General features: G+C 71.8%; 47 protein-coding genes, 6 tRNA genes and 1 riboswitch (2 of these 54 running past the window's edge). Of the genes, 27 read left to right on the top strand and 26 right to left on the bottom strand.

Annotated features, from left to right (window positions below):
- Window positions 1–113, top strand: the 3' end of a protein-coding gene (purM, locus tag L3078_RS21890) for a phosphoribosylformylglycinamidine cyclo-ligase (RefSeq protein WP_239755687.1). The gene continues 958 nt to the left of window position 1, outside the view; only the last 113 of its 1071 coding nucleotides appear in the window; the start codon falls outside the window, past its left edge; the stop codon is at window positions 111–113.
- A 217-nt stretch (window positions 114–330) separates the two neighbouring features.
- Here the strand turns inward: purM and L3078_RS21885 are convergent, their stop codons facing one another.
- Both L3078_RS21885 and L3078_RS21880 read right to left on the bottom strand, forming a co-directional pair.
- A complete protein-coding gene (locus L3078_RS21885; RefSeq protein WP_239755686.1) occupies window positions 331–585 on the bottom strand; it encodes a DUF3073 domain-containing protein in 255 nt (84 codons plus the stop codon).
- Window positions 586–896: 311 nt separating this feature from the next.
- The gene (locus tag L3078_RS21880) at window positions 897–1991 is read right to left on the bottom strand and encodes a Leu/Phe/Val dehydrogenase (RefSeq protein WP_239755685.1); all 1095 of its coding nucleotides are present in this window, start codon (window positions 1989–1991) and stop codon (window positions 897–899) included.
- Window positions 1992–2214: 223 nt separating this feature from the next.
- Here L3078_RS21880 and L3078_RS21875 point away from each other — a divergent pair, with 223 nt between their 5' ends.
- Complete coding sequence (locus tag L3078_RS21875; RefSeq protein WP_239755684.1) at window positions 2215–3072, top strand: DUF8083 family protein; 858 nt, start codon at window positions 2215–2217, stop codon at window positions 3070–3072.
- 612 nt (window positions 3073–3684) lie between these two features.
- Window positions 3685–3891, top strand: a complete 207-nt coding sequence (bldC, locus tag L3078_RS21870) for a developmental transcriptional regulator BldC (RefSeq protein WP_003949541.1) — start codon at window positions 3685–3687, stop codon at window positions 3889–3891.
- Between the two features lie 520 nt (window positions 3892–4411).
- On the opposite strand, the gene L3078_RS21865 is transcribed toward bldC, so the two are convergent.
- The 8 genes from L3078_RS21865 to L3078_RS21830 all read right to left on the bottom strand — a co-directional run bounded on the left by L3078_RS21865 (window position 4412) and on the right by L3078_RS21830 (window position 12802).
- The gene (locus L3078_RS21865; RefSeq protein WP_239755683.1) at window positions 4412–4600 is read right to left on the bottom strand and encodes a DUF6274 family protein; all 189 of its coding nucleotides are present in this window, start codon (window positions 4598–4600) and stop codon (window positions 4412–4414) included.
- A gap of 244 nt (window positions 4601–4844) precedes the next feature.
- A tRNA-Asp gene (locus L3078_RS21860) sits at window positions 4845–4919 on the bottom strand.
- Between the two features lie 97 nt (window positions 4920–5016).
- A complete protein-coding gene (gene hrpA, locus L3078_RS21855; protein ID WP_239755682.1) occupies window positions 5017–8994 on the bottom strand; it encodes an ATP-dependent RNA helicase HrpA in 3978 nt (1325 codons plus the stop codon).
- An 81-nt stretch (window positions 8995–9075) separates the two neighbouring features.
- Window positions 9076–10707 (bottom strand): hypothetical protein, encoded by a 1632-nt coding sequence (locus L3078_RS21850; RefSeq protein ID WP_239755681.1) that lies wholly within the window; start codon window positions 10705–10707, stop codon window positions 9076–9078.
- A 72-nt stretch (window positions 10708–10779) separates the two neighbouring features.
- Window positions 10780–10853, bottom strand: a tRNA-Phe gene (locus L3078_RS21845).
- 24 nt (window positions 10854–10877) lie between these two features.
- Window positions 10878–10952 (bottom strand) — tRNA-Asp (locus L3078_RS21840).
- A gap of 35 nt (window positions 10953–10987) precedes the next feature.
- Window positions 10988–11060, bottom strand: a tRNA-Glu gene (locus L3078_RS21835).
- Between the two features lie 80 nt (window positions 11061–11140).
- Entirely contained in the window at window positions 11141–12802 is a 1662-nt protein-coding gene (locus L3078_RS21830) for a metallophosphoesterase family protein (RefSeq protein ID WP_420864084.1), read from the bottom strand.
- A 74-nt stretch (window positions 12803–12876) separates the two neighbouring features.
- Between L3078_RS21830 and L3078_RS21825 the strand changes: the two genes are divergently transcribed.
- From L3078_RS21825 to L3078_RS21805, 5 genes are all read left to right on the top strand, one after another.
- On the top strand, window positions 12877–13227 hold the full coding sequence (locus tag L3078_RS21825) for a metallopeptidase family protein (protein ID WP_009327618.1): 351 nt from the start codon (window positions 12877–12879) through the stop codon (window positions 13225–13227).
- A 229-nt stretch (window positions 13228–13456) separates the two neighbouring features.
- Window positions 13457–13987 (top strand): hypothetical protein, encoded by a 531-nt coding sequence (locus L3078_RS21820; RefSeq protein WP_239755680.1) that lies wholly within the window; start codon window positions 13457–13459, stop codon window positions 13985–13987.
- 411 nt (window positions 13988–14398) lie between these two features.
- A complete protein-coding gene (locus tag L3078_RS21815; RefSeq protein WP_239755679.1) occupies window positions 14399–16594 on the top strand; it encodes a DEAD/DEAH box helicase in 2196 nt (731 codons plus the stop codon).
- Window positions 16595–16760: 166 nt separating this feature from the next.
- Complete coding sequence (locus L3078_RS21810; RefSeq protein WP_239755678.1) at window positions 16761–18341, top strand: amino acid permease; 1581 nt, start codon at window positions 16761–16763, stop codon at window positions 18339–18341.
- Window positions 18342–18536: 195 nt separating this feature from the next.
- Window positions 18537–18609: transfer RNA gene (locus L3078_RS21805), tRNA-Lys, on the top strand.
- Window positions 18610–18742: 133 nt separating this feature from the next.
- Here L3078_RS21805 and L3078_RS21800 read toward each other — a convergent pair.
- From L3078_RS21800 to L3078_RS21785, 4 genes are all read right to left on the bottom strand, one after another.
- Entirely contained in the window at window positions 18743–19405 is a 663-nt protein-coding gene (locus tag L3078_RS21800) for an arsenate reductase ArsC (protein WP_338059514.1), read from the bottom strand.
- Window positions 19398–20093, bottom strand: a complete 696-nt coding sequence (locus L3078_RS21795) for an arsenate reductase/protein-tyrosine-phosphatase family protein (RefSeq protein ID WP_239755677.1) — start codon at window positions 20091–20093, stop codon at window positions 19398–19400. Before L3078_RS21795 ends, L3078_RS21800 begins: the two co-directional genes overlap by 8 nt.
- A 128-nt stretch (window positions 20094–20221) precedes the next feature.
- On the bottom strand, window positions 20222–21250 hold the full coding sequence (trxB, locus tag L3078_RS21790; RefSeq protein WP_239755676.1) for a thioredoxin-disulfide reductase: 1029 nt from the start codon (window positions 21248–21250) through the stop codon (window positions 20222–20224).
- Window positions 21247–21660 carry an arsenate reductase ArsC gene (locus L3078_RS21785; RefSeq protein ID WP_060905627.1) on the bottom strand — a complete coding sequence of 138 codons (414 nt, stop codon included), beginning with the start codon at window positions 21658–21660 and terminating at the stop codon, window positions 21247–21249. Before L3078_RS21785 ends, trxB begins: the two co-directional genes overlap by 4 nt.
- 101 nt (window positions 21661–21761) lie before the next feature.
- Between L3078_RS21785 and L3078_RS21780 the strand changes: the two genes are divergently transcribed.
- Genes L3078_RS21780 through L3078_RS21760 form a run of 5 tightly spaced genes read left to right on the top strand, consistent with a single transcriptional unit; the run spans window position 21762 to window position 25115 of the window.
- Window positions 21762–22070 (top strand): ArsR/SmtB family transcription factor, encoded by a 309-nt coding sequence (locus L3078_RS21780; RefSeq protein ID WP_009340691.1) that lies wholly within the window; start codon window positions 21762–21764, stop codon window positions 22068–22070.
- Window positions 22071–22108: 38 nt separating this feature from the next.
- Window positions 22109–22879 carry an aquaporin gene (locus L3078_RS21775; protein WP_239755675.1) on the top strand — a complete coding sequence of 257 codons (771 nt, stop codon included), beginning with the start codon at window positions 22109–22111 and terminating at the stop codon, window positions 22877–22879.
- Entirely contained in the window at window positions 22876–24015 is a 1140-nt protein-coding gene (locus tag L3078_RS21770; protein WP_239755674.1) for an NAD(P)-binding domain-containing protein, read from the top strand. The genes L3078_RS21775 and L3078_RS21770 overlap by 4 nt, the downstream gene beginning before the upstream one ends.
- Window positions 24016–24057: 42 nt before the next feature.
- Complete coding sequence (locus tag L3078_RS21765) at window positions 24058–24393, top strand: ArsR/SmtB family transcription factor (RefSeq protein WP_239755673.1); 336 nt, start codon at window positions 24058–24060, stop codon at window positions 24391–24393.
- Window positions 24393–25115 (top strand): cation efflux transmembrane domain-containing protein, encoded by a 723-nt coding sequence (locus L3078_RS21760; RefSeq protein WP_239755672.1) that lies wholly within the window; start codon window positions 24393–24395, stop codon window positions 25113–25115. Before L3078_RS21765 ends, L3078_RS21760 begins: the two co-directional genes overlap by 1 nt.
- A gap of 81 nt (window positions 25116–25196) precedes the next feature.
- Here the strand turns inward: L3078_RS21760 and L3078_RS21755 are convergent, their stop codons facing one another.
- Entirely contained in the window at window positions 25197–25574 is a 378-nt protein-coding gene (locus L3078_RS21755) for an ArsR/SmtB family transcription factor (protein WP_239755671.1), read from the bottom strand.
- Between the two features lie 157 nt (window positions 25575–25731).
- Between L3078_RS21755 and L3078_RS21750 the strand changes: the two genes are divergently transcribed.
- Together L3078_RS21750 and L3078_RS21745 are read left to right on the top strand one after the other, a co-directional pair.
- Window positions 25732–27117: an FAD-dependent oxidoreductase gene (locus tag L3078_RS21750; RefSeq protein WP_420864083.1), complete on the top strand. Its 1386-nt coding sequence runs from the start codon at window positions 25732–25734 to the stop codon at window positions 27115–27117.
- 28 nt (window positions 27118–27145) lie between these two features.
- On the top strand, window positions 27146–27625 hold the full coding sequence (locus tag L3078_RS21745) for an ArsI/CadI family heavy metal resistance metalloenzyme (protein WP_239755670.1): 480 nt from the start codon (window positions 27146–27148) through the stop codon (window positions 27623–27625).
- Between the two features lie 48 nt (window positions 27626–27673).
- Here the strand turns inward: L3078_RS21745 and L3078_RS21740 are convergent, their stop codons facing one another.
- Window positions 27674–28327 (bottom strand): TetR/AcrR family transcriptional regulator, encoded by a 654-nt coding sequence (locus tag L3078_RS21740; RefSeq protein ID WP_239755669.1) that lies wholly within the window; start codon window positions 28325–28327, stop codon window positions 27674–27676.
- A gap of 127 nt (window positions 28328–28454) precedes the next feature.
- On the opposite strand from L3078_RS21740, the gene L3078_RS21735 reads away from it, so the two are divergent.
- Window positions 28455–29516 carry an oxygenase MpaB family protein gene (locus tag L3078_RS21735; RefSeq protein WP_239755668.1) on the top strand — a complete coding sequence of 354 codons (1062 nt, stop codon included), beginning with the start codon at window positions 28455–28457 and terminating at the stop codon, window positions 29514–29516.
- Between the two features lie 31 nt (window positions 29517–29547).
- Here the strand turns inward: L3078_RS21735 and L3078_RS21730 are convergent, their stop codons facing one another.
- The gene (locus L3078_RS21730; RefSeq protein ID WP_239755667.1) at window positions 29548–30852 is read right to left on the bottom strand and encodes a chloride channel protein; all 1305 of its coding nucleotides are present in this window, start codon (window positions 30850–30852) and stop codon (window positions 29548–29550) included.
- Between the two features lie 337 nt (window positions 30853–31189).
- On the opposite strand from L3078_RS21730, the gene L3078_RS21725 reads away from it, so the two are divergent.
- Window positions 31190–33529 (top strand): outer membrane protein assembly factor BamB family protein, encoded by a 2340-nt coding sequence (locus L3078_RS21725; protein ID WP_239755666.1) that lies wholly within the window; start codon window positions 31190–31192, stop codon window positions 33527–33529.
- Window positions 33530–33563: 34 nt separating this feature from the next.
- The gene (cyaB, locus tag L3078_RS21720) at window positions 33564–34145 is read left to right on the top strand and encodes a class IV adenylate cyclase (RefSeq protein ID WP_239760408.1); all 582 of its coding nucleotides are present in this window, start codon (window positions 33564–33566) and stop codon (window positions 34143–34145) included.
- Window positions 34146–34234: 89 nt separating this feature from the next.
- Here cyaB and L3078_RS21715 read toward each other — a convergent pair.
- Window positions 34235–34308 (bottom strand) — tRNA-Met (locus L3078_RS21715).
- 413 nt (window positions 34309–34721) lie between these two features.
- The gene (locus L3078_RS21710) at window positions 34722–35879 is read right to left on the bottom strand and encodes a dihydrofolate reductase family protein (protein ID WP_239755665.1); all 1158 of its coding nucleotides are present in this window, start codon (window positions 35877–35879) and stop codon (window positions 34722–34724) included.
- Window positions 35880–35927: 48 nt separating this feature from the next.
- On the opposite strand from L3078_RS21710, the gene L3078_RS21705 reads away from it, so the two are divergent.
- The 5 genes from L3078_RS21705 (at window position 35928) to L3078_RS21685 (ending at window position 41165) form a co-directional block, all read left to right on the top strand.
- Entirely contained in the window at window positions 35928–36467 is a 540-nt protein-coding gene (locus L3078_RS21705; RefSeq protein WP_239755664.1) for a MarR family winged helix-turn-helix transcriptional regulator, read from the top strand.
- Window positions 36468–36677: 210 nt separating this feature from the next.
- Window positions 36678–37337 carry a GTP cyclohydrolase II gene (locus L3078_RS21700; protein ID WP_239755663.1) on the top strand — a complete coding sequence of 220 codons (660 nt, stop codon included), beginning with the start codon at window positions 36678–36680 and terminating at the stop codon, window positions 37335–37337.
- A 165-nt stretch (window positions 37338–37502) separates the two neighbouring features.
- Entirely contained in the window at window positions 37503–38606 is a 1104-nt protein-coding gene (locus L3078_RS21695; protein WP_239760407.1) for a PP2C family protein-serine/threonine phosphatase, read from the top strand.
- Window positions 38607–38867: 261 nt separating this feature from the next.
- Window positions 38868–39029: riboswitch (cyclic di-AMP (ydaO/yuaA leader) on the top strand.
- Window positions 39030–39039: 10 nt separating this feature from the next.
- Complete coding sequence (locus L3078_RS21690; protein WP_239755662.1) at window positions 39040–40101, top strand: M23 family metallopeptidase; 1062 nt, start codon at window positions 39040–39042, stop codon at window positions 40099–40101.
- Between the two features lie 119 nt (window positions 40102–40220).
- A complete protein-coding gene (locus tag L3078_RS21685; protein WP_239755661.1) occupies window positions 40221–41165 on the top strand; it encodes an aldo/keto reductase in 945 nt (314 codons plus the stop codon).
- Between the two features lie 212 nt (window positions 41166–41377).
- Here the strand turns inward: L3078_RS21685 and L3078_RS21680 are convergent, their stop codons facing one another.
- The 4 genes from L3078_RS21680 to L3078_RS21665 all read right to left on the bottom strand — a co-directional run bounded on the left by L3078_RS21680 (window position 41378) and on the right by L3078_RS21665 (window position 46683).
- Window positions 41378–42733, bottom strand: coding sequence for a PrsW family intramembrane metalloprotease (locus L3078_RS21680; protein WP_239755660.1), 1356 nt, complete (start codon window positions 42731–42733; stop codon window positions 41378–41380).
- A 77-nt stretch (window positions 42734–42810) separates the two neighbouring features.
- The gene (trmB, locus tag L3078_RS21675; protein ID WP_239755659.1) at window positions 42811–43686 is read right to left on the bottom strand and encodes a tRNA (guanosine(46)-N7)-methyltransferase TrmB; all 876 of its coding nucleotides are present in this window, start codon (window positions 43684–43686) and stop codon (window positions 42811–42813) included.
- A 152-nt stretch (window positions 43687–43838) separates the two neighbouring features.
- The gene (lhgO, locus tag L3078_RS21670; RefSeq protein WP_239755658.1) at window positions 43839–45050 is read right to left on the bottom strand and encodes an L-2-hydroxyglutarate oxidase; all 1212 of its coding nucleotides are present in this window, start codon (window positions 45048–45050) and stop codon (window positions 43839–43841) included.
- A 208-nt stretch (window positions 45051–45258) separates the two neighbouring features.
- A complete protein-coding gene (locus tag L3078_RS21665) occupies window positions 45259–46683 on the bottom strand; it encodes an NsdA family TPR-like regulatory protein (RefSeq protein ID WP_184892229.1) in 1425 nt (474 codons plus the stop codon).
- 714 nt (window positions 46684–47397) lie between these two features.
- On the opposite strand from L3078_RS21665, the gene L3078_RS21660 reads away from it, so the two are divergent.
- Together L3078_RS21660 and L3078_RS21655 are read left to right on the top strand one after the other, a co-directional pair.
- Entirely contained in the window at window positions 47398–49491 is a 2094-nt protein-coding gene (locus L3078_RS21660) for an asparagine synthase-related protein (protein WP_239755657.1), read from the top strand.
- A gap of 178 nt (window positions 49492–49669) precedes the next feature.
- Window positions 49670–50440 (top strand): calcium-binding protein, encoded by a 771-nt coding sequence (locus tag L3078_RS21655; protein ID WP_239755656.1) that lies wholly within the window; start codon window positions 49670–49672, stop codon window positions 50438–50440.
- 38 nt (window positions 50441–50478) lie between these two features.
- Here the strand turns inward: L3078_RS21655 and L3078_RS21650 are convergent, their stop codons facing one another.
- Window positions 50479–52380 (bottom strand): sigma-70 family RNA polymerase sigma factor, encoded by a 1902-nt coding sequence (locus L3078_RS21650; RefSeq protein WP_239755655.1) that lies wholly within the window; start codon window positions 52378–52380, stop codon window positions 50479–50481.
- Window positions 52381–52760: 380 nt separating this feature from the next.
- Complete coding sequence (locus tag L3078_RS21645) at window positions 52761–53555, bottom strand: TetR/AcrR family transcriptional regulator (RefSeq protein WP_239755654.1); 795 nt, start codon at window positions 53553–53555, stop codon at window positions 52761–52763.
- 416 nt (window positions 53556–53971) lie between these two features.
- On the opposite strand from L3078_RS21645, the gene L3078_RS21640 reads away from it, so the two are divergent.
- Together L3078_RS21640 and L3078_RS21635 are read left to right on the top strand one after the other, a co-directional pair.
- Window positions 53972–55336, top strand: coding sequence for an NAD(P)/FAD-dependent oxidoreductase (locus L3078_RS21640; protein ID WP_239755653.1), 1365 nt, complete (start codon window positions 53972–53974; stop codon window positions 55334–55336).
- A 225-nt stretch (window positions 55337–55561) separates the two neighbouring features.
- Window positions 55562–57232 (top strand): ATP-binding SpoIIE family protein phosphatase, encoded by a 1671-nt coding sequence (locus tag L3078_RS21635; protein WP_239755652.1) that lies wholly within the window; start codon window positions 55562–55564, stop codon window positions 57230–57232.
- A 103-nt stretch (window positions 57233–57335) separates the two neighbouring features.
- Here the strand turns inward: L3078_RS21635 and L3078_RS21630 are convergent, their stop codons facing one another.
- Window positions 57336–57542, bottom strand: the 3' portion of a protein-coding gene (locus L3078_RS21630; protein ID WP_239755651.1) for a response regulator transcription factor. The gene runs 441 nt beyond the window's last position; the window shows 207 of its 648 coding nt (coding positions 442–648); its start codon lies off the right edge, out of view; its stop codon occupies window positions 57336–57338.

The raw sequence follows: 57542 nt of genomic DNA, 5'->3' as shown, positions 1-57542 counted from the left end.
CCCTGACCACCTTGGCGGACCGCGGCGTCGACGCCTGGGTCGCGGGCGAGATCACCGACCGCGCCGACCACACCACAGGCGCCGAACTGGTCGGCGACTACGCACGCGGCTGACCGGCGACGCATCCGGCCACGCCAAAGCGCCCCCGATGGGTCGAAGACCCAAAAGGGGCGCGGGGAACGGCGCGATCAGCCACGGGGAACCCGCGGCCGCGAACGCACAGTGACCCCCGAGCTCTGAGGCGCCCGGCCACTCCCAGCGGAGCGAACACGCACAAAACCCGGTCCGGCGGAGCAACCCGCCCGGACCGGGTGGAGCGCGGCTAGATCGTCAAGCGCCGCGACGATGAGAGGCGGGACCGGACTGATCGTCCTCGTCGTCCTCATCGTCGTTGTAGAGATCCGCGTACTGGGCGTACGGGTCGTCTTCGTCCTCGTCGTCCTCGAACGGCTCGCCGTTCGGCGGTTGGCTCGAAGTCGAAGCGCCCAGCTCGCTGGCCAGACGCGACAGGTCAGTCCCGCCGCTGTTGTACTTCAGCTGGCGGGCGACCTTCGTCTGCTTGGCCTTGGCCCGGCCGCGCCCCATGGCTCGACCCCCTCGGTGACGGGGCTCGACGGCCCCAGAGTCTTGACACGCGTTCATGATCTGGAACGGACTCTCCGTGGAGAGACCGGTCCGTAGGGCTTCCACGGTACCTGAGCCCACGCCCATACGGTACGTCGCCCGCAGGACGTGCCCGTGCCCAGAACCTGCGAGGAGCCCTTTCCCCGCTGGTCAACGGTGATTTTAACCGTTTCTGGGCGGGCGACCCGCCGTACGAAGTGAGAGTTCTCTCTAAAGCCGCCGCCGGGTACCGCGGGCGCCGCGCGGAAGCCGCGCGGCGCCCTCCCCGAGGCTCAGTGACCGCGTCCGGCGGCCGCCTCGTGCATCCGCTGTTCGGCGATCCGGTCGGCCGCGGCGGCCGGCGGAATGCCATCCGTCTTCGCACGTGCGAAGATCGCCAACGTGGTGTCGAAGATCTTCGCCGCTTTGCCCTTGCACCGGTCGAAGTCGAACCCGTGGAGCTCGTCGGCGACCTGGATGACCCCGCCGGCGTTCACCACGTAGTCCGGCGCGTAGAGGATCCCGCGGTCCGCGAGGTCCTTCTCGACGCCCGGGTGCGCGAGCTGGTTGTTGGCCGCGCCGCACACCACCTTGGCGGTCAGCACCGGCACGGAGTCGTCGTTCAGGGCCCCGCCGAGCGCGCAGGGGGCGTAGATGTCGAGTCCCTCGGTCCGGATCAGCGCGTCGGTGTGCGCGACGGCGGTGACGCCTGCCGGATGCCGGTCGAGGATGCGCCGTACGGCGTCCGCGCGCACGTCCGTGATCACGACCTCGGCGCCCTCGGCCCGCAGATGCTCCACGAGGTGGTGGCCGACCTTGCCGACGCCCGCGATCCCGACCTTGCGATCGCGCAGCGACGGATCGCCCCACACGTGCTGGGCGGAGGCCCGCATGCCCTGGTAGACGCCGAAGGCGGTGAGGACGGAGGAGTCTCCGGCGCCGCCGTTCTCCGGGGAGCGGCCGGTCGTCCAGCGGCACTCGCGCGCCACGACGTCCATGTCGGCGACATAGGTGCCGACGTCGCACGCGGTGACGTACCGGCCGCCGAGGGAGGCCACGAACCGGCCGTAGGCGAGCAGCAGCTCCTCGCTCTTGATCCGGTCGGGGTCGCCGATGATCACGGCCTTGCCGCCGCCGTGGTCGAGACCGGCCATGGCGTTCTTGTAGGACATGCCGCGCGCGAGGTTCAGGGCGTCGGCGACGGCCTCCGCCTCGGTCGCGTACGGGTAGAAGCGTGTGCCGCCGAGTGCGGGGCCGAGCGCGGTGGAGTGGAGGGCGATGACGGCCTTGAGGCCGCTGGCCCGGTCCTGGCAGAGCACGACTTGCTCGTGACCGCCCTGGTCCGAGTGGAACAGGGTGTGCAGGACGCCGTCAGATACTTCGGTCACTGTGGTGACTCCTGGGTAAGAAGCGGCGGTGGGTGACAGGCTCCCGTACGGGTGGCGGGGTCTGTGAGCATGAGATTAGAGCCTGCGTCCGCCGTACGGCGGCGCAGCCTCAGGATCACCCCCCACCCGGAGTACGGGCGTGGTGTGATCCGCACAGTTTTCCGGCTCGCCGGTGTGCGGGTTCGGCAGGTTTCCCCGGTGGCAGCCGGGGGAGGGAGCAGGCGTGCCCAAGGTGTCCTCGGTGATCGTCCCGTACGCGTCCTACCTCCGCGTGTACGAGCCGCTGGCGGCCTTCCCCGAGCCCGAGCGCGGCCACTGGGCCCGCTACGCCCGGCGCCCCGACCGCCCCTCCTACCAGGACGAGCTGCGCCGCTCGCTGGCCGACCTGCTGCCGACCCCGCCGGTGCCGGTGCCGGTGCACGAGAGCGACGACGCCTTCGTGCTGGAGGTCGACGGGGTGGTCTGTGTCTGTCCCTGGCGGACCCGGCTGCGGGGCTGGCAGGCGCTCGGCGACCTGGCCGAGGAGCTGCCCGCCCCGGTCCTTGACGCGGTGCTGCCGCCGCTGGTGCGCCACCAGGCGAGCCAGGACTACGAGCGCTGGATGGCCGGCAACCCGGACGCCCGGCCGTGGATCCGCACCGCGACCTGGCAGGTGCCGCTGAACTGGTTCGTCCTCGTCTCGGACGAGGAGCGCACGTACGAGAAGGGGTCGGGCGAGAAGGGATCCGGCGAGATCTCGCCGGTGCTTCGCTATCGCACTCCCATGGTGCAGGCCCGGCGGCGCGTGGCACGGGGGCTGCGGGCCCTGCGGGACGCCATCGACGAGGGGCCGCTGATCGACGGTCTGATCGACGTGGGCCGCTGGCTGGAGGAGTTCCATCCGCGCTCGCTCGTCGAGCTGGACTACGGCGGCCTCGTGCACGTCCTGCCTGCGGAGGAGCTGGACGGCGACCACTCCGCGGCCGATGTCGCCGAGGGCATCGAGGCCCTGCGCGGCGGGGACGGTCTCGCCGCCGGGGAGGCCTACGGGCGCCTGGTCGAGCGCTGGCGGGCGGTACGGGACCGGCGCTCGGCGAACTGAACCGGTCCGAACCGGTTGAACCGGCTCAACCTCGCGTCCGTACTTGTGACTTGTGAGGCCGGTGGGAAAAGGCTTTCCACGAAAGCCGAACCATGGTGAACTGTCCACCCTTGACCCAAGCTTGACGCAACGCAGTGACCTGCGGGTGTCATCGGGGGACGTAGGTCACCGATCCGGGCTTTTGTGTCAAGAAGCCGCCAAGCGTGACGGATTGCACTTACGCGGGCCTTGCCTCTTACGCACCTCCTCGTGTCAAAATAGGACAAGGAGCCCGGGGGAGGCTCCTTCTGCCCACGTAAGGGTGGAATCTCAGCATTGCACGCTATTGGGGGGTCTCGTGACTCCTGCACGCCACTGTGACTGATCGTCACAGTGGCGTGACTGTCCGCTATGGCATGGTCCATCGGCATCCGTCGCTGATGAACACCTGGGAGGGCAATTCCATCGGTTTGGCCGACGCGGCTGGACAGATGGTGTAGTTGTAGTGCCGAGGACAAGCCGTTCGTCCTATAACCGACTCGACTCGCGTCCGCCATTTCGGGCAACGCGGGTCAAGGTGCAGAATTTAGAGGAAAGAACCGAGAAGGTTCGGTTCTCCCGAGGAGGCCGCTCATGACCGCTCGCACCCCTGATGCCGAGCCGCTGCTGACCCCGGCTGAGGTCGCCACCATGTTCCGCGTCGACCCCAAGACGGTCACGCGGTGGGCGAAGGCCGGCAAGCTCACGTCCATCCGCACGCTCGGCGGACACCGCCGTTACCGCGAGGCTGAGGTCCGCGCACTGCTCGCGGGCATTCCGCAGCAGCGCAGCGAGGCCTGAACAACCGCATGACAGGGCATTTCGGCTGGTCCCCCAATCGGCCGGAAGCCTGAAAAGCACCGCTCAACAGCTTCGAACGACGCGGGTTCTGCCCCAACAGATCCCACGCCCGAGCCACACAGAGTTTTCCGGGAGGCGCAGGCTTCCCGGTCGTCGTCAGGCAAGCACCAAGGGTGCGTCGTAGATCGCGCTGGACTCCGCCGGGTCCAGCGCGATCTTTTTTGTGCCCTGAAGCAGTGGAATCGGCGGTTCCGGGTCCGGAACCGACGGGTTGTGCGCGGGCTTGTCGGACTCTGGGGAGGGGTGTCGGATCTCCTGTGCAGGACCCTGGAGACTGGTGCAATTGCACATATTAAATTGACCAGTTGTAGGGGACCGGTAAGAACCGGCGTTCCGAAAACTCGTTCAGTGACACCCGTCACATGCCGGGCTCCTTGTTGCCCGAGCGGCATCTGCGGTAGAGGGGACGGGAGTTGAGCGTGACACGCCCTCGCCGAGTGTGTTCCCTACGGGGCGCGTCTCACGCCTTGGCCGGCGTCTCCTCCTCCGTGGGGCCCTCGGCGCCGTCGTCGCCGGTGGGGTGCTCCGTCGCCAGCCGCAGCAGGCGGTGGCAGATCGGGCAGTGGCGGGTGAGATGGCGGTACGAGGAGGCGGCCGACAGGTGGGCACGGAGTAACGCGCGCGTCTCGTGCCGAGCGGTCGCCGCCATACGCCACCTCCGGGGTCTGTGGGCCCTGAATCTGAGGTACCGGCGGAATGTGACGCCGTCAACCCCCACGGCGTCGCGGGAGGGGCCGCAGGCTCCCTCCAGGGGCGCGGGGAACCGCGCGACCAGCCCCATGTGGCCCGCACCCGCCCAACAGCCTCAGTGTCCCGAGTTCTTGGGTGAACGCCCGCCGCTGCACACGGAAGAGGCCCGCATCCTCATCGGATGCGGGCCTCTCACGATCGTGCGGTCCTGACGGGATTTGAACCCGCGGCCTCCACCTTGACAGGGTGGCGAGCACTCCAAACTGCTCCACAGGACCAGGTTTCGCAGTCCGCGCCTTGTCGCCGCTGGCCTGCGAGAAGAGACTCTACAGGAGCGGTGGCCCCGGGTCGAACTCACCCGGTGTGCAGGGCCGATCACGGAATCGCAGCGTCGATCGCCTTCACGATCCGCTTGTCGGAGACGGGGTAGGCCGTGCCCAGGGCGTGCGCGAAGTAGCTGACGCGCAACTCCTCGAGCATCCAGCGGATCTCCTTGACGGAGGAGGGCACGGGCCGCCCCTGGGGCAGTTGTTCCAGCAGCCAGGCGTACTCGTCGCGCATCTCGTGGACCTTCTCCATCCGGGACGTGTCCCGCTGGGCGCCGGTCGGCATCTGCTGCAGCCGGCGGTCGGCCGCCACCAGATAGCGCATCAGGTCCGGCAGCCGGCGCAGCCCCGCCTCCGTGACGAACCCGGGCTTCACGAGGGCGTCCAGCTGGCCCCGTACGTCCGCGAGGTTGGCGAGGAGGGCCGTGCTGCGGGTCGACTTCAGGCGGCGTTCGCAGGCCTGCCAGGCGGCCAGCACCTGCTGCACCTGGCCGACCGTGCGGACCGTGGTGTCGACGATCTCCGCGCGGACCTTGTCGTACAGCTTCCGGTACGACGACTCGTCCCACGCCGGTCCGCCGAAGTCGGCGATCAGCTTGTCGGCGGCGGCCATCGCGCAGTCGTCGAACAGGGCCTGGATCGAACCGTGCGGGTTGGCCGACAGTGCCAGCTTCTGCGCGTTGGTGAGCTTTTCGCTCGCGAACTTCGCAGGGTTGACCGGAATGTTTCGGAGGATGAGCCTACGGGTGCCGTTCCACATCGCCTCCATCTGCTCCGCCTCCGTGTCGAAGAGGCGTACGGAGACGGTGTTCGCCGCCGGACCGTCGTCGACGAGGGCCGGATACGCCTTCACCGGCTGCCCGGCCCGGCGGGTCTCGAAGACCCGGGTGAGCGAGCCGATCGTCCAGTCCGTCAGGCCCGTCCGCTCCACTGACTCGCCGCCCTGGCGCTCGGCGGTGGCCGCGGCGGCCTGCGAGAGGGCCTTGCGGGCCTTCGGCCTCAACTGCTGCCGCAGCGCTTCCAGGTCCTTGTCCTCGGCGAGCTTCCTGCGCCGCTCGTCGACGATCCGGAAGGTGATCTTCAGATGGTCGGGAACCCGGGACCAGTCGAAGTCCTCGGGCGTCACCGGCACACCCACCATGCGCTTGAGCTCGCGGGCCATCGTCACCGGCAACGGCTCCTGGAGAGGGACCGCCTGGTCCAGGAAGCGCTGTGCGAAGTTCGGCGCCGGCACGTAGTTCCGCCGGATCGGCTTCGGGAGGGAACGGATCAGCTCCGTCACCACCTCCTCCCGCAGGCCCGGGATCTGCCAGTCGAAGCCCTCGTCGGTGACCTGGTTGAGGACCTGGAGGGGGATGTGGACCGTCACACCGTCCGCGTCGGCGCCCGGCTCGAACTGGTACGTGACGCGGAACTTCAGCTGTCCCTGCCGCCAGGAGTCCGGGTAGTCGGCCTTGGTGACCGCCTCGGCCGACTCCCGGATGAGCATCTCCCGCTCGAAGTCCAGGAAGTCGGGCTGCTCGTGGCGCTTGTGCTTCCACCAGGAGTCGAAGTGGGCGCCCGAGACGACATGCTCGGGGACCCGCTGGTCGTAGAAGTCGAAGAGCGTGTCGTCGTCGACCACGATGTCCCGGCGCCGGGCCCGGTGTTCCAGTTCCTCGACCTCGCTGAGGAGCTTGCGGTTGTCGGCGAAGAACTTGTGGTGCGTGCGCCAGTCGCCCTCGACGAGCGCGTTGCGGATGAACAGCTCGCGGCTGGCCTCCGGGTCGATCCGGCCGTAGTTGATCTTCCGCTGGGCGACGATCGGCACGCCGTACAGCGTGACCTTCTCGTACGCCATCACGGCCGCCTGGTCCTTCTCCCAGTGCGGCTCGCTGTACGTCCGCTTGAGGAGGTGCTCGGCGAGGGGCTCGACCCATTCGGGCTCGATCCGCGCGTTGACGCGGGCCCACAGGCGGCTGGTCTCCACCAGCTCGGCCGACATCACGAAGCGGGGGGGCTTCTTGAAGAGGGCCGAGCCCGGGAAGATCGCGAACTTGGCGTTCCGGGCGCCCAGGTACTCGTTCTTCCCCGAGCCCCTGCCGCTCTCGGCCCCGGCGTCCTTCACGTCCTTCATGCCGATGTGGGAGAGCAGGCCGGCCAGGAGCGAGACATGGATGTGCTGCTCGGGGGCGTCGTCCTCGTTGAGATGGATGTCCATCTGTTTGGCGACCGTGCGCAGCTGGCTGTAGATGTCCTGCCACTCACGGATGCGCAGGAAGTTCAGGTACTCCTGCTTGCACATCCGGCGGAACGACGACGAGCCGCGCTCCTTCTGCTGCTCGCGGACGTACCGCCAGAGGTTGAGGTAGGCGAGGAAGTCGCTGGTCTCGTCCTTGAAGCGGGCGTGCTGCTGGTCCGCCTGGGCCTGCTTGTCGGCGGGGCGTTCGCGCGGGTCCTGGATGGAGAGCGCGGCGGCGATCACCATGACCTCGCGCGCGCAGCCGTTCTTGTCGGCCTCGACGACCATGCGGGCGAGCCGGGGGTCGACGGGCAGCTGGGAGAGCTTGCGGCCCATCGGGGTGAGGCGCTTGCGGACGTCCTTCTGCGCCGGGTCGAGCGCGCCGAGCTCCTGGAGGAGCTGGACGCCGTCGCGGATGTTGCGGTGGTCCGGCGGGTCGATGAAGGGGAACTTCTCGATGTCGCCGAGGCCGGCCGCGGTCATCTGGAGGATGACGGAGGCGAGGTTGGTCCGGAGGATCTCCGCGTCCGTGAACTCGGGGCGGGCCTCGAAGTCGTCCTCGCTGTAGAGCCGGATGCAGACACCGTCCGACGTACGGCCGCAGCGGCCCTTGCGCTGGTTGGCGCTGGCCTGCGAGATGGCCTCGATCGGCAGGCGCTGGACCTTGGTGCGGTGGCTGTAGCGGCTGATGCGGGCGAAGCCCGGGTCGATGACGTACTTGATGCCCGGGACGGTCAGGGAGGTCTCGGCGACGTTCGTGGCCAGAACGATCCTGCGACCGGTGTGCGGCTGGAAGACGCGGTGCTGCTCGGCGTGCGAGAGCCGGGCGTAGAGGGGGAGGACCTCGGTGAAGCGGTAGTTCTTCTTGTTCAGGGCGTCGGCCGTGTCCCGGATCTCGCGCTCACCGGAGAGGAAGACGAGGATGTCGCCCTTGCCCTCGGCCTGCAGCTCCTCGACGGCGTCGCAGATCGCGGTGATCTGGTCGCGGTCGGCGTCGTCGGAGTCCTCTTCGAGGAGGGGGCGGTAGCGCACCTCCACGGGGTACGTACGGCCGCTGACCTCGACGATCGGGGCGTCGCCGAAGTGGCGGGAGAAACGCTCCGGGTCGATGGTCGCGGAGGTGATGACGACCTTGAGATCGGGGCGCTTGGGCAGCAGCTGGGCGAGATAGCCCAGCAGGAAGTCGATGTTGAGGGACCGCTCGTGGGCCTCGTCGATGATGATCGTGTCGTAGGCGCGCAGCTCGCGGTCGGTCTGGATCTCGGCGAGCAGGATGCCGTCCGTCATCAGCTTGACGAAGGTGGCGTCCGGGTTGACCTGGTCGGTGAACCGCACCTTCCAGCCGACCGCCTCGCCGAGCGGCGTCCGCAGCTCCTCCGCCACACGCTCGGCGACGGTGCGGGCGGCGATGCGTCTCGGCTGGGTGTGGCCGATCATGCCGCGTACGCCACGCCCCAGCTCCATACAGATCTTCGGGATCTGGGTCGTCTTGCCGGAGCCGGTCTCGCCCGCGACGATGACGACCTGGTGGTCGCGGATGGCGGCCGCGATCTCGTCCTTCTTCTGGCTGACGGGCAGCTGCTCGGGGTACGAGACGGCCGGTACGCGGGCGGCGCGCTCGGCCATGCGGGACTCGCCCTTGGCGACCTCCGCCTCGATCTCGGCGAGGACGGCGGCCCGGGCCTCGGGCTTACGGATCTTGCGCGCGCCTTCGAGCCTGCGCCCGAGCCGGTGCGCGTCGCGCAGCGACAGCTCGGCCAGGCGGGGGGCGAGGGCGCCGAAGGCGGGGGCAGGTGGCGTAGACATACGGAACCCAGGATCTCACCTCGACGAAACGAGGGGCGAACGCTTTTGCGTCCGCCCCTCGCCGTGTGCCTGTGATGCGCGTTACCGCACGTCGACGTAGTCCTCTTTCCCGCTGCCGACGAAATGCTTGCCGTCGGGGTACAGGAAGACAGGCACCCAGGTCCCGTCCTGCTGGGCCGTGAAGCCCTTGCTGAAGGAGCCGTTGGACTTCGAGGTGACCGTCGTCATCAGGTACCAGGTCTTCTTGCCACTGGGCCGGAAGAGGATCTGGACCTTCTTGGAGGCGTACGCCTTCCAGGTCGACGACCCGGCCTGGCGCTCCTGGAGGACACCCTTGACGGTGATCGTCCGGCCCTTGCGGATCGGCTCCGGCGAGGCGTTCGCGTCGTTGACCCGGGTCAGGGCCCGGTTCTTGCGCAGGGCGCCACTGGTGGTGCCCTTGACGTCGTACGTGCTGGTACCCGCGTACTTCAGCCGCCAGTAGCCGTCCGTGTGGCCTGGCAGGGTGGTGTGGAACTGCGAGTCGAAGTCCGTCTTGACGGTCTTCTCGGTGGTCCAGCCGGTCCTGCCGTTCGGCGAGTACTGGATGCCGACGCTCACCCGCTCGCTGTGGTCGTCCCCGACGATCCCGAGGGTGCCGGAGACGCTGAGCTCGGCGTACTTGTCCAGCGAGGCCGTGAAGCCCCGGAACTTCGTCGTCGCCGTGACCGCGACGGCGACATCGGCGGTGGCGGTGCGCTGGATCCAGGGGTTGTACGGGTACGGCCGGAAGGCCACCTCGTACACGGTCTTCTGGTACGGGCTCGCGGCGAAACTGAAGCGCCCGTCGGCGCCCGTCGTCGCCTCGATCGGGTTGGAGGTGCTGCTGTTCTTGTGGTCCATCTCCAGCGGGATGCCGGACAGTGGCTTCCACTCCGAGCCGCTCTGGTACTGCAGAGTGCCGGAGACCGTGATCCTGTCGCCGGCCGTGGGGTGGAAGCTGCTCTTGTCGAGGACGAAGCGGGTCGGTGCCGCCTTGGGCGTGATGTCGACCCAGGAGGTGGAGGCGTACCCGAGGTCGCCCTGGTACGTGGCCCAGGCCCAGCCGCCTTCCGCCAGTTCACGGGAGACGGAGAAGTGGCCCTTGTCGTCCGTGGTGGCGGTCGTTTCGATGCGCTGGCCGATCCTGAGACTTACGGAGGCTCCCGGCAGGGGCTCCGTCACGCGTGTGCTCGGATCGCGTACGACGAGGTCACCACTGACCGTGACCGTCTTGTCGTCGATGGTCGGCGCGGCCGGTGTGACGGTGAAGTCCTGGAGGACCGGCTGCTTGCGGTACCGCAGGGTGCCGGCGTCCTTCCGGACCGTGGTCTCTCCCGCGCTGGTCGTGGCCTCGACGTCGATCGTGTAGTCGCCGAGGGTGTCCAGGTGGACGGGCTGCGAGGACCACACGCCCTCCCAGCTGCTGATCCAGTTCGTCTGCTTGAAATCGGTGACCGTGGCCACCGGGGCGTCCGACTCGCCACTTCCGGCGGGGCGGAGCGTCGCGGTGATCTTCGCGACGTCCTCGCCGACGGCGCTGCCGTGGTTGAGACGTACGTCGATGGCCGCCCAGTCGCCGGAGTTGCCCGCTTCCTTGACCACCGGCGCCGCGGCGTGGGCCGTACCGGGTATCGCGAGCGCGGAGACCAGGACGGCGCCGGCCGTCACGAGTCCCCTGATGATCCCTCTCAAGAACCCCCCTCAAGGTTTCTCCACGAGCGACGAAAACCCCCACCGGTCATCCGGAGGGGGTTTCGTTCGATGTGGCTGGGGCCGGGGTCGAACCGGCGACCTATCGCTTTTCAGGCGATCGCTCGTACCAACTGAGCTACCCAGCCGCGATGTTTCACGTGAAACACCAGCGGTCCTGACGGGATTTGAACCCGCGGCCTCCACCTTGACAGGGTGGCGAGCACTCCAAACTGCTCCACAGGACCAAGAGGCGTACGACAGTGTCGCACACGTTCTTGCGTGCCCCCAACGGGATTCGAACCCGTGCTACCGCCTTGAAAGGGCGGCGTCCTAGGCCGCTAGACGATGAGGGCTATCGGCCCGCCTGGGCGCTTCTCAGCGCGTCGGGGACGTGAGAAGCATATGGGATGGCGGGAGGTATCGCCAAAACGGTTTACGGGCCGCCGGAGGGCTCGTCCGTCGACGTGGTTCCGGAGGGGGACGGGGAGCGCTCGTCCCCGGGTTCGGCACCCGGCTGGTTCTCCTTCGGCAGGTGGCGGCTGACCTCGGCCGTCGTCAGGCCCAGCCCGCCGAGTTTGATCTCGTCCCAGGCCTGCAGGCGCCGGGTGTCGCGGTCGAGGTACAGGACCGAGGCCTGGATGGGATCGGGGTACTTGCCCTCCACGGCACGCAGACCGCTGCCGCCGGTCGAGCCCTCGATGCGCAGACGGGTGCCCCGGTCGAGGATCTCCATCTCCGGGTGGTGCAGATGCCCGGCGAGCACGAGCGGGACCTCGCCGTCCGTCTCCCGGGCCGCGTCCGGGTTGTGGGCGATCGCGATGTCCACGGGGCTGCCCGCCGCCCTCTGCGCGCGCAGGGCGTCCGCCAGCTTCCGCCCGGCCACCTCCTCCGAGGGCAGGCCCGCCTTCTCGGTCGAGCGGTCCGGGGTGAACTGCGGGTCCCCGATCCCCGCGAAGCGCAGCCCGCCGACGGTCACCGCCTTGCCCTCGTCGAGGACGTGCGTGTGGTCGATGCCCTCCAGATAGCGCTGCGTCGCGCGGGAGTCGTGGTTGCCGCGCACCCAGACGTACGGCGCGCCGAGGTCGGCGATCGGGTCCAGGAACCCGTTCTCGGCGGCGCTGCCGTGGTCCATGGTGTCGCCGGAGTCCACGATGACGTTGATCTCGTACTGCTCCACCAGCGAGGCGATGATCTTCCAGCTCGCGGGGTTCAGATGGATGTCGGAGACGTGCAGGACGCGGATGGTCGTGGGGTCCGGCTGGTACGCGGGGAGCGTGGACGTGACGTCGTACAGCTTGGTCACGTTCGTGACCAGGCGGGCCAACTCCTTCTGGTAGATGTCGAATTCGGTGACGATGCTGCGCGCGTTGCCGACGAGCGAGGGCGCGGAGGAGAGCAGGCCCGAGAACTTGGGTTCCAGGACGGAGTTGGGGTTCCAGGTGGCGGCGGCCGTACCGCCCGCGCCGGCCAGCAGGACGAGGGCGAGGCCGCCCGCGGCGAGGGCGCGGCGGGGGCGGCGGAACACGGCGAGACCCAGCGTGGTGGCCCCGACGACGACGGCGACGCCCGACCGTACGGCCAGGTCGACGGTGCCGTGCCGCACGTCCGAGGCGATCTCCTCCTGCAGTCCGGAGATGCGCTCGGGGTGGTCGACCAGCGCCTGCGCCCGCTCCGGGTCGAGCTGGTCGACGTTCACGTCCAGGCGTACGGGGGCGTTGTGGCTGCGCAGTTCCAGGGCGCCGAGCGGGGAGACGTTGATCTTCGTGCCGCCGGTGAGGGACGGGCGCAGGGTCATCGTCGTGTTCATGGGACCGACGGGGGTGCGGACGTTGCCGACGATCAGCAGGCCCAGCCAGGCGCCGAGCAGCACGACCGCGACGAGGCCGAGCGCGCGCCCCCAGGGGTGGGGGTGGTGGACCAGTTCGAGGGTCGGGTGCGTGCGACGGGAGCGGTAGTGCCGGGCCAGGGCGCGGGGGGCCCGTGGCATGGCCCGGGAGAGGCGGCGGAGAGCGGTCCGCAGGGCGGTCCCGATGGCGTTGTCGGTCGGGTCGGCGTCGGTGGTGCGGGGGGCCGGGGCGGCGGGGACGCGTGCCATTGGTGCCGTATGCCCGGGGGTGAGGACGGATATGCGGGGGGCGAGTCGCGGGGGTCGTGCATGACAATGGCCGTGTGCTGGAGATGACGCGCGAGGAGTTCGAGGAACTGGTCGCCGAGGCGTTGGACCGGATTCCGCCGGAGCTGACGCGGCTGATGGACAACGTGGCGGTGTTCGTGGAGGACGAGCCGCCCGCCGACGATCCCGAGCTGCTCGGGCTGTACGAGGGGACTCCGCTCACGGATCGCGGGGAGTGGTACGCCGGGGTGCTGCCGGACCGGATCACGATCTACCGGGGGCCGACGCTGCGGATGTGCGAGTCGCGGGAGGACGTGGTCGCGGAGACCGAGGTGACCGTGGTGCACGAGATCGCGCATCACTTCGGGATCGACGACGCGCGGCTGCACGCGCTCGGGTACGGATAGCCGTTTCGGGGGCGGGTGCGCCGGGAGCGGGGGTACGTCCGGGCGGGCGGGGGCTGGTCGCGCGGTTCCCCGTGCCGCTGGAGGGGCGCGTCGGACGACCGGGGCTGTGAAGTGCGGCACTTCTGAGCCGCGTCACGCGCGGAGGGGCTTCCCGCCGCGCGTGTCCTCTTGTGGGCGGCGGGAGTTGGGCAGGGGGACTCCCCCTTTCGCCCCCTCGGAGGTGGCCGCCGTGCGCGCCTTGAACGTATCCGTCCGTCTGGCCGCCACGGTCCTGGCCGTCGCGGCAGCCGGCGGCTGTATGAGCGTGGGGGACGACGGGCGGAAACCAGGGCCGTCGCCCTCCGTGGGGCAGCGGGCCGGGGAGAAGCCGGACGGGGGCTCCGCGGTGACGGGCGGAGGGGGCCCGGGGTACGAGTCGGGGCAGGGCAAGCGCCGTGGCTCCGCCTCGCCCGACCCCTCCGCCGCCCGGCCCGCGTCCGCCTCCCCGTCGGCGTCCGGGGCGGCCGAGCCGTCCGGCCGGGCGACGCCGCCCAAGGGGGGCACGGACGAGGGGAAGGGGGAGCGGCCGGAGAAGCCCGAGCCGCCGAAGGGCGAGCCCACTCCCACGCCGACGGTCGTGCCGCCCGAGCCGGAGCCGACGAAGCCGGTGGAGCCACCGCCGTCGCCGGAGCCTTCGGCGGAGCCGTCGTCGTCCGCGCACGAGCAAGGGGCGCAGCTGGTGGAGCGGGAGCCGGCGCCGCAGGCGGGCAACACGGCGTAGGCCATGGGTGGTTGGGCCGGAAGGGGTGTGGTCTCGGAGTGGGCGTGGTCTCGGGGTGGGCGTGGAGGCGGGGCAGGGCGTCGTGCGCCTCGGCTCCTGTTGGATCCGCCACATCGCATCACCCCGCGCCTTCGGGGTCCCGCCCCGGATCTGCCGGAGGCGCCGCCCCCGCACCTTCCGTCGGAACTCCCGCGTCACCCCTGACCTGCGGATATCCGCTCAGTTTGCCTTGAGGGGTGGTGGGTGCGTATGGTGGTAGATCGTTTGATCCCATTTGCCCGGCGCCACCGCAGAGCGCGCCGTGTGGCGCGTACTCTCCCTTGCCGTGGCGGACCGCATAGAGGCGGTCGTGTGCGAATCACGGAGTTGACGGGCGCGTGCCGACGAGACTCCGGAAGGTTTCGCATACGCATGTCCATTTCCAGTACTGATCACGTCGTCGTGCCCGAGAACGGCGAGAACGACTCCGCCGAGACGGCGGCCCCCGAGGTCACCTTCGCGGACCTCGGTCTCCCCGAGGGCGTCGTGCGCAAGCTCGCGCAGAACGGCGTGACCACCCCCTTCCCGATCCAGGCCGCGACCATCCCGGACGCCCTGGCCGGCAAGGACATCCTCGGCCGTGGCCGCACCGGCTCCGGCAAGACCCTCTCCTTCGGTCTGCCGACCCTGGCGACGCTCGCCGGCGGCCGCACCGAGAAGCACAAGCCGCGCGCCGTCATCCTCACCCCGACCCGTGAGCTCGCGATGCAGGTCGCGGACGCGCTCCAGCCCTACGGCGACGTCCTCGGCCTGAAGATGAAGGTCGTCTGCGGCGGTACGTCGATGGGCAACCAGATCTACGCCCTGGAGCGCGGCGTCGACATCCTCGTCGCCACCCCGGGCCGCCTGCGCGACCTCATCAACCGCGGCGCGTGCTCCCTGGAGAACGTGCAGATCGCCGTCCTCGACGAGGCCGACCAGATGTCCGACCTGGGCTTCCTGCCCGAGGTCACCGAGCTGCTCGACCAGATCCCGGGCGGCGGCCAGCGCATGCTGTTCTCGGCCACGATGGAGAACGAGATCTCCACGCTGGTCAAGCGCTACCTGAGCAACCCGGTCACGCACGAGGTCGACAGCGCCCAGGGCAACGTCACGACCATGTCGCACCACATCCTGATCGTGAAGCCCAAGGACAAGGCGCCGGTCACCGCCGCGATCGCCTCCCGCAAGGGCCGCACCATCATCTTCGTCCGCACCCAGCTCGGTGCCGACCGTATCGCCGAGCAGCTGTGCGACTCCGGCGTGAAGGCCGACGCGCTGCACGGCGGTATGACGCAGGGCGCGCGTACCCGGGTCCTTGAGGACTTCAAGAAGGGCTACGTCAACGCGCTCGTCGCGACCGACGTCGCCGCCCGAGGCATCCACGTCGACGGCATCGACCTGGTGCTCAACGTGGACCCCGCCGGGGACCACAAGGACTACCTGCACCGGGCCGGCCGTACGGCGCGTGCCGGGCGTACGGGCACGGTCGTGTCCCTCTCCCTGCCGCACCAGCGCCGCCAGATCTTCCGGCTGATGGAGGACGCGGGCGTCGACGCCGGGCGTCACATCATCCAGGGCGGTACGTCGTTCGACCCCGAGGTGGCCGAGATCACCGGCGCCCGGTCGATGACCGAGGTCCAGGCCGAGTCCGCCGGCAACGCCGCGCAGCAGGCCGAGCGTGAAGTCGCTCACCTCAGCAAGGAGTTGGAGCGGGCCACGCGCCGCGCCGCGGAGCTGCGCGAGGAGGCCGACCGGCTGACCGCGCGTGCCGCGCGGGAGCGGGGCGAGGACCCGGAGGCGGCTGTCGCCGCAGCCACCTCGGAGGCCGCCGCCGTCGCCGTCGAGGCGGACGGCGCGACGGCCGAGGCCCCGGTCGCGATCGTGGAGCAGCCGGCCGAGCGTCCCTCGTACGACCAGCCGCGTCAGCGCCGCGAGGAGCGGGGCAGCGGGCACGGCGGCTACGACCGCGGTGACCGCGGTGACCGCGGTGGGTTCCGCCGTGACGACCGCCGCGACGGTGAGCGCGGTGGCTTCGACCGCCGTGACGACCGTCGGGACGGCGACCGTGGTGGCCGTTCGTTCGAGCGTCGTGACGACCGTGGTGGTTTCCGTCGGGACAACGACCGCCGGGACGGCGACCGTGGTGGCCGTTCCTTCGAGCGTCGTGACGACCGTGGTGGGTTCCGTCGGGACAACGACCGCCGGGACGGCGACCGTGGTGGCCGTTCCTTCGAGCGCCGCGACGACCGTGGCGGCTTCCGCCGGGACAACGAGCGTGGCGGCTTCGAGCGTCGTGACGGTGAGCGCGGTGGGCGTTCGTTCGAGCGTCGTGACAACGACCGTGGTGGGTTCCGTCGGGACAACGACCGCGGTGGCCGTTCCTTCGAGCGTCGCGACGAGCGTGGCGGGCACCGGGGCAGCGACCGCCCGTTCAACCGCGACCGCCAGGGCGACCGTCCGGGCTTCCGCTCCGGTGGCCACGAGCGTCCGCACGGCCGTCGTGACGACCACCGTGGCTCCGGCACCGGCACCGGCTCGTCCTTCGGCCGCCGGGACGACAAGCCGCGCTGGAAGCGCAACGGCTGACGATAGGTGAGACAGCGAAGGGCCCGTACGACTCCGGTCGTACGGGCCCTTCGGGCTTGGTCCCGCCGGTGCGCCCTCCGTCGCCCCTCGCCCTTCCCCCTCTCCCGCCGGTTTTCGGCCACGGTGTGGCGCATGTCACGTCCCTGGAGCGGGAATTGCTGGGGGCATGACAGATGACGACATAGCCCGTGGGGCAGCCGGGGCTTCGGTCCCGGACTCTGTGTCGGTCTCGGTGTCCGACGAGGAACGGCTCGCCCAACTGGGCTACACGCAGGTCCTCGCCCGCCGTATGTCCGCGTTCTCCAACTACGCGGTCTCCTTCACGATCATCTCGGTCCTGTCCGGCTGTATGACGCTCTACCTCTTCGGCATGAACACCGGCGGGCCAGCGGTGATCACCTGGGGCTGGGTCGCGGTCGGGCTGATGACGCTCTTCGTGGGTCTGGCCATGGCCGAGATCTGCTCGGCCTACCCGACCTCCGCTGGCCTGTACTTCTGGGCGCACCGTCTGGCGCCGCCGCGCAGCGCGGCGGCCTGGGCCTGGTTCACGGGCTGGTTCAACGTGCTCGGCCAGGTGGCCGTGACCGCCGGCATCGACTTCGGCGCCGCGTCGTTCCTGGCGGCGTACCTGAACCTGGAGTTCGGCTTCGAGGTGACACCGGGCCGCACGATCCTCCTCTTCGCCGCGATCCTGCTGCTGCACGGCCTGCTGAACACCTTCGGCGTCCGGATCGTCGGTCTGCTGAACAGCGTCAGCGTGTGGTGGCACGTGGTGGGTGTGGTCGTCATCGTCGGCGCGCTCGTCATCGTCCCCGACAGCCATCAGTCGGCGTCCTTCGTGTTCACCGAGTTCGTCAACGAGACGGGCTGGGGCAGCGGGCTGTACGTGGTGCTGCTGGGGCTGCTGATGGCGCAGTACACCTTCACCGGGTACGACGCCTCCGCCCATATGACCGAGGAGACGCACGACGCGTCGACGGCCGGCCCCAAGGGCATCGTCCAGTCCATCTGGACGTCGTGGGTGGCGGGCTTCGTCCTCCTGCTCGGCTTCACCTTCGCCATCCAGTCCTACGACGGCGCGCGCGAGTCGGCGACGGGGGTGCCGCCCGCGCAGATCCTGCTCGACGCGCTCGGCGCGACCGGCGGCAAACTGCTCCTCCTCGTCATCATCGGCGCGCAGCTCTTCTGCGGCATGGCCTCCGTGACCGCCAACAGCCGCATGATCTACGCCTTCTCGCGCGACGGCGCCCTGCCGTTCTCACGCGTCTGGCACACGGTCAGCCCCCGCACCCGCACCCCCGTGGCGGCGGTCTGGCTGGCGGCGGGCGGCGCGCTCGTCCTCGGCCTCCCGTATCTGATCAATGTCACCGCGTACGCCGCCGTCACCTCGATCGCGGTGATCGGCCTCTACATCGCGTACGTCATCCCGACCCTGCTGCGGCTGCGCAAGGGCGACGCGTTCGAGCGCGGGCCCTGGCACCTGGGGCGCTGGTCGCGGGTGATCGGCGTGATCGCGGTGGTCTGGGTCCTCTTCATCACCGTCTTGTTCATGCTCCCGCAGCTCTCCCCGATCACCTGGGAGAACTTCAACTACGCCCCGGTCGCCGTGCTCGTGGTGCTGGGCTTCGCGGCGATCTGGTGGGCCGTCTCCGCCCGCCACTGGTTCCTCGACCCCGAGCAGGGGCGCGAGCGCGGTGTGACGCGGGAGGCGGGGCGGAAGGGGGCGTCGGGGCCGATCGACACGTGATCCCGTGGCCGGGCCGGGCTCCCGTCGTGGGTCGGCTCCGGGGCCCGGCCCGGCCAACTCGCCCGACTTCCGCCGATCTTGCGCCCGTTCTGTTCTCCGGCGAACCTTTTTACGGCCCTCCGACGCGGCCGGGACACCGATACCCGATCGGACTCCCGGCCACGTCCGGCTATGCTCGGGGAGGCAACATCGCCTGGGCCCTTAGCTCAATTGGCAGAGCAGTGGACTTTTAATCCATTGGTTGTGGGTTCGAGTCCCACAGGGCCTACCGGCGCGGGGGAAGGGAAACCCCTTCTGACCTGCTACGCGGCGTCCGGGTCGACTTCGGTCGGCTCGGACGCTTCCTCGTTTCCGGGGGCCTGCGCAGCGCTGCCGGCCGACAAGCTCTGCCGCACCCGCAGTCAGTTCCGCACCGGGACCCCGAGTTCGTCGAGCAGCCCGCGGACGCGGCGCTCGATCTCGTCGCGGATGGGGCGGACGCCGTCGACGGTCCTGCCCTCGGGGTCGTCCAGGGTCCAGTCGAGGTAGCGCTTGCCGGGGAAGACGGGGCAGGCGTCGCCGCAGCCCATGCTGACGACGACGTCGGCGGCGCGGACGACCTCGTCGGTCCACGGCTTGGCGTACTCGCGGGAGATGTCGATGCCGCGTTCGCTCATCGCGGCGACGGCTGAGGGGTTGACCTCGTAGCCGGGTTCGGAGCCGCCCGACCACGCGACGGCGCTGTCACCGGCGAGGTGCTGGAAGAAACCCATGGCCATCTGGCTGCGCCCGGCGTTGTGGACGCACAGGAACAGGACGACGGGCTTGCCGTCGGTGTGGTGGCCTTCGACCTTCGCGAGGGCGCGCAGGCGCTGGCGGGCGAAGCGTTCGGCGATCAGGGGGAGGTAGTTGGGGACGGTGCTGCGGCCGGCGAACTGGTCGTAGCTGGTGTGCAGGAAGCGTTCGATGGTCTCCTGGCCGAAGACACCGTCGAACTCCCGGCTCAGGTGGCCGGCCGCGGTGCGCAGGGCGAGTTGCTGGTCGACGCTCAGATTGCGGTGCGGGGTGGACGCGGTCTCAGTCATCGGTGCCTCCAGGAGGGCGGACGGCGGGAGCCAGCCGGTCGACCCGGTCGGCGAGATCACTCAGGGCGTCGGCGAAGGCGTCGTCGGTGCCGGTGCGGGTGGGATCGGGGACCGACCAGTGCAGGCGGTCGGGGACGCGGGGGCCGAGTTCTTCGTGGGCGTTGTCGCAGACGGCGACGACGAGGTCGTCCGGGCGGAGCGTCTCGTCGACGTGGGAGGTGCGGGCGGGGGCCAGGGAGAGGCCGTGCCGGCGCGCGGTGGCGACGGCTCGCGGGTGTACGCGCTGCGCGGGCCTGGTCCCCGCCGAGGCGGCCGGGATGGTGCTGTGGCGCTTCCAGAGGGCGACGGCGAGGTGGGAGCGGGCGGAGTTGTGGGTGCAGACGAACACCACGCGAGGCGCGGTCCGCAGGGGGGCGGGCATCGTGTCGGCCAGGGCTTCCGCGCGTAGCCGCAGATAGGTGCGCCTACGGTCTCCTTCGGAGCGGGACCGCTCGACCAGGCCGACCTGGTCGAGCAGCTTCACATGGTGGGCGAGGAGATTGCTGGGCAGGCCCAGCTCCTCGCCGAGTTCGCCGGGCGAGGCGTCGCCCAGCAGCAGCCGGTCGATGATCGCCAGGCGGGCGGGCTCCCCCAGCGCCGCGTGCCGTTGCGCGCGTGCCACCGTCGATGCAGACCACTCAGCGTTCATTGAGTCAATGTTCGTTGAGCTATCTCCTCCCGTCAATGGAGGCTGCGGCACGCCCCCGGGCCGGGGTCTTCAGAGGGCGCACGAGGGGGCGTCAGACCAGGTGGGCGTGGATCGTGCTCGGGTGTCGCTCAGGCGATAGCCGGGAGCTTGTCCGGCTCGGCCGTCTGCTGGGTGTCGGCGAGGGCGGCGAGGTACCGCTCGGCGTCCAGGGCGGCGGCGCAGCCGGAGCCGGCCGCGGTGATGGCCTGGCGGTAGGTGTGGTCGACGACGTCGCCGGCGCCGAAGACACCGGGGATGTTCGTGCGGGTGGAGGGGGAGGCGACCTTGAGGTAGCCCTCGTCGTCCAGGTCGAGTTGGCCGGTGAGCAGGTCGGTGCGCGGGTCGTGGCCGATGGCGACGAACAGGCCGGTGGCGGGGAGGCGGGTGGTCTCTCCGGTGACGGTGTCGCGCAGGGTGAGGCCGGCGAGTTTGCCGCCGTCCTCGTGGATCTCGGCGACCTCGCTGTTCCAGGTGAAGGAGATCTTCGGGTCGGCGAAGGCGCGCTCCTGCATGGCCTTGGAGGCGCGCAGGGTGTCGCGGCGGTGGACGACGGTCACGGAGCGGGCGAAGCGGGAGAGGAAGGCGGCCTCCTCCATCGCCGTGTCGCCGCCGCCGACGACCACGATGTCGTGCTCGCGGAAGAAGAAGCCGTCACAGGTCGCGCAGTACGAGACACCTCGGCCGCACAGCGCGTCCTCGCCCGGGAGATCGAGCTTGCGGTGCTGGGAGCCGGTCGCCACGATGACGGACTTGGCTCGGTGGACCGTGCCCGCGCTGTCGGTGACGGTCTTGACGGGTCCGGTGAGGTCGACGGCGACGATGTCGTCGGGGATGAGCTCGGCGCCGAAGCGTTCGGCCTGGGCGCGCATGTTGTCCATGAGGTCGGGGCCCATGATGCCGTCGCGGAAGCCGGGGAAGTTCTCCACCTCGGTCGTCTGGACCAGCGCGCCGCCGGCGGTGACCGCGCCCTCGAAGACCAGCGGCTTCAGCGAGGCGCGGGCGGTGTAGAGGGCGGCCGTGTATCCGGCGGGGCCGGAGCCGATCACGATGACGTCGCGGAGGTCCGTGGTTTCCGCAGGGGTCTTCTCGGCCGCGTCCGGCCCGGTGGCAGTGCTCATGCCTGGGGCTCCGGCGCGATCTCCTTGATCAGGCCCTCGACCAGGACCTTGATCTCGTCACGGATGGGCCGTACGGCCTCGACGCCCTGGCCCGCCGGGTCCTCCAACTGCCAGTCCAGGTACCGCTTGCCGGGGAAGACCGGGCAGGTGTCGCCGCAGCCCATGGTGATGCAGACGTCGGACTCCTTGACGGCGTCGACGGTGAGCATCTTCGGGACCTCGGCGGAGATGTCGATGCCGACCTCGGCCATGGCCTCGACGGCGGCCGGGTTGACGCCCGCGCCCGGGTTGGAGCCGGCGGAGCGGACCTCGACACGGTCCCCGGCCAGGTGGGTCAGCCACGCGGCGGCCATCTGGGAACGGCCGGCGTTGTGGACACAGACGAACAGCACGGAGGGCTTGTCGGACATCGGAGGCTCTCTCTTGTCTCTCTTGTCTCACGACGGCATCAGGCGCGAATGATGTCAGCACCCGGTGGTGTCAGTCACCACTGATGTGACAGTATCAGTGCATGATGACGTCAGTCGACACTGACCTGATCCGGGTGCTCGCCGACCCGCTCAGGCTCCAGATCGTGACCCTGCTCGCCAAAGAGACGCTGTGCACCACCCACCTCGTGGAGGAGACCGGTGCCCGCCAGACCAACCTCTCCAACCATCTGAGAGTGCTGCGCGAGGCCGGGGTCGTGGAGACGGAGCCGTGCGGCCGGTTCACCTACTACCGGCTCAAGCCCGACGTCATCGCCTCCCTCGCGGGCCAGTTCGCCGACCTGGCCGAGTCCGCCCGCACCGCCGCCGACAACAAGCGGTCCTGCCCCTGACCCCTCGCCGCCCCCGGCGACCGCACCAAGGAGTCTTGTTGACCGCCACGCACGAATCCGCCACGGAGTCGGCCATACCGTCCGCTGAGCCGCAGCCCGCGCCGGGCGCCACCCCGCCGCGCAGGCCCCTGGCGGCCCGCGCCGCCGCCGAACTGGTCGGCACGGCGGCCCTGGTGGCGGTGGTGATCGGCTCCGGCATCCAGGCCACCGAGCTGACCCGGGACGTCGGCGTGCAGTTGCTGGCCAACTCCCTGGCCACCGTCTTCGGCCTCGGCGTCCTGATCCTCCTGCTCGGCCCGGTCTCCGGCGCCCACTTCAACCCCGTGGTCACGCTGGCCGAATGGTGGACCGGCAGGCGCGGCGGCGCCGGTGTGACCATCCGCGAGGCGGCGGTCTACGTCCCCTCGCAGATCGTCGGGGCCATCGCGGGCGCGATCCTGGCGGACGCGATGTTCGGCGAGCCTCTGGTCGAGTGGTCCACCCACGACCGGTCCGCCGGGCACCTGCTGCTCGGCGAGGTCGTCGCCACCGCCGGCCTGATCCTGCTGATCTTCGGCCTGGCCCGCACCGACCAACTGCGCTTCGCCCCCGTGGCGGTCGCCTCCTACATCGGCGCCGCGTACTGGTTCACCTCGTCGACGTCCTTCGCCAACCCGGCGGTGACCATCGGCCGTACCTTTAGCGACACGTTCGCCGGTATCGCGCCCGGCTCGGTCGCCGGGTTCATCGGCATGCAGCTGATCGGTGGCGTGGTCGGACTTGCGCTGGTGGCGCTCATCTTCCTGCCCGGGCGGGACACCGCCGAGTGACGCGGACGTCCCCGGTGGTGGTGATCGGCGGCGGCCAGTCCGGGCTCGCCGCCGGATACCACCTGCGCCGCCTGGGCCTGGACTTCGTCATCCTCGACGCCCAGGTCACAGCGGGCGGGGCATGGCAGCACACCTGGGACTCCCTGCACCTGTTCTCCCCGGCCGCCTACTCCTCGTTGCCCGGCCGCTTGATGCCATCGCAGGCCGGGCGGCCCTACCCCGACGCGCGGCATGTCGTGGAGTACCTCGCCGACTACGAGAAGCGGTACGAGCTTCCCGTCGAGCGGCCCGTACGCGTCCTCGGCGTCCACCGCGACGGCGAACTCCTGCGCGTGGAGACCGACTCCGGCGCCTGGCGCGCTCGCGCCGTGATCAGCGCGACCGGCACGTGGTGGTGCCCCTTCCTCCCCGCTGTCCCGGGCCGAGAGGGGTTCGGTGTCCCGGGCCGAGGGGATCTCGGCGTCCCGAGGCGAGAGGTCTTCGGCGGCCCCGGACGAGAGGTTTTCGGCGGCCGACAGCTGCACACCGTCGAGTACCGGAGCCCTCGGGACTTCGCGGGCCGCCGGGTGATCGTGGTCGGCGGCGGCAACTCCGGAGCCCAGATCGCCGCCGACCTCGCCGCCGACGCCGAGCTGACCTGGGTCACCCAGCGCCCGCCCCGCTACCTGGCCGACGACATCGACGGCCGCGCGCTGTTCGACGCGGCGACCGCCCGGCGACGCGCCCTCGACCAGGGCCGCACCGACACCGGGGGCGTCGCCTCCCTCGGCGACATCGTCGCCGTACCGCCCGTCCGTGAAGCCCGCGACCGTGGCCTGCTCAAGGCAAGACCGATGTTCACCCGCCTCGTCCCCGGCGGCGTCGAATGGGCCGACGGCACCCGAGCGGCGGCCGACGCGGTCATCTGGTGCACGGGCTTCCGGTCCGCTCTCTCCCACCTCGCTCCCCTCCAACTCCGCGGCCGACGCGGCCACATCACGACCGTCGGCACGCGGGCCGCGGACGAGCCGCGTCTCCACCTGCTCGGCTACGGCGACTGGACCGGGCCCGCCTCCGCGACCCTGATCGGCGTCGGCCGTCCCGCCCGTGAGGCGGCCCGAGAGATCGCCGCCCTCCTGGGAGCGCCCACCCGATAGTTCATGGTTTCCTGAATTCAGGATTCTCTGTACCGTGGCTGTGTGCTGACCGTCATCTCCGATGTCGAGGTGCTCGCGCGCTTCGGCCGTGCCCTCGCCGACCCCATCCGCTGCCGCCTCCTGCTCGCGTTGCGCGAGAGCCCGGCCCACCCCTCCGACCTGGCCGAGCGGTTGGGCATCTCACGTACGCGGCTCTCCAACCACCTGGCCTGCCTGCGTGACTGCGGTCTGGTCGTCGCGGTGCCCGTCGGGCGGCGCACCCGCTACGAGCTCGCCGACCCGCGCCTCGGGCACGCCCTGGACGACCTGCGCAGCGCCGTCGTCGCGGTCGAGACCGACCGCACCTGCGCCGAGGCCGCCGAGAAGGGCTGCTGCTGATGACCGCGCTCTCCCTCGGGCCCCTGCCGGCCCGGCGGGAACAACTCGCGCGCCGCATACGCCTCCTGGTCGCGGTGACGATCACGTACAACGTGGTCGAGGCGATCGTGGCGATCGTCGCGGGCAGCCTCGCGTCCTCCACCGCGCTGATCGGCTTCGGCCTCGACTCCGTCATCGAGGTGTCCTCGGCGGCGGCGGTGGCGTGGCAGTTCTCCGCGGTGGACCACGCCGTGCGCGAGGCCCGAGAGAAGACCACGTTGCGGATCATCGCGGTCTCGTTCTTCGCGCTCGCCGCCTACGTCACCGTCGACGCCGTGCGGGCGTTGGCCGGCACCGGCGAGGCCGACCGTTCGATTCCCGGCATCGTGCTTGCCGCGCTCTCCCTGCTGGTGATGCCGTTCCTGTCCGCCGCCCAGCGGCGCGCCGGACGCGAACTCGGCTCGGCATCCGCGGTCGCGGACTCCCGCCAGACCCTGCTGTGCACCTACCTGTCCGCCGTACTCCTGGCGGGCCTGGTCCTCAACGCCACCGTCGGCTGGTCCTGGGCCGACCCCGTCGCGGCCCTGGTCATCGCCGTGATCGCGGTCAAGGAAGGACGCGACGCCTGGCAGGGCAGGGGCTGCTGCGCCACGCCCGCGCCTGCGGCCCCGGCCGCGCTGAAGCCCGTCCAGACCGTGGAGGGGGATACCTGCGGTTGCCGGTCGGGCTGCGACTGCTGCTGACGCGCGTGATTCCGGGCGGTCGGCGGAAGCCGCGGTGGGTGTTCGGCCTGGCTCGGGCAGGTGGCGTTGGGCCGAGCCGGGTCAGGCCGCGGCCGGGCCTATGGTCAGCAGCTTGCCCATCGCGGCCAGTACGGACGGCTCGACCCGGTAGTAGACCCAGGTGCCGCGCCGCTCGGAGGTGAGGAGCCCGGCCTCCTTGAGCTTCTTCAGGTGGTGGGAGACGGTCGGCTGGGAGACGCCGACGTCGGAGATGTCGCACACGCACGCCTCGCCGCCCTCATGTGAGGCCACGGCGGAGAAGAGCCGCAGTCGCACCGGGTCGCCGAGCGCCTTGAACATGCGTGCGGCTGTCTCGGCCTCCTCGGCGGTGAACGGGCGCTCGGTGAGCGGCGGGCAGCACGGCGCCACCTCTTCGTCGGCGGCGGCATCCAAAAGCGGCAGCACCTTCGTGTTCGACATGCATCTATGTTGACATACGTCGAACCAGCCGGGTGGGGCCGCTCCACGCGGCCACGACCCCGTTAATTCGATGAATGTCTATGTTGACGCTCATCAATACAAGTGCCATGCTGGGCCGCGCAAGCCATCGACGAACGTCGAAGCAAAGGGGAATCTCGTGGCCGTGTCCACCCACACCGTGCCCACCACCGACCAGCTGCCCGTCGTGGTCGTCGGAGCCGGCCCGATCGGCCTGGCCGCCGCCGCCCACCTCGTCGAGCGCGGCCTCGAACCGCTCGTCCTGGAGGCAGGGCCGTCCGCCGGCACCGCCGTACGGGCCTGGGCGCACGTCCGGCTGTTCTCCCCCTGGGCCGAGGTGACCGACCCGGCCGCCGAGAAGCTCCTCGCCCCGACCGGCTGGATCCGCCCCGACGGCACCGGCTACCCCACCGGCGGCGACTGGGCCGAGCGGTACCTGCAGCCGCTCGCCGACGTCCTGGGTGACAAGGTCCGCTACGGCGCCACGGTCACCGGCGTCGCCCGCGCCGGACGGGACCGCATCGTCGACTCCGGCCGCGACGAGCAGCCCTTCACCGTCCACGTCCAGCTCGCCGACGGCCGCGAGGAGCGGATCACCGCCCGCGCCGTCATCGACGCCTCCGGCACCTGGTCGACCCCCAGCCCGATGGGCGCCGACGGCCTGCCCGCCCTCGGCGAGAAGACCGCCGCCGACCGCATCGCCCACCGTGTCCCCGACCTGGGCGACCCGGCCGTACGCGCCCGGTACGCGGGCAAGCGCACGGCGGTCATCGGCTCCGGCGCCTCCGCCTTCACCGCCCTCGCGTACCTCGCCGACCTCGCCCAGGAGGAGGACGGAACGCACGCGGTGTGGGTCCTGCGCCGCGGCATCGGCGACAACACCTACGGCGGCGGCGAGTCAGACCAGCTCCCCGCACGCGGAGCCCTGGGCCTGCGCGCCAAGGCCGCCGTCGAGGCAGGCCACGCGAGCACGGCCACCGGATTCCGCACCCGGTCCGTGGAACGTGACGCCGACGGCCGACTGGTCCTCGCCGCCGAGGACGGGCGCCGCCTGGACCCGGTCGACGAGGTCATCGTCCTCACCGGCTTCCGCCCCGACCTGTCCTTCCTCTCCGAACTCCGCCTCGGCCTCGACGAACGCCTCCAGGCCCCCACCGCGCTCGCCCCCCTGATCGACCCCAACGTCCACTCCTGCGGCACGGTCTACCCGCACGGCGTGAACGAGCTCTCCCACCCGGAGAAGGACATCTACCTGGTCGGCATGAAGTCCTACGGCCGCGCCCCCACCTTCCTCGCCATGACCGGCTACGAGCAGGTCCGCTCCATCACCGCCTCCCTCGCCGGCGACCAGGAGGCCGCCGAGCGCGTCGAACTCACCCTCCCGGAGACCGGCGTATGCGGCGGCGCGGGCCTGTTCGACGACCCCGACGCCGGCCAGAGCGGGGAGGGCGGTGGCTGCTGCGCGGCCCCGGCCACCCTGCAGATCGGAGCCGGCGCCCCGGCGGCAGCCTCCGGAGGCTGCTGAACTCCCCACCCGACCAAGGAGGTTCGCCATGTCCCGCGTACAGCTCGCCCTGCGCGTCCCCGACCTGAAGGCGTCCATCGCCTTCTACAGCAAGCTGTTCGGCACCGAGCCCGCCAAACTCCGCGACGGCTACGCCAACTTCGCCGTCACCGAGCCCCCGCTCAAGCTCGTCCTCATCGAAGGCACCGCAGGCGAGGCGACCCGCCTGGACCACCTCGGCGTCGAAGTCGAGACCACCGAGGCGGTCCGTGCCGCCACGGCCCGCCTCGGCGAAGCCGGCCTGGCCACCGACGTCGAGAACGACACCACCTGCTGCTACGCCCTCCAGGACAAGGTCTGGGTCCACGGCCCCGGCCAGGAACCCTGGGAGGTCTACGTCGTGAAGGCCGACGCCGACTCCCTGGCCAAGCGGCACGGCAGCACCTGCTGCGCCACCGGCCCGGCCGAGGCCGACACGGGTACCGCTACCGGTACCGAGGAACCGGCCGTCGCGGGTGGCTGCTGCTGATCCGCCGAGGACCGAGGCGGGTTCCGCCCCGGTCCTCGCGCCGCCCTGTCATGGGGGCGGGGGCCAGAGCGCGCCGAGGATCGTGCGGACCTGGTCGATCAGGTGGTCCGGGTCGAATCTGCCGGGGTCGGTGAGAGCGACCCGGCCGAAGTGCTCGGCGCAGGCGACGAGTGCGTGGGCGAGGAGCCGCGGGTCGAGTGCCGGGCCGGGGCGGTCGGCCAGGGCGAGGGCGAGCCACTCCTCGACCAGGGTCCGGAACCGTTCCCTGTCGGCCTCGATGCGGTCGCGGACGACGGTCGGCATGTTGCCCGGCGGCAGCAGGATCAGCCGCCAGGTGTCCGGGTCCTCGCGGAGCATCGCGGACATCCGGCGTACGGCCTCGGAAGCGAACGCGGCGGGGTCGCGCGGGCCCTCCTCCGTGCGGGGAACCGTCGCGAGCAGCCGGGCGAAGGCGCGTGCCTGCTGGCGGTCGAGCAGTGCCGTCAGCAGGGCGTCGAGGTTCTCGTAGGCGCCGTAGACCACCGACCGGGCGACACCGGCCCTCTTGGCCACGGCGTCGATGGAGATCCGGTCGTAGCCGTCGCTCACGATCACGGCGAGGGCCGCGTCGAGGAGTTGCTCGCGGCGTTCCGCGAGCGGGACGCGCGGGGCGTAGGGGCGTCGCTTGCGCGGCCTGTCTTCCGAAGAGGTGGACGCTGACACCTTGGCAGTTTACGACACTCGTGTCTTAATTTAAGACAGCACTGTCGTAAGGGTGGGCGGTGTGGGGCGGCGGCGTTCGACGCGGCCCGCGAGGATGTGCGGACGCGAGGACGTGAGGAGCGGCTCCATGGCGAAGCTGAGGCGGAGCGAGGTCGAACCGCACGAGGACCACGGCTTCTTCGGCCCAGGCTCGGTGGTGTGGAAGGTCTGGAGCTATCCGACGGCGCCGACGGTGGGCTTCCAGCGGGCCGTGGTCGTGGAGGAACTCGACCCGCCGCTGGTGGCCGCCGTCCACGCGACCCAGGGCATCTACCGCCGCTCGCGCACCCGCTACGACCGGACCCTGCGGTACTTCGCGATGGTGGCCTTCGCCGGTTCGCGCGAGGTGTGCCGGGCCGCCGACGTCCTGGTCAAGGTCCATTCCAAGGCGATCGGCGACCTGCCCTACGGCGGCGGCACCTACGACGCCAACGACCCCGCCTCGCAACTGTGGATCCAGCTCACCGGCTGGCACTCGATCCTCTACGCGTACGAGAGGTACGGGCCCGGCAAGCTCAGCGAGCAGGAGGAGCGGGAGTACTGGGAGGCGTGCGCGGTCGCCGCGGAACTGCAGACGTGCTCCTCCGACGACGTCCCCCGCAGCCGGGACGGTGTCCGGGCGTACTTCGAGCGGATGCGCCCGCGGCTGTCCGCCAGCCCGATCGCCCGCCAGGCCATGAACCACCTCCTGAGGACCGAACTCGTACTGCCGCCGGTGCCGCGCTGGGCGAAGCCGGCGAGCGCGGCGGTGGCGAAGGCGCAGCGGATCGCCACGATCGCCACCCTGCCGCGTTGGATGCGCGAGATGGCCGGGATCCGGCAGTCCCGCCTCCTCGACGTGCTCATCGTGCCCGTCATGAGGACGGCGTTCGCGCTCGCCCACCTCAGCCCCCGGGCCGAACTGCGGCTGTTGGCGCTGCTCTCGCCCTCCACGGTTCCGGTGATCGCGCCGATCAAGCTGGGCATCCCTCCCCGTAACCCCGAGGTAGTGACCCCGGCGGAGGCCCGCGCCCGCCACGGCTACGCCAGGCCCGCCGAAGCCCACCTGGACTTCCGGGCCCGACAGGCGGCCCGTGTCTTCGACGACGGCAAGGCCCCCAGCGATCAGGGCCTGATCGAGTCCCAGGAGATCCTGGGCCCGCTGGCCTGACCGCCCGCCCGACCGCCCGCCTGACCGGTCGTCACGGTGGAGGTGTCAGTCTCGCCGTGGTCACGTACGACACCACCACCGCGACGATCACCAGCGGCATGACCGTGACCCCCTGGGTCCCGATCAGCAGGGTGGCCAGGAGGACCGAGACCAGCGGGAGCCGCAGCATCGCGGCGCTCATCGCCCCGATGCCCATCGCGAACCCCGCGACCAGGCTCAGCCCCGGCAGATGGGAGCAGAGGATGCCGCCCGCGGCGCCCACGAACATCGCGGGAAAGATCGGGCCTCCCCTGAAGGCGCTGAGCGACGCGCAGTAGGCGAGGCCTTTGCACACCACCAGGAGCGCCAGGGCCCCGACCGAGTACGCGGCGCTGTGCGTGAGGAACGGGTCCAGCGCCGTCTGCCCCGAATAGAGCACGTCGGTCGCCGGTTTGCCGGTGCCCTCCGCGTAGCCGATCGCCAGTCCCGCCACGATCAGGCCGATGATGACCGTGGCCGGAACCCGCCGCCGCTCGACGCGCGCCCTGAGCCGGACGGCGAGCCATCGGACGCCCGCGGCCACCAGCGCGGCCGCCAGCCCGATGACCAGGGCCCAGCCGAACTCCGCCGCGGTCGGCCGGGTGGCCTCGGGGACGTCCTGCAGGGTGAGCGAGTAGGTGCCCAGGCCGGTCCAGGAGCCCAGCCCGACGAAGATGAGCGCGCCGACACCGGAGGCCAGCAGGCCGGGCACCAGCACCATCGCCATCATCGGCCCGCCCAGCCCGGAGGCCTCCATCAGGAGGAACGCCCCCAGCAGCGGCGACCCCAGCAGCGAGCTGACGGCCGCGAAACTCCCCGCCGCGCCCAACACCGCGCTCAGCTGCTCCGGGGGGTCGCGTCTGACCAGCCGTACGGCAGCGGCGGCGAGCCCGCCGCCGAGTGCCAGGAGGGGAGCCTCGGGCCCGAGGACGGCGGCGAAGCAGAGCGTGGCCAGGGCGGCGAGGAAGATGCCGGGCAGTGCGACGGGCGGGGGCGCGCCGGTGGGCTGGAACCCGGCGGTCGGTTCATGCCCGCCGTGCCCCGGCAGGTACTGGACCGTCAGCCCCACCAGCAGTCCCCCGACGGCCAGCAGCGGCAACGGCCACCAGGCCGGCGTCCCGTCGAACCCCAGTGCTTCGGGCAGATCCGAGTAGATCAAGGGCTGGGCCTCGCCGACCAGCGCGAGGAAGCCGAACGCCGCCGCGGACACGGGTACGCCGATCAGCGCGGCCATCGCCAGAAGAGCCAGGTAGGCGCGGCTCCGCAGAAGCGCCGCCGGATCCGCCGACGACCCGGCCCCGGCCGTCTGAACCGGCACGCGCTCCACCTCCTCGCAACGCCCCTCCCACCGCCCACCGCAGCTGCTTGCGACCGGCCCGCTGCCGAGCGTGACACGCCGCTCCCCGACCGGCATTCCGCCGACCACCGTCGTCACGCTCAGGTGTGAACAACGCCGACTGTCTGGTGGCCGAATCCGACCAGCCGGGCGCCCGGACGGATACCTCCGAGGTCGCGCGCCAAGGCGTGTGGGCGGGAACCTTCGTGTGTCCGTGGTGCGTCCGTGGGCTCAGTGAGGTGCGGATTTCGTATGTGCCGGACATCATGGACGGCGAGGCGTCCGGGGGTGGATCGCCCTCAGAAGGGGGCAGGGGGCCATGGCGCAGGCGTTGGAGAGCGGTGACCCTCGGCAGGTGGGGCCGTACCGCATAGTGGGCCGCCTCGGTGCGGGGGGAATGGGGCGGGTCTACCTCGGGCTCTCGCCGGGCGGGCGTGCGGTCGCCGTCAAGACCATCCGGCCCGAACTGACCTACGACCCCCAGTTCCGCCAACGGTTCGCCCGGGAGGCGGAGGCCGCTCGGGCTGTCAGCGGCGCGTTCACCGCCGCGGTCGTGGACGCGGATCCGTACGGCGATCCGCCGTGGCTCGCCACCGTCCATGTCGCCGGCATCTCGCTCGACGACACCATCGCACGCCACGGGCCGCTCCCCGAGGCCTCGGTGTTCGCGCTGGGCGCCGGCCTGAGCGAGGCGCTCCAGGCCATCCACACCGCGGGGCTCGTCCACCGGGATCTGAAGCCCTCCAACGTGCTGCTGGCCCCCGACGGCCCCAAGGTGATCGACTTCGGGATCGCGATCAGTGCCGGATCGAGTTCACTGACCCGCAGCGGCGCCGTCATCGGCACCCCCGCGTTCATGTCGCCCGAGCAACTGACGGGCGACCGGGCCGGTCCGGCCGCCGATGTGTTCGCCCTCGGCGGCGTACTCGTCTTCGCCGCCACCGGCGAGGGCGCCTTCGGGTCCGGTCCGTCGATCGGCGTCGGCTATCGGGTCGTCCACGACGAGCCCAACCTGTCCACCCTCCCCGCAGGGCTGCGCACGCTTCTCGGCCGCTGTCTCGACAAGGTCCCGGCCCGTCGGCCCACCGTCGCCGAACTGCTCGCCGAGTTCGCCGGGCACATCCTCCCGGAGCCCGAGGCGGCGTACGGCACGGACACCGTGACCCTCGCTCTGCACGACGGCGCCTGGTTGCCCGCCTCCGTGGCCTCCTCGGTGCGACGGGCCGGGGAGAGGGAGGACGAGGGCGCGCGCGGGGAGGGTGAGGGCGCGCGCGGGACGGGCTTGGCGCCGGTGCCGGACCCGACGAAGGTGCAGGAGGCGGCCAACCGGCCGGGGGCGGCGGACACTCCGGCTGCGCCGGGGGCGGCAGAGGCGGGGTCCCACGGTAGGCGGACCACGACCGCGGGGGGTGAGTCCGACCTCCGTGCTCCTACGGACCCTCGCCTTCCCGCGGACCCACGCGTTTCTGTGGACGTCCGCATGCCCATGGACGCCCGCCCGGAAGCGCCCCCGTCGGCAGCCGGCTCGGCTGACCGTGGTGCCGGGGCCCCGACCCGCCGCCGGGTGCTGGCCGTGCTCGCCGGAGCGGGTGGCGTCGCCGCCGTGGGCGTGGGCACGTATCTGCTGGGGCGTGGTGACCAGGACCCCGACGACGGGTCCGGCAACGGCACCCTGAAGGACCCGGAGGGTGTGCCGACTCCGGGGCGGTTGAGGTGGAAGCGCGGCACCGGAGGTCCGGTGGCACCCGCGCTCCTCGCCACGGGCGGGCTGGTGTACGCCGGTAGCAGGGACGGGAGCATGTACGCCCTGGACGCCGAGACCGGCAAGCCGCGCTGGCAGTTCGGCACGGGCAACGGCGTCTACACCTGCCCCGCCGTGGCCGGTGGCCTGGCCTACTTCGGCAGCGCGGACTACCACCTCTACGCGATCGAGGTGAAGACCGGTGAGCAGCGCTGGCAGTTCAGCGCCGGCGGTGAGGTCAACTCCTCGCCCGTGGTCGCCGGGGGAGTGGTCTACGCGGGCAGCGACGACGCGCGACTGTACGCCGTGGACGCCCGTTCCGGCGAGAGGAAGTGGACGTACGCCGCCGAGGGTCGGATCCGTTCCTCCCCGGTCGTCGCCTGGAACAAGGTCTACGTGGGCAGCGAGGACTCCCGGCTCCACGCCGTCGACGCGGCGACCGGCGAACGCCGTTGGGCCTTCGCGACCGACGGCGACGTCAAATCCTCACCGGCCGTCGCCGACCGCGTCGTCTACGTGGGCAGCTACGACGGCAACCTGTACGCCGTGAACTGCGACACCGGTGAACTCCTCTGGACCTTCGCCACCCGGGACGGGATCGGCTCCTCGCCGGCCGTGTCCGGAGGCGTGGTCTACGTCGGCAGCGACGACGGCCACCTGTACGCCGTCGACGCCCGCACCGGGAAGCAGCGGTGGAAGTTCACGATCGGCGCCGTCGTCTATTCCTCCCCGGCCGTCCTCGGCGACGCCGTGTACGTCGGCAGCAAGAACGGCAACCTCTACGCCCTACGGACGGACACCGGCAAACCCCTGTGGACGTACCGCACCGGCGCGGACATCCGCTCCTCGCCCACGGCGAACGACGGCACGGTCTACGTCGGCAACGACAGCGGCACGGTCTTCGCGGTCGCGCGCTGAACGGGGGAATTGAGGACGGGGAGTGGAGGACGGTGTGATCGAGGCGGAGTTGAAGGCTCGGGTTCGGGCGCCGGAGGCGGTCGCGCGGGCGCTCGACGCGCGGGGTGAGGGCAGGTCCGAGACGTATCAGGACACGTACTACGACCTGCCGGACGGCAGTCTGCGGGCGCGGGACGAGGAGTTACGGCTGCGGTTCCTGGCCGACCACGGTTCGGGCGACCGGCGCACGCTGCTGACCTTCAAGGCGGCCGCGGTGGACGAGGCGTCCGGTTCGAAGCCGGAGTTCGAGACACGGGTCGGCGACTCGCAGGTCGCGCACGCCATCCTGGAGCACCTCGGCTACGTACCGGCGATCGTGTTCGAGAAGCGCTGCCGCAGCCACGCGTTCGAGGCGTACGGCCGGCGGATGCTGGCGACGCTCGTCCGGGTGCCCGAGTTGGACGGCACGTTCCTGGAGATCGAGACCCTGGTCCAGGAGGAGGCCGAGGTCGCCGCGGCCCTGGACGACATCCGCGCGGTGCTGGACGAGCTGGGCGTCGCCCCCGAGGACCTCACCCGCGAGCTCTACACCGAAGCGGTGGCGGCGGCTCGCCGTATCCATGGCTCCGGCGGATGACCACGCACACCGGCCGGACGCGCGCGGGAGCGGGACAGACAAAAACCCGGGGCCGGAATCCTTGTCGGATTCCGGCCCCGGGCCTTCAGTAGCGGGGACAGGATTTGAACCTGCGACCTCTGGGTTATGAGCCCAGCGAGCTACCGAGCTGCTCCACCCCGCGTCGTTGAAACCAGTGTACGCCATCCGCAGGACACCCAGCACACGGATAACCGGCGACCGCCATTCACCGCCCACCACGGAACGGCCGGGCGCAGCCACGAGAGCGCGCCGGTCGGTCGTTCGGCCCCCCGGGTCGCGACGGTCGTACGTTCAGCCGCGCCCCCTGCACGCAGGCCCTCCGCCGCTGCGGCCCGCGCACAGCCACCCTCGTGGCGACTCCCCGTACGGCCCGTCGTGGCGCCCCCGATGCCCCGTCACGGCGGCCCCCGAGAACCCCCGTCGCGGCGGCCCTTCCGCGAGCTCTCGGCTCGGCCGGCTGCCTCCCGCTCACCCCACCCGCGCGACGGTCCCTCGGTCACCCACCCCGCGCGGGAGCCTTCCCGGCTCACCCCGCCCGTCGCGGCACCCTCCGCCTCACCCCACCAAATGCCGGTTCGGCGCCTTCGCGCGATCCTCGTACTCCGGGAGCACCACCACCTCGGCGCCCTCCGCCGACAGCAGTGCGTTGCCCGCGGCCGCGTTCTCGACGAACGTGTCCGGTTCGCGCCAGGCCGTGACGACGCGGCGGACGCCCGCGTCGAGGACGAGCCGGGCGCAGGGCGCGGGCCGGGAGGCGCGGCGGGCGCACGGTTCGAGGCTGCTGTAGACCGTGGCGGTGGCCAGGCGCGGGTCCGCGGGGTCGAGCTTGGCGAGGGCGGCCTCCTCGGCGTGGACCACGGGGTCGTCACCCTCGCGGGAGTGGCCGCGGGCCAGTTCCGTACCGTCCGCCGCGACCACGACCGCCCCCACGCTGAACGCGGTCCGCGAGGGCGGGCACGCGGCGGCCAGGGTGCAGGCGAGGTCGAGCCAGTGCCGGTCGGCGGGGGAGGCGGCCGGGCCGGTGCCGGGGACGGTGGGGGCGTAGCGGATGAGGACGACGTCGCCGACCGGCCGGGTCTCCAGCAGCCGCAGCCGGCTCTTCGGCCCTCCGGGGTAGGTACCCGTCCCGAACAGTCGCGGCGCGTCCGCCTCGCCCACGAAGAGCGGTGCGACAGCCAGCTGCACCTCGTCCGCGAGGCCCTGCTGGAGGAGCTGGGTGTGGACCCGGCCGCCGCCCTCCACCATGAGGCGGCGGACACCGCGTACGTCCCCGAGGTGGTCGAGGACGGCCGTCCACTCCAGCTCCGGGCCGACGGAGACGACGGCCACCCCGTTCGGTCCGGTCGGCAGGCCCAGCCCCCGCAGCCGCTCCGCGCCCTTGTCGGTCGTGTACACGACCTTCTCGCCGCCGGTGTGCCAGAACTGGGCCGCGGGGTCGAGTTCGCCGGACGCGCTGACCGTGACCTTCAGCGGGTACTCCGGGAGCCCGGCGGCGACCCGGGCCGCGCGTCGCTCGGGGGAGTTGACCAGCAGCCGGGGGTTGTCGGTGCGCAGGGTGCCGGCGCCGATCAGGATGGCGTCGCTGGCCGCGCGCACCTCGTCGACCCGGTCGAAGTCGGCCGGGCCGGAGAGCAGCAGCCGCTCGGGCCCCGTGTCGTCCAGGAAGCCGTCGAGGGAGACGGCGGCGGACAGCAGGACGTAGGGCTGGGGCATGGACGCGCTCCCTTGGTTCAAGTTTTAAACAATAACTACACTGTACGTATGACCCGCTGGCTCACCCCCGACGAACAGCGTGCCTGGCGTGCCTACGTGGCCGCGAGTTCCCTCCTGGAGGACGCGCTCGATCGGCAGCTCCAGCAGGAGGCCGGCCTGCCGCACCTCTACTACTCCGTGCTCTCCGCCCTCTCCGAAGCGCCCGAGCGCCGGATGCGGATGACCGAGCTCGCCGAGCGTCTGAAGATCACGCGCAGCCGGTTGACGTACGTCGTGACCAGGCTGGAGAAGGACGGCGTGGTCCGGCGCGAGGAGTGCCAGTGGGACAAGCGCGGCAGTGTCGCCGTGCTCACGGACGAGGGCATGGCCCTGCTGGAGCGCACGGCGCCGGGGCATGTGGAGACGGTTCGCCGGGCCGTCTTCGACCATCTCAGTCCCGAGCAGATCGGCCAGTTCGAGGAGATCTGCGCGGCCATCGCGACGGCGATCCAGGGCGGGGACCCCCGCACGACCCCCGCCTCGGACGACCTCCCGTGGCGCCGCCGCGCGTGTACGTCGACCCAGCAGGACGAGCGCGACCACGTGTGACGGACGAGCGGGACCGGGTGTGACGGACGAGCGGGGCCGTGCGGGACGGACGGCGGAACCCTGCGGGACGGACCGGATCGCGCGTGACGGGAATGTGACGTATCCCCAATGCGGTTGCTTGAAATTTGAAGCACGGGTTAGAGTCGCTGCGAGCGCTGTGCTTCAAAACTGAAGCACAGCGACACCCCGCACCAGGACCGGAGAACCCGCATGCCCGACTTTCCCGCTGCCACCCCGCGTGCCCGCGTCCGGGTACCGCTGCGTTTCCAGGACGGCTACGGCGTCGACGCCGAGATGGTCACCTTCCACGACCTCGTCGACGGCCGGGAGCACCTGGCGATCGTCCTCGGCGACCCCGCCCCCGGCACGGCCCCGCTGGTGCGACTGCACTCCGAGTGCCTGACCGGCGACGTGTTCGGCTCGGCCCGCTGCGACTGCGGCCCGCAGCTGCGCGAGGCGGTGGAGCGGATCGCCGACCGGGGTGGCGTCCTCCTCTACCTCCGCCAGGAGGGCCGGGGCATCGGCCTCTACAACAAGCTCGACGCGTACGCCCTCCAGGACCAGGGCCTCGACACCTACGAGGCGAACGCGGCGCTCGGCCTGCCGGAGGACGCCCGGGACTACACGGCGGCGGCCCAGATGCTGGGCGCCCTCGGCATCGACGAGCTCGACCTGCTCTCCAACAACCCCGACAAGGCCCAGCAGCTGCGCGACCTCGGCGTGCGCGTGCGCGACCGCGTCCCCACGGGCGTCTTCACCACCGCCCACAACGTCCGCTACCTCCGCGCGAAGGTCCTCCAGACCCAGCACACCCTCCCCCTGCACGAGCTGACGGGCGCGACGGGCCTGACGGGCCTCTCAGCGGGCTGAACCCCCACCTGGACCCCCATTCAGGCCCCCACCCGCACTCCACCCGAACCCCCACCCGCACCCCTCCGTCATCCGGTTCCCTAGCCCACTCGGCCCCGCCGACTAGCCCCGCCGCCCACCCCCGGAAACCCTGTATCCGTGGGGCAGCGAGAGGGCGCGGAGGTCATGCGGGAGCCGGGTGGGCGGCGGTTCTCGTACGCCCGTACGCTCGCCCGCCTCCTTCCCTTGCTGCTGCTCGCCGTCGGCCTCTTCTACGACCACTTCACCCCGCGCGAGTTCACCGCGGTCCCCTTCTTCACCGCCGCGCCCTTGGTGACGGCCCCGCTCTTCACGCTGTTCGGCACGGTGGTCGTCGGCGTCGCGTCGGTGGCCGGCATCACCGCCGTACGCCTCCACTACGACGACGCGGGCCATGTGGACGCGCTCACCGAGATCGCCACGGTGGCCACCGTCGCCGTGCTGGCCGTCCTCATCAACCGCCTCGTGCGCCGCAGCGACGCCCGGCTCGCCACCGCCCGGGAGATCGCCGAGGCGGCGCAGCGGGCCGTACTGCCCGTGCCGCAGGAGCGGATCGGCGGGCTGGAGATCGCCGCGCGGTACGAGGCCGCGCAGGCCGGGGCGTCGATCGGCGGCGATCTGTACGCGGTGCAGGACTCGCCCCACGGCGTACGGCTGATCGTGGGTGACGTACGCGGCAAGGGGCTCGGGGCGGTGTCGGCGGTGGCGGTGCTGATCGGGGCGTTCCGGGAGGCGGCCGAACAGGAGGCGACGCTCGAAGCGGTGGCGCAGCGGCTGGAACGGGCGCTGGCCAGGGAGGGGACGCGGCGGGAGGCCGCGCGCCGGGACGCGGCGGTGGAGCACGAGGGGTTCGTGACGGCGGTGCTCGCGGAGTTCCCGCACGGCGCGGGCCGCGCCCGGATCGTCAACCGGGGCCACCCCTCGCCCCTGCTGCTGCTCGCCGACGGCACGCTGTGCACCCTGGACGCCCAGCGGCCCGCGCTGCCCCTCGGCATGGACGACCTGGGCACCTGGCCCGACCGCGCGGAGGAGACCGGGTTCCCGGCCGGAGCCACGCTGCTCTTCTACACCGACGGCCTCTCCGAGGCGCGGGACGCGCACGGGGTCTTCTACGACCCGGCCGCGCGCCTCTCCGGCCGTACCTTCACCGCCCCGCGCGCCCTGCTGACGACTCTCGCGGAGGAGGTGCGCCGGCACACGGGTGACCGCACCACGGACGACATGGCGCTCCTGGCGGTCCGCCGCCCCTGAGACGCCGACGTCATCGCGGGCGGACGGTCGATGTCACCGAACGTGTCCGTCTCACCGTCCTCCGTATAAGAACTGACGCCGTATCAGCCCGACTGTTACTCGCCGGTCAAGGTCAACTCGCCCGTTTTCACCCCCTCATGACCCGTAAAGTCCAGCGCGAAAGCCGGAACGATCATTCAGAACAGCTTGGAATGGAGTACTCGCGTCTATTAACGTTCGATAACGCAGCGCGGTCGTCCCAGCCGTCACAAGAGACGGCTCCGTGCTCACGCGTCGAATCCCGCAAGGGAACCGGGGAACCACCACCCTGGGGTGAATCGCACGGAAACCGCCGTGGCAGTACGCACGACCGGTTTACGCGCGTAGGAGACCTTCCTGCTCCGAACCCGTCAGCTAACCCGGTAGGCGAGAAGGAAGGAAGGAGTACGCCTACGTGGCGTCGAACCGGTCCGCGACCGAAGCCCCGTTCGTGCCGACCCAACGCGACGGCGAGAGCCAGACGTTCGGCTACGGCAGCTACAACAGCGACAACGAGGGCCCCTGGCAGGAGTGGAACCCCAGCGAGGACACCCTGCGTCCCGTTCGCGGCCGGCACCGCGTCGCCAAGAAGAGCGGCGTACTCGCCCGTAACGGACTTGCCCGTAGCTCCACGGTGCTCGGCGTCGGTGTCATAGCCGCCGTCAGCGGTGCCGGGATGGCCAGCGCGCAGTCCGGCAAGGCCCCGGTCTCCATATCGCTGCCCGACATGCCGAACGTCGGCTCGGTCTTCGAGGACGAGGCCGACGAGCCGGAGCCCGAGGCCTCCAAGACCCCGCTCAGCAGCGCCGGTCTGACCGCCGCCGAGACCGAACAGGGCACCGCGGACGCCGGCGAGGCGCTGCGCGCCCGCATCATGGCGCAGGCCGAGTCCCAGCAGGACGCCTTCGACAAGGCCGCCGCCGAGGCCGCGCAGACCGCCGCCGCGGACAAGGCCGCCGAGCAGGCCGCCCAGGAGAAGAGGGAAGCCGAGGCCAAGGAGGCCGCCGCCAAGAAGAAGGCGGAGCAGGAGGCCGCGGAGAAGAAGGAAGCCGAGCGTCTCGCCGCCCTGGCCAAGCAGTTCACGCTTCCCACCTCCTCGTACACCCTCACCTCCAGCTTCGGTCAGGCCGGCCCGTACTGGTCCTCCGGCTACCACACGGGCCTCGACTTCGCGGCCCCCACCGGCACCCTGATCAAGGCCGTCGGCAGCGGCACCATCACGCAGGCCGGCTACGAGGGCTCCTACGGCTACAAGACCGTCCTCACCCTCGATGACGGCACCGAGATCTGGTACGCCCACCAGTCCTCCATCGGCGTCAGCGTCGGCCAGAAGGTCACCACCGGCGACGTCATCGGCCGCGTCGGTGCCACCGGCAACGTCACGGGCGCCCACCTCCACATGGAGGTCCACCCCGGCGGCTCCAGCAGCGGCATCGACCCGGCGGCCTGGCTCCGCAGCAAGGGCCTGACCCCGTAGCCCGCCGCCACCCCGCACAGCACAGCGACGCCGCGTAGGCCCCCGGGCCCACGCGGCGTTCGTCCTGCCTCGGCACGGATGGGGAATGCGGGCGTCCGGTCCACTGGTTGACGTCGGACATGACTTCTCTTCGCAGGCTCGGCACGTCCGACATCGAGGTCTTCCCGCTCGCCCTCGGCGGCAACGTCTTCGGCTGGACGGCGGACGAGGCACAGTCCTTCGCCGTCCTCGACACCTACACGGCGGCCGGCGGCAACTTCATCGACACGGCCGACTCGTACTCGTCCTGGGTCGAGGGCAACGAGGGCGGCGAGTCCGAGCGGATCATCGGGAACTGGATCAGGTCCCGGGGCAACCGCGACGACGTGGTCATCGCGACCAAGGTGAGCCAGCACCCCCAGTACCAGGGCCTGACGGCGGCCAACATCAAGGCCGCCGCCGACGCGTCCCTGGCCCGCCTCGGCACGGACCACATCGACCTCTACTACACCCACTTCGACAAGCCCGAGGTCCCCGTCGAGGAGATCGTCACCGCCCTCGACGACCTGGTGAAGGCCGGCAAGGTCCGCGCGACGGCCGCCTCCAACATCAGCCCCGAACGCCTGAAGGCCTCCCTGGACTTCGCGGCCGCCGAGGGCCTGGCGCGCTACGTGGCGCTCCAGCCCCACTACAACCTGGTCTCCCGGGACACCTACGAGGGCCCGCTCCAGGCCGTCGCCGCCGAAGCCGGCCTCTCCGCCGTCCCGTACTTCGCCCTCGCCAAGGGCTTCCTCACGGGCAAGTACCGCCCCGGCACGACGGTCGACAGCCCCCGGGCCGCGGGCGCCGGCGCCTACCTCGACACCCCGGCCGGCCCCCGTGTCCTCGCCGCCCTCGACGACATCGCCGAGGCCCGCGGCGCCGCCCACGCCACCGTCGCCCTCGCCTGGCTGGCAGCCCAGCCGACCGTCGCGGCCCCGATCGCCTCAGCCCGCTCCCTGGACCAACTCCCCGCCCTCCTGGCCGTCGCCGACCTCACCCTCACCCCCGAGGAACTGACTCGCCTGACCGAGGCGTCGGCGTAGACCCGCACGAACCAGCACGGGGCGCGGAGCGAGCGACCACACAGCGCCCCGACGCTCGCCCGCCCGCCGACCGACGGAAGGGGCCGTGCCGGTGCGGTACGCCCGTCGCATACAGCGGCCCAGAGAAGTCCCGCCGATCCACCCCCGGGCCGTAGGGCACCAAGCGACGGGCGTGCCGCACCGGCGCGGCCCCGCCCCCGACAGGCGCAGCGCTAGTACCGATAGGGGTTGTGCGCGGGATACGACGGCACCCCGTAGGTCACGGGCTGCAAGTACGCCGCCCCGAACGCCCCAGACCCGTACCCATTCCCGTACCCGTACCCGGGCCCGCCCCCGTAGCCGTACTTCGCCCCGACCTCGCGCCCCGCATACGCCATGGCCGGCCGAGCCAGCTCCCGCCTGCGCCACAGCTCGAACAGCAACTCCCGCTCCCGCAGCGCGAAGTCACCCCCGGCCCGCCCCCGCAACCCCCGGTACCGGTGGAAGGCCAGCTTCGTCGCGTACACCTCGTACTCCGCGATCGACCGGGCCCCCGCCTTCCCGAAGTGGTGCGCCGCGTACTCCCGGGCCACCCGCCGCCCCCGCATCGACCCCAGGACATACGGCTCGACCGGCGTCAGCCACCCCGCCGCCGCATACGCCGGCAACCCCTCCCGCACGGTCCGCAACTCCCGCTGCCGAGCCCAGATCACCCACCACGTCAGCAACCCGAACGCCGGCACCATGAACGCCGCGTACACCGCGAAGAACCCGTACTCCCCGAACGTCGCCGACCCGTTCCAGACCGAGTGCATCCCCATGGCGAGCAGCAACCCGCCCATGGGCACCAGCACCCGCCGCCCCCGCTGCCACTCCGCGGAGAACGCCGCCACCCCGAACCCGATCCCCGTCAGCACGGTGAACAGGGGATGCGCGAACGGCGACATGATCACCCGTACGAAGAACGTGGCCGCGGTGACCGACGCGAGGCCGCTCCCGCCGCTGAGCTGGTCCGTCCCGAAGGCGGTCCCCAGGTACAGGATGTTCTCGGTGAAGGCGAACCCCGTCGCGGTGAAGCCGGCGATCACCACCCCGTCCACGACCCCGGTGAAGTCCCGTCTCCTGAACAGGAACACGAGTAAGACGGCGGCGGCCTTGGCGGTCTCCTCGACCACGGGAGCTATGACGGTGGCACCCAGGGTGTCGGCGTGCGAGGGATCGGCCGTGGCCGTCGCTATCCACCGCGTCGCGAAGCTGTTCGCCACGATGGCTATCAGCGCCGCCGCACACGCCCCCCAGGCGAACGCGAACACCAGGTTCCGCCAGGGCCCGGGCTCCACCCGGTCCAGCCACCGGAACGCCGCCATGAGCAGGGGCACGGGCAGCACCGCGAGCCCCAGCCCGACGAGAAAGCCCTCCGTGCCGGTCTGTTCCCGGACGAGCGCGAGGATGACGAGCCCGGAGACCGCGAGCAGTCCTATCAGCGCCCCGTATCTGACGCCCTTCCGCTGCCACCAGCGGGTGGGCCTGAACACATACCCACCGGTGGGGCCGCTGGGGTGCGTCGGGTAGGGGGAACTGGTGGCCATTGCATTGACCCTAACGAGGGACGGGCGCCGCCCGCGACGGCGCGTGGTACGCCCCGCCGGGCGGTGAAGGCAAGTCGTCAGGCGCCTGTGGGGGGCAGTTCGGACTGCGGCTTCTGCTTCTGCTCCTGCTTCCGCTTCGGGTTCCGCTCCTGCTCACGCTGCTGTACGCGGCGGAAGAGCAGATCGTTCACCACATGACCCTTGTCCAGTCCCTGCCCCTCGAAACGGGTCAGCGGCCGGAAGGCGGGACGTGGCGCGAACCCGCCGTCGGCCCGGGTGTTCTCGAAGTCGGGGTGCGCGGTGAGCACGTCCAGCATCTGCTCGGCGTACGGCTCCCAGTCCGTCGCGCAGTGTACGATCGCCCCCGGCCTGAGCCGGGACGCGACGAGCGTGAGGAATTCCGGTTGGATGAGCCGCCGCTTGTGGTGCCGCTTCTTGGGCCAGGGGTCGGGGAAATAGACGCGCAGCCCGTCCAGGGAGTCGGGCGGGAGCATCTCCCGCAGCAGGATGATCGCGTCGCCGTTGGCGACCCGGACGTTGGACAGCCCGCTCTGGTCCGCGAGGTTCAGCAGGTTGCCCTGGCCCGGGGTGTGCACATCCACGGCGAGGACGTTGGTCTCGGGGTCGGCGGCGGCCATCCGCGCGGTCGCCTCGCCCATCCCGAAGCCGATCTCCAGCACGACGGGCCGGTCGTTCCCGAACAGCTCGACGAGGTCCAGGTCCCGCCCGTCGATGTCGAGCCCCCACTTGGGCCACAGCCGCTGCAGGGCGTCCGCCTGCCCGGCCGTCACCCGGCTCCGCCGCGGCTGGAAGCTCCGGATCCGCCGCTCGAAGTGCGACCCGGCGGGATCCGCCTTGGGCCCGTCGGGAAACCGAGGCTCCCCCTTGGGCCGGGTGTGCCGAAGGGAGGCACCGGGGGTGCGGGGCTCGGGGGCATCGATGGAGTCAGACACAGTCCCACAATTTTACGACCCCCGACCGAAGCGGCTCCCACCTCCGTGCCCCCGGACGCACCTCATGCCCCGGCCAATGCCGCCAACGCCCGTGCCCCGGACGCACCTCACGTCCCGGCCAATGCCGCCAACGCCCGTGCCCCGGACGCACGTCACGTCCCGGCCAGCGCCGCCAGCGCCCGTCTCCCCACCTCACGCCCGATCGGCAGTGAAGCCGTGGCCGCGGGCGAAGGCGCGTTCAGTACGTGTACCGCCCGCGCTCCCTCCCTGATCAGGAAGTCGTCCACCAGCGTCCCGTCCCGCAGCACGGCCTGCGCCCGCACCCCGGCCGCGGCCGGCACGAGATCACCCTCCGAGACCGCGGGCAACAGCCGCCGCACCGCCCCGGTGAACGCCTTCTTGGACACGGACCGCCGCAGCTCCCCGGCCCCGTACCGCCAGTGCCGCCGCGCTATCCGCCAGGACCCGGGCCACGCCAGCGTCGCCCCCAGCTCCCGGGGTCGTACGGTCCCCCACCCGTACCCCTCGCGGGCCAGCGCGGGCACGGCGTTGGGCCCGATGTGGACGCCTCCGTCGATCCCCCGGGTCAGATGCACCCCGAGGAACGGGAACGCGGGGTCGGGCACCGGATACACGAGTCCACGGACCAGCTCGGGCCGCGCCAGCTCGTAGTACTCCCCCCGGAAGGGCACGATCCGCATCCCGGGCTCGTCCCCGGTCATCCGGGCCACCTCGTCGCAGTGCAGCCCGGCGCAGTTCACCAGCACCCGCCCCCGTACGACGTCACCGCCCCGCACCCGCACGGCGACCCCCAGCGACGCCCGCCGGTCGATCCGCTCGACCTCGGCGCCGTAGCGGATCTCGGCGCCGGACGCGCGGGCGAGCTGCCGGGCGACGCCCACGAAGTCGCAGATCCCGGTGGTGCCGACCTGTATGGCCGCGAGCCCGCGCACCTCCGGCTCGTACTCGGCGATCTGGGTGGCGCCCAGCTCCCGCACCGGAATCCCGTTCTCCCGGCCGCGCTGCACCAGCGCGTGCAGCCGGGGCAGCTCCGACCGCTCCGTGGCGACGATCAGCTTCCCGGTGACGGCGTGGTCGATGCCGTACTCGGCGCAGAACTTCACCATCTCGGCGGCGCCCTTGACCGCGTATCGCGCCTTCAGCGACCCCGGCCGGTAGTAGATCCCGCTGTGGATGACGCCGCTGTTCCGCCCGGTCTGGTGCCGGGCCGGACCCGGCTCCTTCTCCAGCACGGTGACGCGTGTGCCCGGCGCCGCCCGCGTGATCGCGTACGCCGTGGACAGCCCGACGATCCCGCCGCCGACGACGAGCACATCACAGTCGTAAGCGCCCTGCCTCCGCACGCGCCCCACCTCCCGACTCCGATAGTGCACTGCACCACTGACAATGCCCTCAAACCCGGAAGCCGTCCGCATGACGCCGATCACGTTCTTCGTCGCCGGGCACCCAGAGCCGCGCCCTTCAGGGGCGCGGGGAACTGCGCGATCAGCCCCGACGCACCCGCACTCGCACAAACCACATAAACCCGGCAGATGATCAGGCGCCCAAGACCTACGCCGGTGTCATCAACAACGGCCGCGCCCTCTCCCGCAGCTCGATGACCCGTGGCTCGTCCCCGTACGGCTCCAGTCGGTGCAGCAGATCCTTCACGTACTCGGTCGTGCGCGCCGAAGAGATGCGCCCCGCGACCTCCACCGCCCGCACCCCCTGCTCGCACGCCGCGTCGAGATTGCCGGACTCCAGCTCGGCGACCGCCGACACGACGAGCCGCAGCCCGTGCGAGCGTACGAACTCCTCCGTCGGCCGCGACAGCGCCTGCTCGGTGAAGCGGCGCACCTGACGCGGCGCCTTGAGGTCGCGGTAGCACTCGGCCGCGTCCGCGGCGAAGCGGTCGTAGCCGTAGAACCCGAGCCAGCTCGGGTCGTGGTCGCCGTCCCGGGCCCGCTCCAGCCACCCCTCGGCGGCCTTGAGGGCCGCCCCGGCGGCCGCCGCGTCGCCCGCGCGGGCGTGCGCCCGCGCCTCGACGAGCCGGAAGAAGCTCATCGTGCGCGCGGTGGCGAGCCCCCGGTTGCGCTCCAGCGCGGCCTGCGCGAGGTCGACGCCCTCGTCCCCGAAGCCCCGGTAGGTCGCCTGCAGCGACATCGTCGCGAGGACGTACCCGCCCAGCGGTACGTCGGCCGCGGCCCGCGCCAGGCGCAGCGCCTGGATGTAGTACCGCTGCGCCGCCTCCTGTTGACCCGTGTCAAAGGCCATCCAGCCTGCGAGGCGGGTGAGTTCGGCGGAGGCTCCGAAGAGGGCGCGGCCGACCTCGTCGGAGTACGAGCCGAGCAGCAGCGGCGCCGCCTCGACCCGCAGGCACTCCGGCACCATCGACGAACGCCAGTCGCCGCCTCCGTACTTGGAGTCCCAGCGCCTGGCGTCCTCGGCGGCCTCCCGCAACTTCTGCACATCGCTGTGGCCGACCTTCAGCGGCGACCCGGAGCCCTCGACGGAGCCCGCTTCGCGCGCCACCGAACTGTCGGCCGGGGTTATGAGCCAGCGTGACGCGGGTGTCGCGTACGCGCTCACAGCGAAGGAGCCGGCGAGGGACTGCCAGATGCCGCCGGTGCCCGCGCGGCGGCCGGCGAGGTCGAGGCGGTAGAGCTCCGTCGCCGCGCGCACCGCCTGTCCGACGTCACGGGGGAAGGCGAGGCCCACTTCGGGGGCGGGATCCGCGTCCGCCAGGCCGATCTCGTGGAGCGGCACCGGGCGGCCGAGCTTCTGCCCGATCGCGGCCGCGATGAGATGCGGCGCGGCACCCTGGGGGACCATGCCCTTGGAGACCCACCGCGCCACCGAGGTCTTGTCGTAGCGAAGTGTCAACCCGCGTTGGGCGCCAAGATCGTTGACGCGACGCGCGAGTCCTGCGTTGCTGATTCCCGCGAGGGCGAGAACGGCGCCGAGCTTTTCGTTCGGCCCGCGTTGCTCCCTGGACATTGCGCCACCCCTCGAACAGACGGCTGCCGCGGCGGCATAGGCACGCGGCATTCGTAAACCCAGCGTAGTTCGCCGCATCCCAAGCGTTAAGGGGCCCAAATCCGGATGGCGGGATTGTGGTCCGTACGAGAGTGCGGACGCCATACGGAGTGTTGTCACGTGCTCCCGCTGTGTGGCCGTGCGCCCGTCCGTGCGCTCTTCTCCGGCCACCGGGGGAGCGGTTCCATGGTCGTGCGTGGGTCGGCCCGCTGTACTGGATCCAGTGGGCTGGGGGACACCGCCGCCTACATCCCCGCGGGCGGCGGACCGGTCCGGGGGGCGAACTCCGCCTCCCGGACTGTGCGTTGACGCTGCGTCGCCATCGGGGGCCGAGGCGGGAGCGGGCGAACTCCGCCCTTCGGGGCCGATTTGGCCGAAAATCGACGGTGGGTGCCGGGGGTGAATACCGCCCCGACCACGTCTCTTGAGGGCGCGTTAGGTGTTTTGGGGGAGCGTACCGGGGGCGCATTCACGTCGTAGACCCGGGGTCCTCCTTTGTCGACCGCCCCTTCTCAAGGGCGACTTGAGGGTGTGACGGGGGAGCGCTCACGGCTCCCCAGGGGCGCACTTACCGGTGCGCAAGCCGCGCCGCACGCCCTCCGGCAGGCCTCCTTCGTGGCAGCATGGGTGCCGTTCGTACGGTGCACCGGTTGTCCACAGCCTGTGGAGGCGTCGATGCGGTGGTTGGTGGGATGGAGCAGTACCGCCGCTGGCGCGCCCGTCTACGGCTCCGCCGGCGCCACCGGACCCGACGGCGAGGCGGTGCACCCGGTCGGTTCGCACCTGATCTGGGGCGGCCCCGACCCGCTGTGGGCCGTCGGCGACTGGCGCCCCGACGAGGTGCGGGTCGTGCAGGCCGACGCCGAGACGCGGATCGCCGTCCTCGGGATCTGCGGCGCCTCCGACGAGCAGTTGCGCGTCGGCCTGTTCGCCGCCCGCGGCGGCGCGCTGCGCCACCTCACCGCCTGGCCCGGCAGCTACACCGCCGTCGTCCAGGTCGGCCGCCGGGTGACCGTCTGCGGCGACCTCGCGGGCGCGCGCCCGGTCTTCCACACCCCCTGGGCGGGCGGCACGGCGTACGCGACCGCAGCCCTGCCCCTCGCCGACCTCGTCGAGGCCAACCTCGACTTCGGGCATCTGGCCGCCCTGCTGGCCGCCCCCGACGTACCGGACGCCCTCCACGACTCCACTCCGTACGACGGCGTGCGCCGCATTCCTCCGGGGCACGCACTGATCCTGCGCGCCGGGGCGCGGGAGATCGCCGGCTACGAGCCGGTGGCCTCCCTCGCCGTCGCCGCGCCCTCCGCCGACCCGGCCAGCGCGGTGGACGCCGTCCGTGACGCCCTCGTGGAGTCCGTACGGGTCCGCCTCTCGGCCCCCCGGCACGTGCCCGACGTCGACCCCGGGCCGGTGCCCGGCATGGGCCCCGCCGAGCGCCGCGCCGCCCGGGGCATGCCCGTGCCCGGCATAGGAGCCGACGTCTCCGGTGGCCCCGCCTCCGGCACCCTGGCCCTGCTCGCCGCCGGACTGCCCGGCGCCCCCGGCACGGTCCTCGGCCACGGCACCGGCGCCGGCGAGCGTCTCCTCGCCGTCACCTTCAACGACCTGGCCACCTCCGGCCGCGAGACCGAACTGGAACGGGCGGGCACCCTGGCCGCCAACCCCCGGCTCCACCACGTCGTCGTGACCGGCGGCGAGGAGGTCCTCCCGTACGCCGACCTCGACGTCCCCCTCACCGACGAGCCGGGCCCCTCCCTGGTGACGGCCGCCCGCCACCGCGCCCGCCTGGCCTCCGGCAGCGCCGACCACTTCACCGGCTACGGCGCCCGCCAGGTCCTGGACGCCCACCCCGCCCGGCTCGCCGACCTCCTCATGGACCGCAAACGCCGTCACCTGGTCCGCCCGGTCGCCGCCCTCGCCAAGGCCGACGGCTCGGTGCTGGTCCCCGCCCGCGTCTACGGCGCCGCGCGGAAACTGGCCCGCACCCCGTACCGCTCCGGCGTCGAGGTCCTCGCCACCCGTCTGATGCAGCGCCGCTTCGAGGAGCCCGGAGGCGCGGTGGGCGCCTCCCTGGCGGCGCTCACCTGGGCCAGACCGGGCCCGGCCGCCCGCTGGCTGACGGGCGAGGCCCTGGCAGAAGTATCGATTCGCCTGGGGGCGACGACCGGCCGTTCCACCGTCGGCCCCGGCCAGCGCCCCGGCGACTTCCGCGCCCGCGCGGCCCTGGCCCGCCACGCGGCCGACCTCAGGGTCCTCGAACAGGCGGCGGAGATCCGCTCCCAACGCCTGCACATGCCCTTCCTCGACAACCAGGTCGTCCGCGCCTGCCGCGCCCTCCCCGAGGCGCTGCGCGTCCGGCCGGGCGCCCGCGCCGCCATACTCCGTACGGTCCTGGAGGGCGCCGGCGTCACCGACCTCCCGCCCGGCTGGGGCGCCCCGTCCCACGCGACGTCCACCGCGGCCGCCCGCACCGGCCTGCGTACGGCCGCCGACACCCTGATCACCCTCTTCGACACCCCCCTGCTCGCCCAGGCGGGCCTGGTGGAGGCCCGAGTGGTCCGCAAGGCCCTGCGCGCCGCGGCCGAGGGCGAGCCCCTGCCGCTCGACGGCCTCGCCGACCTCGTCGCCCTCGAACTCTGGCTCCGCCGCCTCCTCTCCCGCCGAGGCACCTGCTGGACCGGCACCCCGGCCAGACAGCGCGCGGTCCCGGCCGGCATCACCCCCCAACGCGGCGCCCTGGGCGCGGGGGCGACGGCTCGACGGGCCTGACAGTCGAGGCAGGAGAGGTAGCGGAATCTCGGCATCCGGATGCGTACAACCATGGGGACCCGCCGATGGTCTCCTCTGGATCGGACAGACGTCCGACCCCCCAGCACCTCACGTGCACGTACGCGCCCCCCGACGCCCGGCGCACCCGAGGTGCCGTAGCTCTCGTGCCTGGAGAACCATGCGTACACGTACGGCGGCCGTCGCCACCCTCGTCACCTCGGCGCTGCTCTCGCTGCTCGTCCCCGCCGCCGCCCACGCGGACACCGCGAAGGGCGACACGGTCTTCACCTCGGTGAACTTCAACCAGAAGACCTTCAACATCGGCGTCAGCGCGGCCCAGACGGTCAGCGTCGCCGCCACGGCCAAGGACGGGTCGGGCATCAACGGCATCCTCGGGGCCAAGCTCGTCAGCTCCGACGACCGGATCATCCACGCCCGCAGCGCCGACTGCGCCAGACCCTCGTCCACCACCATGAGATGCGTGTTCAAGTTCACCCTGGACGCCGACCGCACCGACTACTACGACCTCAGGAACAGCTCGGCGGGCATCTGGCGCTTCACCGCCGAGGCCGTCGCCAAGGACCAGGACTTCTACGACCTGGAGACGAGCGCCAAGATCCAGGTGAAGCGCCTGGCCAAGCTCGCCACCACCCAGGCCGGCCCCGAGCCCGTGGCCAAGGGCGGCAGACTCACCGTCACCGGCGCCCTGACCCGGGCCGACTGGAACACCAACACGTACGTCCCGCACGCCGGCCGCTCCGTGGCCCTCCAGTTCAAGCGGTCCGGCACCTCCACGTACTCCACGGTCAAGACGGTCACCACCGACGCGGGCGGCAAGCTCCGCACCACCGTCACCGCCACCACCTCGGGCACCTGGCGCTGGAAGGCCACCGCGACCTCCACGACGAGCGGAGCGACGGCGTACGGCGACACGGTGACGGCGAAGTAGGGGGAGGAACCGTCCCCGGTGGGCGGGTGGGGGAGCCGTCACTCACACCTGAACGACGACTCCGCCCAGTCCGCCAGCACCACCAGGTCGTGGGGACCCTGCGGCTCGACGACCAGGCGTACCGTCCGCCGCCCGCTGAGGCTCACCTGGACCGGGACCGCCGGATCCCCGCCCCGCACCAGCCCGGACTTCCACAGCCGGACCCCGTCGCCGTAGACGGAGAAGTAGACCCGGCCCAGGCCGTGCGTCAGGTCGTCGACGCCGACGAGCGCGTCGTACGAGGCGCACCGGCGGTTGAGGTCGATGGTCACGGAGGAGCGCCCGTGCACGGTCACCCCGTTCGCGTACCGCTTCCCGGCGACCGACATCCCGTACCGCTGCCAGACCCAGCTGCTCTCGCCCAGCCGCATCTCGGGCTCGGTGCCGTCGCCGAGGAGGCCGTACCGCAGCTCGTTCCACCGGTAGACGGCCGGGGGAGGCGGCGGGGGCGGGGGAGTGGGTGCCGGGGGCGGCGTGGGGGCCGGCTTCGGCGGTGCGGGAGTCGGCGTGGGGGTGGGCGTGGGAGCGGGGGTCGGCTTCGCGGACGGAGCCGGAGTCGCGGCCCGCGAGGGAGAAGGCGACGGGGTCGGGGTCGGTGACGGCAGCGGTCCGGACGCCGGCACCACCCTCGCGGGCGCGCCCGGCGCGGGCCTCTCCTCCGGCGGCGTCGGGGGATCCGGCTCCGGCGCGGCCTCGGCGGGCTGCGAGGCGGGCGGCTTGGCGGGCGGCTGCGTGGGTTTCACCTCGTCGTTCGCCAGCGCGAGCGCCACGGCCGCGGCGACCATCCCCGCCACACTCACCGCGATCCCGGCCTTCGCCGGCCCGCCGAGCCCCTCCGCGGCGGCCCCGCCGCCCGCCCCGGCGCCACCGGAACCCCCGCTCGCCGCGGCCGCGGCGCCCGCGACCCCGGCCGCACCCGCTCCCGTGCCACCGGCGACGAGCGCGGCCACCTTCGCGTACCCGGCCGCGCCGAACCACCCGATGACCGCGACGGGGACGACGGCGGGGATCCCGCTCGCGACTTCCTTGATCTGCCCGGCGGCCAGCCGGCACGCCGCACACTCCTCCAGATGGGCGCGCAGCCCCCGCTCGGCCCGGGTCCGCAGGCTGCCGCGCGCGTACGCGCCGAGCCGGTCGGCGTAGCGCCCGCACTCCGCCGAGTTCCCCGCGAGCGCGGCGCTCACATGGGCCTGCAGATACGCCTGTTTGAGCCCCTCCCGCGCCCGGCTGGCCAGCACCCGGGTGCCGTTGGCGTCCAGCCCGAAGAGGCCGGCGACCTCGCTCGGCGACTCGTCCTCGACCTCCGTGTGCCAGAGCACGGCCTGCCACCGCTCCGGCAGCGAACGGAAGGCTTGCATCGCCATCGACTGCTCGGCCTCGTGCATCGCCCGCACGTCGGCCCCCAGGTCCAGCGTGTCGCTGTCCGACCCCTCGGCCCCGCGCGAGGCCTGGGCCGCGAACACCGCGAAGTCGTCGACCAGCTGCTCCCGCTTGGCGGAGCTCGTCCAGGTCGCGGCGACCCGCCGGACCGAGGTCAGCAGATAGGCCCGTACGGCGTGCTCCGGCCCGGAACCCCCGCGGACCGCCTGCAACATCCGGGCGAAGACCTCGGCCATCAGGTCGTCGGCCGTGTGGGCGTCCCGGCAGCAGGTCCGCGCGTACCGGCGCACGGCCTGCGCGTGCCGCCGGTACAGCTCCTCGTACGCCGAGTCGTCCCCGGACCGCATCCACGCGATCAGATCGGCGTCGGAGGGCGCCCGCGGCGGCAGCACACCGGAGTCGGAACGGTCCCACTGCGCCGGAACGCCGCGCCCCCCTTGCCTCGGCACCTGAGGCTCGGCCTCCGCCGCTGCCTCCGCCCCCTCCGCCGACTTCGACTCGTCCCGCCCGTCAACACCCATCGCGGAAGCCCCCGCCGCCAGCCGACCCAGTCCCGATTACCAGGGCAGCGTGCCATATTGGCTTTTGTTCAGTCCCTAGCACTACGGGCATACCACTCGTCCGAGCGGACTTGGCAGACCTCAGGCCACGCATTCACTCGAATGAGTAACGGGATCCCCGAGCCCGCTCCCCGCAGGGCGCGCGGACCCTGAAGGCCGCAGGCCTTCCAGGGGCGCGGGGAACTGCGCGAGAACCCCCACCGAACCCGCACCCGACAACGCACCCCGCAACGCACCCCCGGGGTCGAAGGGGCAGCGCCCCTGGGGACGGGAACGGGTAGGGGCGGCGGGGGCGAAAAAATCCACCCCGCGCCGCCCCTGGGACGAAACCCCGCCCACGATCAGGCAGGCCGAGACCGCAGCCCCTCCAACAAAATGTCCAGCAACCGCGCCGACGCCGCAGCCTGCTGCGCCGCGTCCGGCAACGAAGGCGCACCCGTGGCGATCACGAGCAACACATCCGCCACGGTCACGTCCTGACGAAGCTCACCCGCGGCCCGAGCCCGCTCCACCAACTGCCCCACGACCTCGAGCAGGGCCGAGGCCCCGGCGTCGTCCGCCGGCCCACCGAGGCCGGCGGCGGAACCACCCGCGCCCGAGTCGGCCGACACCAGCCGCAGCTCGGCCGTCGGCTGCATCCGCTGCTGCGGCACCCGCGCCTCGTCGGCGACGAGGCCGCCGACCGCGTCGGGCCCGTCCTCGGCGACGCCGACCCGCAGCACCTGCGGCGGCAGCAGCCGCCCGGCACCGGAGGCCACCGACGTCCGCAGGAACCGCGACAGCGCCTGCCACGGGTCCTCCTCCTGCCCGAGCGCCACCCTGGCCTGTTCGGTGAGCCGAGACGTCTCCTCCTCGGCTATCCGTCGGACCAGGACGTCCTTGCTCGGGAAGCGCCGGTACACCGTGCCGACACCGACCCGCGCGCGGCGGGCCACGTCCTCCATCGGCGCGCCGTACCCCAGCTCGCCGAAGACCTCGCGCGCCGCACGCAGCACGTGCTCGAGGTTGCGCTGTGCGTCCACGCGGAGCGGAGTGGACCGCACTCCGTCACCGCGTCCGTTGCCGCCCGCCGAGCCGATCGCACCGCCGGGTGCGATGGTGGACGCGGACGACCAATGGGACTCCTGAATATGCATACATGTTCCCCCGGTAATGACGTCTCCCCCCGGAGACTCTCCCCGTCATCGGAAGCCGGAGCGGCGGAACGAGCGTCCAAGGTCCTCGGCGGTCACCGATCACCTTCGTTCGGAGACCCGAACCGGCCCCGACCGACCGAACCTCTTGAACGCATCCCCCCTACACCCCGTCGACACACGAACATAGTTGAGAGGGAGTCAATTCAGAAGGGGCACGTTCCGCACGGAGCGCCCCTCGATCGGAGTACGGGCGGTTTACGTCCGGTTTGCGCCCCCTCCCGCCACCGGTCTCACACCTTCTGACCTGCGCACCTGCCGCACGCGCCGGTAAATCGGCCAACCCCGCGCCCCCACGGCGACCGGTCACACAAATTGCCGGGCCTGTGGACAAACCAACGAGCAAGGTGCGTCATGGGATGGTGAAGGAACCGATGCGCATCCTTATCGTCGGCGGCGGATACGTCGGGCTGTACACAGCGCTGCGCCTGCAGCGACAGCTGAAACCGGAACTCGGACGTGGTGACGTCGAGATCGTCGTCGTGTCCCCCGACCCCTATATGACGTATCAACCCTTCCTTCCGGAGGCGGCCGCGGGCTCCATCTCGCCCCGCCATGTCGTCGTACCGCTGCGCCGGGTCCTCGACAAGTGCAAGGTCGTCATCGGCGAGGCCACCGCGATCAACCACGCCAAACGCGTCGCGACCCTCACCACCCTCGCCACCGAGGAGGAGGGCTCGGCCGCCGAGCAGCTGACGTACGACGAACTGGTCCTGGCCCCCGGATCGATCTCGCGCACCCTGCCCGTCCCCGGGCTCGCGGACCACGGCATCGGCTTCAAGACCGTCGAAGAGGCCATCGGCCTGCGCAACCACGTCATCGAACAGATGGACATCGCCTCCTCCACCCGCGACCCCGCGATCCGCGACGCCGCCCTGACCTTCGTCTTCGTGGGCGGCGGCTACGCCGGTGTGGAGGCGCTCGGCGAGCTGGAGGACATGGCCCGCTACACCGCGCGGTACTACCACAACGTGAAGCCCGAGGACATGAAGTGGATCCTCGTGGAGGCCTCCGACCGCATCCTTCCCGAGGTCGGCGAGGAGATGGGCCGCTACACGGTCACCGAGCTGCGCCGCCGCAACATCGACGTACGCCTCCACACCCGCCTCGAATCGTGCGCCGACCGCGTCGCCGTCCTCAGCGACGGGTCCCGCTTCCCGACCCGTACGGTCGTCTGGACGGCCGGGGTGAAACCGCACCCCGTCCTCGCCGCCACCGACCTGCCGCTGAACGAGCGCGGGCGGCTGAAGTGCACCGCCGAGCTGTCCGTGGAGGGCGTCGCGCACGCCTGGGCGGCCGGTGACGCGGCCGCCGTCCCCGACGTCACCGCCGAAGCCGGCAAGGAGACCGCGCCCAACGCCCAGCACGCCGTCCGCCAGGCCCGCACCCTCGGCGACAACATCGCCCACTCCCTGCGCGGCGAGCCCCTGGAGACGTACTCCCACAAATACGTCGGCTCGGTCGCCTCCCTCGGCCTGCACAAGGGCGTCGCCCACGTCTACGGGCGGAAGCTGAAGGGCTACCCGGCCTGGTTCATGCACCGCGTCTACCACCTGAGCAGGGTGCCCACCTTCAACCGCAAGGCCCGTGTCCTCGCCGAATGGACCCTCTCCGGACTCTTCAAACGGGAGATCGTCTCGCTCGGATCACTCGAACATCCCCGTGCGGAGTTCGAACTCGCGGCCGGTGGAAAGCCTCCTGAGAACCCGAAGGGGTCGTCCTGACCGGATCCAGGAACTCCACCGCCCGGGCCGACGTCTGACGGATGTCGGACCGGTCGGCCAGACTGGTCCGCGACGTCATCCATGTCCCGGGCGGGGCCACCCCCTCGCCCACCCGCACCCACGACCAGGCGTCCCCCACCGCCGCACCCGGGGCAACCCCCCGGGCCACCGGCCGGATCCGGAGCCGGCCACAGACGACACCACGAGGCACGAGGCAAGGATTCGGTGAACTTCACGCGCTGGAGCGCCCGGCTCCCCGGTACGCAGCGCCGCGCCGCAGCGCGGACCGAACACACGGCCACCCCGGACCGGCGCGGCGAAGGCTCCGTGCCCGCGGCCCGCGTCGAACGGAAGAGCGACGACCCTCCGGACGACCCCCCGACCGTGCCCGCCGTCGACGACCTCCCCACCCGCGAGATCCTCGACCGCATCCCGGCCCTCGTCGCCCTCGTCCACGGCCCCGACCACCGCACGGCCTACGTCAACGACGCCTATGTCGCGGCCTTCGGCGTACGCACCCTCGGTGAGCCCGCCCGCGCGTCCCTGCCCGAGCTGGACGCCCTCGGCCTCCTCCCGCTCCTCGACCAGGTCCTGCGCAGCTCCAGACCCCGCACGGTCAAGTCCCGCAAGGCTCCCAGCGGCCGCAGCTACACGATCACCTGCACCCCCGTCGACGTACCGGGCGGCGCAGGGCGGAGCGAGGGCGGCGTACTGATCTTCGCCGCCGACGTCACCGACCACGCCGAGGCCGGCGAGCGCCTGCGCGCCAGCGAACGCCGCCAGCGCGAGACCGCCGTCACCCTCCAGCGCTCCCTCCTCCCGCAGGAACTGGAACAGCCCGACGACCTGCGCATCGCCGCCGTCTACCACCCCGGCGGCACCGAGACCGCCGTCGGCGGCGACTGGTACGACGTCATCACCCTCGGCGGCGGCCGCACCGCCCTCGTCATCGGCGACGTCATGGGCCGGGGCGTCCGCGCCGCCGCCGTCATGGGCCAACTCCGTACGGCCGTCCGCGCCTACGCCCGGCTGGACCTCCCCCCGCACGAGGTCCTCCAACTCCTCGACGGCCTGGCCACGGAGATCGACCCCAACCAGATCGCGACCTGCGCCTACGCCGTCCATGACCCCAACGAGGGCCGCCTGGTCTACGCCTCCGCCGGCCACCTCCCCATCCTCGTCCGCGACGAGAGCGGCACGGTCCTGCGCGCCGACGAACCGACCGGCCCGCCGCTCGGCACCGGCGGCTGGACCCACGCCTCCGGCTCGATCCCCCTCGGCCCCGGTTCCACGGCCGTCTTCTACACGGACGGCCTCGTGGAGCGCCGCAACGAGGACCTGGACGAGGGCATCGCCGCCCTGGAGCGCGCCCTGTCCGGCGCCACCGGCACCCCGCAGGTCGTCTGCGACCGCCTGGTCCGCTCCACCGGCGTCACCGCCGACCACGACGACGACGTGGCCGTCCTCGTCCTCCAGCACCCCGCCCGCACCGGCCCCGACCGCGAACTCTTCCGCAACGCGGCCCTCGAACTCCTCGGCGGCGTCGAAGCGGCCCCCCGCGCCCGCGCGTTCGCCTCCGGCGTCCTCACCAGCTGGCGCTTCCCTCCGGAACTCCACGACCTGGGCGTCCTGGCCGCCAGCGAACTCGTCGCCAACTCCCTGCAGCACGGCACCCCGCCCATGCGGCTGCGCCTGCGCCGCACCGACCGCCGCCTCATCGTCGAGGTCACCGACGGCAACGACCACCTCCCCCGGCGCCGCCGCGCCGACCCCGTCGACGAGTCCGGCCGAGGCATCGCCATCGTCGCCACCATCGCCTCCAACTGGGGCAGCCGCCGCGCACCGGGCGGCGGCAAGGCGGTGTGGTGCGAGTTCGCCCTGCCGGGGACCAGCTGATCCGCCCTGCCGGGGACCAGCTGATCCGCCCTGCCGGGGACCAGCTGATCCGCCCTGCCGGGGACCGGCCCGGCGGCCTGGGGCACACCCCGGCCGCCGGCCCTCACACCGACTCGGGCACCGGGAGGTCCACCCGGCGGGCGGCGTCGACCCCCGCGTGCCAGGCGACGCGGGCCGCGTGGAGGCGGGTCTCGACGCCCAGTTTGGTGTAGATGCGGCGGAGATGGTCCTTGACCGTGTCGGGACTCAGGCTGAGACGGTCGGCGATCTCCCGGTTGGGGAGCCCGTCGCCGACGAGCGCGAGGATCTC

It is taken from the genome of Streptomyces deccanensis (genome assembly GCF_022385335.1).
Classification (GTDB): domain Bacteria; phylum Actinomycetota; class Actinomycetes; order Streptomycetales; family Streptomycetaceae; genus Streptomyces; species Streptomyces deccanensis.
Note: the sequence above shows the minus strand (reverse complement) of the source record. Positions and strands in the feature narration are given on the sequence as shown.

Bases quoted from the DNA above. Each gene is read 5' to 3' on its own strand.
- L3078_RS21745 (WP_239755670.1), top strand. From the start codon at position 27,146: ATGTCCCGCGTACAGCTCGCCCTGCGCGTCCCCGACCTGAAGGCGTCC.
- L3078_RS21785 (WP_060905627.1), bottom strand. From the start codon at position 21,660: ATGTCCGACAAGCCCTCCGTGCTGTTCGTCTGTGTCCACAACGCCGGC.
- L3078_RS21725 (WP_239755666.1), top strand. From the start codon at position 31,190: ATGGCGCAGGCGTTGGAGAGCGGTGACCCTCGGCAGGTGGGGCCGTAC.
- L3078_RS21655 (WP_239755656.1), top strand. From the start codon at position 49,670: ATGCGTACACGTACGGCGGCCGTCGCCACCCTCGTCACCTCGGCGCTG.
- L3078_RS21640 (WP_239755653.1), top strand. From the start codon at position 53,972: ATGGTGAAGGAACCGATGCGCATCCTTATCGTCGGCGGCGGATACGTC.
- L3078_RS21830 (WP_420864084.1), bottom strand. From the start codon at position 12,802: ATGGCACGCGTCCCCGCCGCCCCGGCCCCCCGCACCACCGACGCCGAC.
- L3078_RS21650 (WP_239755655.1), bottom strand. From the start codon at position 52,380: ATGGGTGTTGACGGGCGGGACGAGTCGAAGTCGGCGGAGGGGGCGGAG.
- L3078_RS21885 (WP_239755686.1), bottom strand. From the start codon at position 585: ATGGGGCGCGGCCGGGCCAAGGCCAAGCAGACGAAGGTCGCCCGCCAG.
- L3078_RS21705 (WP_239755664.1), top strand. From the start codon at position 35,928: ATGACCCGCTGGCTCACCCCCGACGAACAGCGTGCCTGGCGTGCCTAC.
- bldC (WP_003949541.1), top strand. From the start codon at position 3,685: ATGACCGCTCGCACCCCTGATGCCGAGCCGCTGCTGACCCCGGCTGAG.
- L3078_RS21685 (WP_239755661.1), top strand. From the start codon at position 40,221: ATGACTTCTCTTCGCAGGCTCGGCACGTCCGACATCGAGGTCTTCCCG.
- L3078_RS21800 (WP_338059514.1), bottom strand. From the start codon at position 19,405: ATGACTGAGACCGCGTCCACCCCGCACCGCAATCTGAGCGTCGACCAG.
- L3078_RS21760 (WP_239755672.1), top strand. From the start codon at position 24,393: ATGACCGCGCTCTCCCTCGGGCCCCTGCCGGCCCGGCGGGAACAACTC.
- L3078_RS21815 (WP_239755679.1), top strand. From the start codon at position 14,399: ATGTCCATTTCCAGTACTGATCACGTCGTCGTGCCCGAGAACGGCGAG.
- L3078_RS21810 (WP_239755678.1), top strand. From the start codon at position 16,761: ATGACAGATGACGACATAGCCCGTGGGGCAGCCGGGGCTTCGGTCCCG.
- L3078_RS21695 (WP_239760407.1), top strand. From the start codon at position 37,503: ATGCGGGAGCCGGGTGGGCGGCGGTTCTCGTACGCCCGTACGCTCGCC.
- L3078_RS21645 (WP_239755654.1), bottom strand. From the start codon at position 53,555: ATGCATATTCAGGAGTCCCATTGGTCGTCCGCGTCCACCATCGCACCC.
- L3078_RS21735 (WP_239755668.1), top strand. From the start codon at position 28,455: ATGGCGAAGCTGAGGCGGAGCGAGGTCGAACCGCACGAGGACCACGGC.
- L3078_RS21755 (WP_239755671.1), bottom strand. From the start codon at position 25,574: ATGTCGAACACGAAGGTGCTGCCGCTTTTGGATGCCGCCGCCGACGAA.
- L3078_RS21780 (WP_009340691.1), top strand. From the start codon at position 21,762: ATGATGACGTCAGTCGACACTGACCTGATCCGGGTGCTCGCCGACCCG.
- trxB (WP_239755676.1), bottom strand. From the start codon at position 21,250: ATGAGCACTGCCACCGGGCCGGACGCGGCCGAGAAGACCCCTGCGGAA.
- L3078_RS21700 (WP_239755663.1), top strand. From the start codon at position 36,678: ATGCCCGACTTTCCCGCTGCCACCCCGCGTGCCCGCGTCCGGGTACCG.
- L3078_RS21680 (WP_239755660.1), bottom strand. From the start codon at position 42,733: ATGGCCACCAGTTCCCCCTACCCGACGCACCCCAGCGGCCCCACCGGT.
- L3078_RS21795 (WP_239755677.1), bottom strand. From the start codon at position 20,093: ATGAACGCTGAGTGGTCTGCATCGACGGTGGCACGCGCGCAACGGCAC.
- hrpA (WP_239755682.1), bottom strand. From the start codon at position 8,994: ATGTCTACGCCACCTGCCCCCGCCTTCGGCGCCCTCGCCCCCCGCCTG.
- L3078_RS21865 (WP_239755683.1), bottom strand. From the start codon at position 4,600: ATGGCGGCGACCGCTCGGCACGAGACGCGCGCGTTACTCCGTGCCCAC.
- L3078_RS21710 (WP_239755665.1), bottom strand. From the start codon at position 35,879: ATGCCCCAGCCCTACGTCCTGCTGTCCGCCGCCGTCTCCCTCGACGGC.
- L3078_RS21665 (WP_184892229.1), bottom strand. From the start codon at position 46,683: ATGTCCAGGGAGCAACGCGGGCCGAACGAAAAGCTCGGCGCCGTTCTC.
- L3078_RS21660 (WP_239755657.1), top strand. From the start codon at position 47,398: ATGCGGTGGTTGGTGGGATGGAGCAGTACCGCCGCTGGCGCGCCCGTC.